This is a genomic window from Affinundibacterium danionis (assembly GCF_042432465.1).
Taxonomy (GTDB): domain Bacteria; phylum Pseudomonadota; class Gammaproteobacteria; order Burkholderiales; family Burkholderiaceae_D; genus Undibacterium; species Undibacterium danionis.
Genome location: NZ_JBHLXJ010000016.1, coordinates 115,344 through 173,014 on the forward strand (window position 1 = coordinate 115,344; position 57,671 = coordinate 173,014).

A 57,671-nucleotide genomic window follows, 5' to 3' on the forward strand; every position below is an offset into this window, starting at 1 on the left:
TCGAAGTATTAGCGTTCGAGAGAGGAGAACATTTTTCACATCAAGACTACGTTATCCTACGTGCTAGATAGAGTAGACGCTTGAATCAATTGCTAACTTTACCAAGTCGCACATTTCTTCAATAACATCCAATCCAGTTTCGTATAAAAAATGTCTACATAAGGTTACGACGACTACCAAAGATTAGGATTTCGGAGTTTCGTTGTAACTTTACCTTTTCCCACCCGCCTTAAAAGTCTTAGTCTTTGGTGAATCCAACCAAGGATTCCCTGCTGTAGTTTTTGTACTGGAAGGTAAGACTTTCAAGCTCAAACAAGTCAGATGTTCAAAACCGCTTGGGCCACTTAAGGTGAGTCCTGAAGAAATTGGAGTTTGGAATCCGCCAGAAAAATGTGCGGTACCGGTTAATTCAAACTTGGCGGCATCGACACCGATTAGAGAGAATGTCACTTCGGTAATTCGCCTTGCTTCACCTCGCGTGCCGCAGAAATTGCCAACCGTGGCGCTTGGTAGTTCTCCAGCCCCTTCTACGGATACAAAGTAACTGATATCGACACTGGGTGGCTTGTCGGGCCACACGACTTGAAATCCCTCTAGCCTATACTGCTTGCTTGGGTCTCCTAATAAAGCGCCATCGCTAACGACTATATCTCCCATATTTTCAACATGACCAATCAAACTAACGCCTAATTCATTTATTCTGATTGTTCCATTCTTTGAATCTATGGAATCGCGCTCTGTAGCCCTATTCTCCGGATCCAAACCGACGGTATCTAAACGTAGCGCTGGAATCGCGTCATCGGCAGCTGCCAGATAGGCAGTAATCAACATGTCGACGGGTGCGTTCTTGACTAACAGAACGATGCAATCAGAGCCGTCACGCAATATTGCACCATGTGTTTTTTCTGTACTTAATATTTCTATTTGACCTGTGCAACTTGCGTCTCCGGGTGATCGCGATACAGTCAGTGCAGCGCCGACTTTAGGATGACGAAGAATATGGATGCCGGGTTGAAGCCGTAAGATGGAATTCTTTATGTGCATGATTCGTCAAAAATGATTAACAGTCAATGAATTGACTGTACCGGAAAAGAAAATTCTACACAAGATTTACTATGGTTCCGACATCAATTCGCTACACACTATCTCTTTCTCAACGACCAGCTGCACACATTGAGGGGGATAACAAAATGCTTGTGAGCACAGCACATGGCAAAAATCGACTTGGAGGAAACAGTAGTTGAATTATCTGTGTGATTCATAGACATCATTTCAATTTTCGAAGTGCCAGTTCATCTCGATAATTTTGCTCCTGAATGCGCTCTTTTGATGAGTCGAACTTAGCCACTACCTCCTTATAGAAAACTCTTATCTAAAAGTTCGTTTGTGTGTTGATTACTGGTTATCAAGTCGCGCCAGTACCTTATGGAATAAAAAAAGGGAAATTGATGCTCAATTTCCCTTTTTTATTTTGCCTGACACAAACCAAAATCAATTTTTCTCTGAAAAATAGCCTGCGACGGTTCTTAAGTCATCAATATTCACAGTACCAGCCGCAACACGCAGCTTCAAATAACTCAGGAGATAATTGTAACGAGCAGAAGCCAGATCACGTTTAGCTGCCACTAATTGTTGTTGCGCATTGAGTAGATCTGCATTAATGCGCACACCACCTTTAATACTCTGTTGCGTTGCTTCGACTAAGGCTGTTGCGGAATTAACTGATTTTTGCAAACCTTCAATTTTTACGACACTACTTTTCACCGCACTAAATTGCTTACGCAACTCAACCATCACTTTACTTACGGTTCCATCGAGATCGGCTCTAGCTTTATCCAGGCGCGCTACCGCTTGCTTCGAGGTCGCATTCACATAGCCACCAGAGTAAATAGGAATAATCAACTGAACACCAACAGTACGCATATTCAAATCTTGATTTTTAGTTGCAAAAGTCTCTGATACGCCGTGATTGTAGTTTGCATTTAATTCTATCCGTGGCGCGTGTCCAGCCTGGCTCTTAGAAATCTCTTTTTGGGCAATGTCAATACCATATTTTGCCGCGATAATTTCAGGATTTTTCTCCTCGGCATAGCGCTTCCAAGTATCAAAGTCCTCAGAGTCAAGCATAGGCTTAAAATCAACAGGTAAACCATCTAGCTGCTTCACGTCAACACCGACAATTGCCTCCAAATTATTTCTTGCGGTTTGCAAGGTATCAATTGCTTCGAGTCGCATAGCCTCAGCAACGTCTAATTTTGCTTGAGTCTCCAACATTTCTGTCTTTGTGCCCTCGCCTTTCGCATACAAGCGATCATTTACCTTACGTTGCTCTGCATAAGAGTCGCGCTGGGCAGTGTACAAGTTCAATTGATCTTCTGCATAACGTGTTTCCACGTAAGCAGTCAGCAAGCGAACCATTAGATCACTGCTGCGAGAATCAAACTGCGCGATGCTGTAATTTTTCTGGGCCACACCTTGTTCAAACCTGGCATATGCTTCCAGATTAAAAATCGTTTGGCGCACACTCACTGACTTGCTTGTGCTACTGTAGTCTTGATTAGACTTTGTAAACGTCCCCAAAAAGGGGCTAATACTTTCTCCCTTGTTCTTACTGGTCGAATAGACATACTGCGCCGATGGCAGTAAACTTGAGCGTCCGATCGCCTCATACTCCAAGCCAGCAATTAGTTCCGCTTTAGCAGCACGATGCGAAGGATCATTTTTCAGAGCCGCAATATAAGCTTCCAACACGCCAATTGCCGAAGCACTTTGGATAGGCCCCAGTAACATTAAGCATGCTGCGGGTACAACACTCAATCGCATCCAATGCTTTGCCATAATCAATTCTCCTTCATTGCAGAATGTGCCCGATCCAGAATTGGACGCAAAAGATAATTCATCATCGTACGTTCACCTGTTTTAATAGTCATGTCAACTGGCATACCTGGGCGGATTTGTAATTTACCTAGCAGCTTCTTACCCTCGGGAGTAACTTCCGCATGGAATTTATAATATGGCGCACCTGTTCGCTCATCCATCGCACGATCAGCAGACACTTGAGTTATTTTTCCTGGAATATGGGGTGTCGTGTTTGTATTAAAGGCTGAGAAAATAAACTGCACATCTAAACCAGGATGCACTTTATCAATCAAATTGATCGGCAATGAGCCTTCGATAATTAATGGGTCTTGTGCTGGCACCAACTCCATCAATTTAAATCCTGCTTGAACAACTCCGCCTTTAGTAAATACATTGATACCAACAATTGTTCCATCTACCGGAGCCTTAACCAAGGCATGATCAAGTTCCTGTTCATAGATCTTGGTTCGACTCTGTAAAGACTCTACTTCGCGTTGTGCATCAGACAATTGAGTACGAACTTCTTTTTGATACTCTTGCAAACGTTGCATCTTACGTAAATTAGCCTCAGCAAGCTGACGCTTAATACGACCAATATTACCCAAATCTTCAGAAACTGCAGAATTTATTTGCGCAAACGTCCGCTCTGTATCAAGGAGACGATTACGAGCAATATAGCCATCTTTTGCCAAATCACGAATATTTTCTACTTGCTCCTTGACGATAGTTTGCTGCTCCTTTTTGTTAATCATAGACGCTTCTAGTCCATGCAACTGCATCTTCAACCCACCCATATTTTCCTCAAATGCGCTTAAATCGGCCTCGACTGCCATCCGACGTGAAGAAAATAACTGTTCTTGTAGAAACAAACTATTGGCTACATGTGAGTCTTTTTTGTTATCCAAAAGCCACTTTGGAAAAGTGATCTTTCCTGCGTTCGCACGCTCTGCCGTCAATCGAGCCACCATCGCACTTGCGGTTACTAATTGAGTATAAGTAACATCTGCTGAAGATTGAGAAACAACAGAATTCATTTTTACAAGCACTTGACCCGCTTTAACTTCATCACCATCCTTGACCAAAATTTCTTCTATCGTTCCACCTGTTTGATGTTGGATTGTCTTGCGTCCGGACTCGGAAACGACTATTCCATGAGCTGGAGCACCTTGATCCAATGGAGCAAACGATGCCCAAACTAAAAAACCCAATACCCCAAACAACACAATGAACCAACCGAGTCGAACATAACTACGAGCATCAGTATTAACCTCCAGCACATCCACTGTATGAGGTTGCACATCAGTTACAAGCTCTTTACTTGTTGCAATATTTTTCATATCAATTCCTATTAGTCGGCGCTTGGTTTATTGGCCAATGGCGTTTCTCCAGCAACTGCAGCGTCAGATGGCTGTGTCACTGTTGGCGTCGCCTGAGACGACTCAGATGACGTAGTCCGCTGAGTCTGCTGCACTTGTGCTTGTTGTAACTGCTTTTGCATTTGTTGGTTAGCCTGATTTAGAGCGGCAAACACCTGGTCACGTGGACCGAACGCTTGGACAGCACCATCGCGCAGCAACAACAATTTAGTCGTTGCACCTAAAATACTGGTTCGATGTGTAATTAGAATAATCGTTTTTCCACGCTGACGCAGATCGTTCAACGCCATTAACAACGCCTGCTCTCCTGAATCATCTAAGTTTGAATTAGGCTCATCCAATACTAAGAAAGAAGGATCATCGTACATCGCACGTGCCAAACCAATACGTTGTTTTTGCCCCCCGGACAATCCAGCACCACCGTGCCCCAATACAGTGTCATAACCTTTAGGGAAATGCAAAATCATGTCGTGAACACCTGCACGTTTCGCTGCAACAATGACTTTTTCTGCGTCGATGTCACCAAAACGCGAAATATTTTCTGCGATCGTACCGGAAAACAATTCAATATCTTGCGGCAGATATCCAACGTTTGGCCCTAATTGATCTTTATTCCATTGATAAATATCTGCACTATCTAAGCGCACATTTCCTGCAACTGCAGGCCAAACTCCTACTAACAAACGAGCTAAAGTCGATTTTCCCGAACCTGAAGGGCCAATCACCCCCAATACGTCACCTGCTTGCAAACCAAAGGAAATACTTTTAAGTATCAGTGTTTTACTGCCAGGTGACGCGGCGGTGACATCCTCTACATCCAGCACACCTTTAGGCTTTGGTAAATTCATTCCTTGAACGCGCTCAGGATTTGTAGTTAATAATTCATTCAGTCGCTCATATGCACTCTTGACACCACTCCATTGTTTCCAAACGCCGATCAATTGATCAATAGGTCCGGTTGCTTTACCTAATAAAATGGAACCTGCAATCATCATCCCTGGCGTCATTTTTCCTTCTATAACCAACAGCGCCCCTAAACCCAACACCAGCGATTGAATAGAGACCCGTACAAATTTACTAACCGCAGTTACAATTCCAGACTTTTCACTAGCCTCACTTTGCAACTGTAAAAAACGACCTTGTAACTTGAACCAACGTGTCATTAAATTTGGCAACATGCCCATCGCTTCTATGACTTCCGCGTTACGTAAATTATTTGTTGCAAGATTCGAAGATGCTACCGCCATGGCGTTCGCTTCTGCCAAAGGCTTCTTTGAAACCACTTCGTTAACATAGGCAAGACTAACCATAATAATCACGGAGACTAGGGCAAATAAACCTAACCACACATCAAACATAAAAATTACAGCAAGATAAATTGGAAACCAAGGTGCATCAAAGAAAGCAAACAAACCGTTACCAGTAAGGAACTGACGCAATGTGGTCAAATCTTGTAAGGCCTGCCCCGCAACACCACCGCCCTGCTTCAGGTTCTGTTCAAACGCAGCCGTATAGATCCGCTTATTTAATTGCATGTCAAGCTTTGCACCTACACGTATTACGATAAAACTACGAATAAATTCCAAAGCGCTCATGAATGCATACGCTCCTAACATAAGGAAAGTCAGCATTAACAAGGTAATTTGATTTTGGCTCTGCAGCACACGATCATACACTTGCAACATATATAACGACGGCGCCAGCATCAATAGATTGATAATGGCACTGAAGACACCAACCGTACGGAAGGCACCTTTAAATAACATCAGAGTTTCCGATATCTCATTTTTGGGAAGTTTTAGCTTACTTATCATAGTTGATCCATGGCAGACTAATTTGGTTACGTAATAACTCACGCGTGGGCGACAACAATGCTCGCCAGAGGAAAATTTAGACCGTATTATCTATGCAATGATGCACGGATAATGTGATCCTGATCACAAAAATGGAATATAGCACGAAATGTGACTCAAATCACATATTTTTAAATTTTTTGGAATTTGTTTTGCTTTAAACGCGAACAATTTGCCCGGATGATGGATTCAAAGGACGCATCAATTGACCCCCTATTCATCTTTTTTTCATCGAAGCATCTAGCGCGGGATTAATGGACCTTTGGGTCAATGCGAGACAACAGCACAATAAATTACTTAGATTGGTCTGCCTTTTCTGCGGCAAGTGCAGCCAGGCCGTTCCTGAAAATATATGCACGTCCCGTAAATAAAATAGGATCATATAAGTGATAGCGCAGATTTCTCTCGACATCGTGTAAATGACGAATCACCTCTTGTGTCTGACCTCTGCCAACCAATTTCAAGGCGTGCGATGGAAAATGCTCAGCCTCCCAATGCTGTACTGTGGCAGCTCGGTTCTGGATAGTACTAAGATCAGCCAATCCCATAAATACCTTAAACGCCTCACTCAAATCACGCCCAAACCATTTCGCGTAACTAATCCACTTGGTTGGTCGTGGATCAGCTTCAAATAAATACAATTTCCCGGTACTTACTTCCCGCATCAAAGACATATTGACAAATCCATGCATCCCTGTAGAACGCCCAAACTGTTTGGCGATGGCAACAAAATCCCCATCGTCTGGTATATAGGTGCGTTTAGTCGAAGGATCAATGTCCGATGGATGATCGACCACTGCACTAGCAATTTGCAGCAATTCACCATCACGGTACAACGCATCTACGGTACAAAGTTCACCGTCTATGTACTGCTGGGCGAACAAGACCTCTTCAAAATCGTAAGCAGCGATGAATGCATGGTATTCGGCAAGCTCACTTATAATGGACACACCTTGACCGCCATTGGAATAGTTATCTTTCAATACAATTGGCAAGCCTAATGCAGCTAAAGCTTGCTCAGCGTCAGCCGCACTCCTTAAGCAATAAAAATTTGGGCTGATAATCTGATGGCTGCGGCAATGCTCAGCAAAACCCATCTTATGCAAAATACTGAATGCGGCAGGATTACGCAGCGGCAATAGGTGCCATAAATCGGCAATTTGATCGCGATAGATCCGCCATAAAATCGGATCATCCCCAATCAGTACATAATCGTAATAATTGGTCTTGACCAATGTCGTCAGCTTAGATAACAAACTATCCATGTCGCCCCCTGCATCAATCCAATAATCATAATAACTATTGAGTAAACACGGGCTCTTTTCAGGGCACAAAATATCAACCGCGCAGCCAGCTTGCTTCACCAGATAAGCCGCTTCCAATAACGTGCTCCAGTCATAGGTAACCAACAGCACCTTCGGTACCTTTGCCACAATCGCATCAGTAATTTCCGCGACATAGGATGAATCCTGACGATAAGGGTTTCTGCTGCGTGCAATACCGCGCAGCTTTTGCATCACCGCTACCGCGCGGCGCCGCAGCTCGACTCTCTCTAACAAGCCAGGGAAATGCTGCATCGACAATAGCAGTGTATAGGCGATCGCCAACGCGCCCGAGCTTTGCAATACTTGCAAAGTATCTCCAGATAATTGCGATAAAGCACGCGCATCCACTTGCCACAAGCCTGTTTCTAAAGGTGGCAACTCAGCATCTTTCTGGGGCAAGCACAAAGGAATGAGTAGCTGTTGCTGCTGCAATTGCGCGCACGCTTGAAGCGTCTCGAGGCGATCTTGTTCGAGTTGCGTTAAGGTTTGCAATATTCCATTAACTTCGTCAGTGAGCGCACCAGCATCGGTAAAAAATGCCTTACCTGCTTGCCCATCATGCGCTAATCCATGCGCCTCATCCACGCAAAATGCCCATTCACCATCAGCGGTTTTTTGCAGCGAAAATGGATATAGACGATAGAGCAATGGAATATAAGTTGGCAGCCACTGGGCTTGTGGGCCGACACAAACATTTTCACCGGCTTGCAACCCTTGCACCGCAACGGGAACCACCTCTTGGCCTTGTAAACGCAAAGCCAAAGGCATCGCTACTGCTGCATAGTTCAGCTCGGCAGCGGTAAGCGACATTAAGGCATCTTTTGCGGCAAACTGGTAATGGGGCAGGCGCAACCATCGCTGTGATGTATGACGTGTCAGCGTGATCATTTGAATTTGTTTCGTCATTGCAATTCGCCTACTGAAAAATGTGAAAAAGATACAGAGAAACAATCAATTGGATCAGATTATCATCGATTTTCGAATAACGCGAATGCGTTTTTAGTAGCCAACTATCGCTTTACAACACCATCATTGCGCTACGTAAGAACCAAAAAAAACCGCTGCCTCGAAAGACAGCGGTTTTTTAATTGCTTCGGCTCCGATGTTTTGAAGCTTTAGAAGCGATTACGATCCACTGTAACCGCTAACAAGTCAAACTTATACCAAGATGAAGTTGCCTGATACGAAAGTCATTGTTGTACCGAAGTCAGCAACACCGATCACACCAACAACTGTATCAGTTGCACCAGCTTCTGTGTACTGAGTCATTGTGTATTGACCCAACGCATCGCCAGAACCATTCACCAAGTTGATGTAAGTTTGGCCAACTGCAGGTGCTGTACCAGCGATCAACGTACCGTTCACGTACACAGCTTTAGCGCCGTATGCAGAGAAGTCGATGTAGTCAAAACCAGCACCGAATGAAGATGCGCTAGTTGTTGGAACTGCTGCTGCAGCACCGCTGTTTGCTGTACCAACTACGCCACCACCGATAGAACCGATGATACCGTCAGCGCCAGAACCAGCGTCAACTTTGAAGATCACATCAGTACCGATAGGTGTTGCACCTGGTGCTTTTGCTGTGAATGTCAACACTTGGTTCACACCAACTGTAGATTGAACTACATTCCAGTTAGCAAATGTTGATGCACTGATCTTGTTCGCCAAAGTCAAGGAACCGTCACCAGCTGCGTAGTTCACTGTTGTACCGTCGAATACGATAGTACCAGCAGCCAAAGCTGCAGTATTTGCTGTATCCAAAGTGATCGCGAATGTAGAAGCAGTACCATCATTCACTGCAACTGCACCTTGAGTTGTTGTAGAAATAGTGACAGCACCATTACCATTAGCAACACCGAAGTATGTACCTGTGAAGTCAGCAGCCACTACATCAGTTACCACGCCAGTTGCTGTGCGTGTCAACGTCAATGTTGTGTCGCCCAATGTGTAACCAGTTACAGTCCAGTTCGCTGTACCAAATTGCTGTGCAAATTGCATTGCGATATCTTTAGCTGGGATAACGCCAGCAACTGCTGGTGCACTCAAAGTAACTGTATCGCCATCAAAAATGATAGTTTGGTTAGCTGGAGTACCATCAGAATCAGCGAAAGTTACTGTGAAAACTTCAGTTGTAGCAGCAACTACTGGGTAAGTAACTACACCACCAGCATTGAATGTTGTGTTGAAGTTAACGATGCTGTCTGTACCGTTAGCAAAACCAGACCATGCCACTGTGTCGTTGCTGTTTGCGCCTGTACCCAACACGATAACGTCATTGCCTGTACCACCAGCAATCATGTTGTCAGAAGTTGAAGTAGATGCACCACCGTTGTATGCATTAACACCGTCTGTAGCGAACTTAGAATCGTAACGACCATTCACTGTAGAAGCGTTAGCCAAGCTAGATGCCGCACCGAAGCCCAAAGTTGCAGCTGTAGCGTCAGACAACAAGCTCAAGCCTGTCAACAACGCTTGGCTAGCTGTCAATGCTGTGCTTGACAAAGATACTTTAACATCGCTGAAGCCAGTTACACCAGTATCAGTCATTGCGCCATCGATCAAAGAACGAACGATCAATGTACGTGCTGGGCCGTCTTCTGCTACCAACAATTTGCTCAATACTGCATCGTTATTGATCGCATCTTTGATTGCATTGTTGATGACCAAGTCATTCACTGTAACACCAGTTGTTGCGTTCATGCTGTTTGCAACTACCACTGTTTTTTCGTAGCCTTTGAAGGATACTTTCAAGTTCAAGTTAACCACGTTAGATTGACCTGTTACTGCAGCCAAAGACAATGCGTTGTTAACATTCAAATCTGCAGCAGTTGCTTTAGATGAATTGAAAATCCAAGTAGCACGACCAGCGTTAAAGTTTGTGTTTGCACCAGATGCAGAAACACCAGTGTTGTCAGCATAAACTGTATCTGAACCAGCACCGCCGTTGATTGCGAAATCGCCAGTGCCACGGTTGTTGATAACGTCATCGCCGTCACCGCCGTTCAATTGCAATTGACCAATCGCATTGCCACCGATGAAGTCCAAATCAGCATTGATGTGCTGATTTGCATACCAGTTAGTAGCAGGTGCACCAACTTCGATTTGTGTCACGATTGTATCGTTACCAGCACCAGTAGACACGTTCAATTTCAAATCTTCACGTGTTGCTGTACCTGGAATTGCAAAGTTGGATGAATCCATATGCAAGTTGATGTAATCGTTACCTGTACCAGATGTGTACGTGAAAGTAACATTGTCAGCTGCTGGAGCGCCGATGTCTTTCGCGTTCAAGTACTTAGCAGACACTTCGTTAGACAAACCAGCGAACAATGTCAAATCACCTTTCAAACCAGATGCATCGAAAGTTTTAACGTCTTTTAATGCATTTTTGTTGTTTGCAGATGGAGCTGAAGTTTTACTCAATGCTGCACCGCTAGTTTGTGAGTTACCGATAGTCAAGCTAGCGTAAGTGTTTGCTTGCGCTGCGCTAGTTACTACGTTAACCACTTTCAGGTTGTTGCCTGTAGAGCTCATAGAAGCCAATGAACTTGGCTTATCAGACCCACCGTACACTGTTACGTCGAACTGATCGATACCTTTGCCTTTGTACAAATCAGAGTACGTATTTGTACCATCTTTGAACATAGAACCGATGAGCAAATCACCGCCGTCGCCTGCCAAACCAACTTTTTCCAAGTCAACTTTAATAGACAACAATTGGCCTTGTACTGATGGCGTTGGATTTGCACGCTCGTAACGGTTGTTGTTCGCTACAGTTGCTGTTGGTGAACGCAACAATTGCAAATCAGTTGGAGCTACAACCATTGTGTTTGGCTTACCATCAGTTGCACCGTCGATTGTCAACGTGATTGTTTTACCTACGCGCAATGCGCCAGTTGTTGGGCTAATATCAGATGTGAAATCAGCGCCCAAAACTGCTGTCAAAGTTTGCAATGCTGCATTTGTTGGGTTTGCTGCTTTCAAAGCTGCGATCGCAGTTTGAACCGCTGCCAACATTTGTGCGTAAGTAGAGATTTCGCTACCAGAACCAGTTGCGCTTTCGATTTTCGCCAACTCTGGAGCCAAACTAAACTTAGTACCATTGATTGTTACATCCATTTGACCAGTGTAAACACCGTCCAAATGACGAGGGCCGCCAGCGGAATTAACAGTTGCATCATATGCATCTTCATTCATTAAACGGAAATCAACGCTTGGTTTAGTGAATGTGATTTCTGGGTTCAAGTAATCTTGATCGAAGTACACGCTCAGATCTGACTCTTCCCAGTTATGGTCAGAGTTACCTGTGTATTCCATACCAACTGTCATAGTTGACAATGCGCGAGTCGCACCGCCATCATCTTTAGTTGTCAAGTTTTGAATTACCAAGTTCGCATCAGAGTAGTTAGAAGCGATTTTGTTTACGCCCAACATGTCTTTAGCATTAACGTAGACGTTAGAGTTGCTGCCGTTGATAGTGGAGTTAACCGCTTGCAATTTAACCAGTTCGATACCTTTTGTTTCTGGTTGAATTGGCATTGTGCCGTTGTTGTCATTACCAGCAAATGCACCGTTAGTGATTTTTGCTGTCAATGTATCGTTACCAGCGCCACCATTCAATACGTCGCCAGAACCCAATGTATTAACTTGTTGACCCAAAGAATTCTGCACTACGTTTGCAGTCATTGTGTCGTTATTAACTGTACCAGTCAATGTATCTTGACCAACTGTCAACGCGACGTTAACACCAGTTGTAGCGCCACTATCAGAAGCCAAGATAGCTGAGATTGTTGCGTCTTGTTTCAAGATTTGTGATGCTGCTGTTGCATCAGTTGTTACTGCGCTCAACCATGCTTTAGCTGCTGCTGTGCCATTTGCTTTGGAGTAAGCAACTGCTTCTGGTGTTGTATCAATTGCTGCTGTGAATGAAGTTGATGCAGTTACTTTAGCGTTAACAGCTGCCAAATCAGCACCTGTAGCGCCGCTCAAAATGTTGATAGCAACGTTACCAATTGTGCTCTTGCCTGAATTTACTTCACCAACCCAGTACATCAAACCGTTGAAGTCTGGACCGTGACCAAACAAGTTTTGGTACAAAGTAGCGATGATAGATTCTGTTGTTTGACCAGCAAATGCTGCATTGTATTCAGCTTGAGCGCCAAAACTGTTAGCGATTTGCCCGATTGTCAATGATGAATTCATCCAATATGCAAGACCAGCTGGATCTGCAGGACGATTGAAGTAAGCGATGTAAAGCTTTTGAATATTAGCAGCTGTATTAGCCATGTAAGACTCCTAGTGATTATATAAAAATTGCGTTTGATAAATTGCGAAACTTGCTTTATGGGCACTTATTCGACGTACAACGATACGAATAATCTCAGAACATCAACTGCATTGATGTGATGTTCATCACAAAACCAAAAATACTTTGCCTCACAATTAATTTGGTGTTGTTTTGCCCACTTTCTGACTCGCACCCCAACCTAAATTGGACACTTAGGTTGATTTAATGCAACAAAAAAAAATGGACGAACTTTTACCAACCTTTGATTATATAGCTTGTTTGCTGCCGCAACCATAAAAATATACTCGCCTCACATATCATTTTGTATAGAATTTAGCCAATATTGCATTAAGTGTTTGTAAACATGAATACATCTGCAGCTTATTTGCACTTTATTCTTAGCATCTCACATTATAAAGACGCCTTAAATTGTTATTTTTAAAGTATATTTTTATTTTTTAGACTTAGATTTTTCCACTTAAAGAGACCTCTGCACGGCTGTTGCAAACAGGCGAGGTTTAGATAGAGGAGTGCAGCTGTGCTAGCACACAACGACTCATGTACAAGTCAGCAGATTCTAAGTTTACCTGCACAGTAAGTTGTGTGGAGCCCCCTTAAATATATTTAGCTTTTAAGATATAACTGGACTGCATATGACTAACTTGCTTATGCTTACAAAGCATCGATCAATGGGCTACATGCTTTAAAAGCACTCACATCCATATTAAATGCAGTTCTGCATGCCCCCCCCACCTTATTTGCAATTCAAAGACACCAAATACGTTCGATCGACGCATGCATTTAACGAAAACTATTGATGGGTATATATTTACATAGACCATGCTCAGCTTATGCGCTGATCGCCCCCCATAAAAACACAAAGCCAACACAAGGTTGGCTTTGGCTTTTTACTTAAATAAATACGCGTATATTATAAATGCATCAACTTATAACTTCGTTCTTAACATCCTCTTCCACAGACGCATTTCTAGAATTTTATTTTGACCAATAGGTAACGCCGTAAGCTTGACGGCTATCGTCTAGGCGCCTTTGAAATAAATATGATGCCGTCCCGCCTTTTTCTTGGGTTATTACGCCATTAACAGACATATTAGTTGGGGCTATAAATTGTGGATTGCCTGACAATACTCCGTTTGCACTAATACTACCTTGTGAGTGCATGGCAATGCGTTCTGACTGGGTAATTAAATCAAAACTGGTTTTGAAAGTAGCAGAGGCAAAGTCTACCACTAAGCTACCATTTTCCATGCCAGCATTTGAGATCATGCTATTTTTTGAGTCAATAACATAAGCCTCTCCGCCCTTTAAAGCAAAGCCCATAGAGCCAACAACAGGAATCGTCCACTCACTAGCCTTTGATTGGTAAATGGCAAAGTACGCATTACCCGCAATGAGCTTTGCCCCCGAATTCGATAGCAATATTGGATCTATATTAGATGGCAAAGCAAGTAAATTACTCCAACGCCCCCAAGTAATTGAGTTTTCCAAAGCCTTAGCTGCAGCTTGAGCGTTCTGAGTGGTTTGTATATATTCAGGTAGGTTCGTATTCTTTAATGGATCGGTAACCGCATTATTTGGCAAAACAACTGGCGCAACTGTGGCGACAGGAGATGGAGTGCCAATTGCAGGCTCATCGTGACGTGGCGGTGAGACAACATCTGGCGATGCACTACCGCCACTAAATACGCTAGGCTTAACCTGATCTTTTGTGATTTGTAGCAACTTCCCTTGCTGAGCGGCAAATAGCTCAACACTGTTTCCGCCTTCACATGGACCTGTTCCAGTTGGCACACATGCACCGCCAAAGCCACTTACAACGATGCCTCCAGAAAGCACCGATACGCGCGATACAACTTGATCCGTAAACACGGTGAAATCCGTACCTCGGACACCGATTGCTGCCACAGGCGTATTAAAACGGAAATTTTGGCGCGACAACTTTACAGCCTCACCTGAAATACTTCGCGCAACGCCTTTGATCAATTCTAATTTAATACGTGTGTTTTCTGGCTTCTGCTTATCGATCTGATAAGACACGATACGGATGGTACTATTTGGACGAACGATAAGGAAGCCATTATCTATCGTCTTTAAATAAACAAATCCGTCTGCACCAGTGCTAATCTGCGCCCCTTCACTTACCATTGAATTGAGTAACAAAGATTTATTTGCTTCTTTAACGTCTCCGGCCACAAAGACCACTTGCGCAGCATCACCCGACGCTGCATGTACAAGCCCCGTCAGCAAGAATGCGGCGACAATACAAAAAGCACGGACAGATTTTGAGAATGATAAATTCAGCATAGTTATTCCTTTTGATACCGGCATGGTATCGGCAAAACAATTTTAACTGGCGCGAAAATAATCAGCCAAGTTCACCTCTTATTATCCCCCATTTTTCAGATAGTTTTGTGATCACCATCACAAAGTTAAGTTTTTATGATGTTATACTACGTTTATTTCTCACGGTCTTGCATTGCTTTTATCATTTACATTCGTTTTAGGGATTGCTTGCAATAAAAACCCGTGTTGTGTGATCTCTTTATTTAGAATAAATTTGACGTGCGAATTGTGCTTCCATGGAATAAATATTCACGATTGACATGTCAGTTTCAAATTAGCTCGAATAGTTAAAGGTCTCTAGAAGCAAGTTCAATGAAAGATTGTTGAGAGAAATTCCATTGCTAAAACAGGTTTGCTATCAGGAGATATCAAGTTTAAAGCTTCGTCGCTTTCCAATTGGCCATACTGATATGCAAAAAGCCAATTTAGCACAGCGACTACGTCAAAGCTCTTTTTAAAGCTCTTTTAGGCTGCACTTACTGTAATTAGTCAGATCTTATATCAAATAACCTGACTCTGTATTGATTGACGTTTTTTAGGCTTGCATGAAGCAATTTGGATTTTCTCATTTTAAGATGATCTTTCTGACAAATTGGATATGGCTTTCCATTTCCTTTTCGTCTGTTGCTGTCTGCGTTATCCTTCAATATGCATCCATCCATAATGTCAAAGTTCTTGGCGACGAATGGGCAAGGGATCGCTTCGTGTCATGGCGCGCCAACACAACGGCTGAAACTAGAATCGTTTTGATCGACATTGATGAATCTAGTATCGAAGAAATGGGCGCTTGGCCATGGCCTCGCGATCGCGTTGCTGATTTAATTGAGTTGTCACTCGGTGAATATCAAGCAAAGGCGGTTGCACTTGATATTTTTTTTTCCGAACCCAAAGATGAAATAGGCGATCAAAGATTAGCCGGATTGGCACAGTTTGGCCCCGTAGTGCTCGCTCAAGCTTTAGACTACACAAAGGATCGACCTTGGCCTGTACGTATTGGTGAGCTGCTTCACCCTTCGTTTCCAACTCCGACGACACATGTCGCACAAGCAACCGGATATCTTGGTAACCACACATTGTTAGCCAAAAATGGCTATGCTGGAAATATTGGCTATGTACCAGATCAAGATGGGGTATTACGTCGATTACCCACCGTAAGTCATTTTGAAGGCTTTTATTTTCCTACTTTGTCACTGGCACTCTTCGATTGCTGTGCTTCGCCGCAAAATAAAAAGGCTGTGATTACCAATGCAATGAACATGGTTGATATAAATGGTTTTTCCCGCGTTAATTATAGTAAAGCACTAGAGGCATATTCGGTGATTCCTGCGGCGCGCATTTTAAAGCGCGAGCTTGCTGCGGGAGCACTACAAGACAAATTCATTATTATTGGGTCATCTTCGTTAAGCCTTTCCGACCGAGTTACGACACCACTGTATTACTCAACAAATGGTTTTTTGGTTCACGCAGCTGCGTTAACTACGTTGCTTGATATGCAAGAAGGTATCGTTGTCCCAAGCTGGTCAGGAGCATGGATTGCCATTTTATACACTACATTCATAGCCACTTTAACGACCTATGCATTCCCACGACATTCTGCACTGTTCAACACATCCTTATTGTTAGCAGCGGCTCTCACTTGGATTGTGATTGCGCAAAAAGTAAGCTTGCACGATCCTATATTCTCGCCTAACGCGCCATTATTTAGCTGTTTTTTATTACTATCGGTTGCGATTCCGTTTGGCTGGTCAAGCTCACAACGTCGCTCTCGCAGATTACTAGGGACGCTGGAGCAGTATGTCGCACAATCGGTAGTTAAAGAATTACTTCGTAGCGACTTAAAAGACCCATTAAAGCCCAGAACCCTTACAATCACGACCTTAATTGCTGATATGGAAGCATATACAACACAGGTCAGCCAATTATCCATTACCGAATCGGCACAATTGACACGCGACTTTCTTGAATGTCTCACGCTACCGGTTTTAAATTATGGAGGCACATTAGATAAATATACAGGAGATGGTCTGGTCGCTTTTTGGGGAGCACCTTTAGCGATTGATGGGCATGCTGATTTGGCGATAAGTGCTGCGATCCAGATGGCCAAAAATGTACAAGCTTTCAGCATAAAAAGACAAGAACAAGGCTTGCTTCCAATTCGAGTACGAATTGGAATTGAGAGTGGCGTAGCGATTGCCGGTGATTTTGGTAGTTCACTCCGGAGTATTTACACTGCTGTTGGTGATAGTGTTAATACAGCATCGCGCCTAGAGGATACGGCGCGTCATTTCCCTTACGATATTATCATCGGCCAGGGGGCAGTTGATTTAGCGAATGGGCACCAATTTATACCCCTCGGAGAAAAAATGTTACGGGGAAAAGAACGTGCCACAGCAATTTATACGGTAGCAGTAACTGAATGAATTTTACTTTTTCTTTGATTAAAACTTGGATCTCGATTTGTCTATGCTGCGGCTTCCTCTTGCCATTGGCAGTCAATGCTCGTTCGATGGACGACATCAATGATGTCGCATCGAAAGACCAGCGCGCGGCAGATCAATATTTGGAAGCGCTTAAAGCAATTAATGAAAAACGGCACGCTGATGCCAAGCTGCTTCTAGAAAAATTAATTGAGGATCAACCGCAACATGCTGGTGCATTGCTTGATTTGGCGATTATGCAATGCACGCTTGGCAATAAGCGAGAAGCGGAACGCTTGTTTATTGTCCTGATAAATCGATTTTCACCACCACCCGCAATCTTAGAGATCATCGATATTCATCGAAAAACAGAGTGCACGGTTAAAGCACCTAATGTCATGACAAACTTTGTTATAGAACGCGGCTATGACACAAACGCCAATCAAGGTGCTAGCAATTCGATTTTCACAATCAATGATCTCGGCACGCCGGTCAATCTGCAATTACTACCAGAATATCTACCCAAGCCAGATCACTACACAAGCGCTTCACTTGATTTATCAAGGGAATTCAATAATGACGAGGGTGTTTTCTTTTTACAGTTACGCAGTCGTCAATATGACAAAATTAGCAATCTTAACTCGGCAGGCTTAGCCGCTGGATTTGAGAGGCAATTTCGTGTCAGGAACTGGACTATTTCACCTGCAGCGAGCATCAATGCGATGAATTTGGCCAATGCACTCTACCAGAAACAAATGTCAGCACGGCTAAAGCTCACGCTGCCAGAAAATCCGGATGCTTGGATGAAATATAGCATTGCTACCTCTGTATCTAGGATGCTTTATCCTACGATTAGAAATTTTGATGGTAGCACATTCGAACTCCGTTTTATCGGGGCAAAGCAAACTGATCAATATTTTCTAAGTACGAGTGCGGCAATCATGAGTGATTTAGGCAACGACATGCGCATTGGCGGCGATAGATATGGCTGGTCAATCAATAGTTTCTTGCGCGCTACCACACCAGTCCAATTATTCCAAAAGAACGTATTCGTTGAGTTAGGTCTGCAACACCTCAATTGGCAAAGTAAAAAAATTTACTTGAATGGATTAATTGAGGTAAAAAAGCACCAAGAAAATAGTATGTTACGCGCAATGGTTGGCCTACCGATTACGGAGAATAGTTCCTTAAATTTGGAGTATCGCCGTGTTATTAATCGGGAAAATATTTCCTTCTTGAGTTTTGCAAGTCGACAAATTCAATTGAGTTGGCAGTGGCAACAATGAGCAATTTTCTTAATCCCGAATTGTTGATATATGTATTTTCCTTGAGTTTGGGAATCGTTGTAATCGGCTGCTTGCTACCAGCACATTGGCTACCACCACTGCCAAATGACAAATTTTTACATTTTCTGGCATATGCGTGGCTAAGCTTAATCATTGTTTCTTTTATCAAAGATTTTAAAGATCTTTTACTTTGGCAATTTGGATTATTGGTTATCGGGATTGCAATTGAAGGGATTCAGCATTTCATACCAGGACGTCAATTTTGTTGGCGTGATATTTTGGCTAACTCTGCGGGGATTGTTACCGTAGGAATCGGCTCCTTGATTTGCTATTTGTAAGCCATATTTGTTCACATAACAATGACAATTTAGTTTCAACATGACGACTTCTGAAAATGCAGTTTCGATCGCGCTAAGCAACACAGCCCGTGCGGCTAAGGACGACTCTCGTCCAGAGTTGTTAAATGTCGACGTTCCGAAACAAGCAAAAATACACTTAAAAACAGCGACATTCTCAATTCGTCTGCGCAACATTCCACTATTCCGAGATCTGTCTGAACAAGACATGCAACTCATTAAATCCAATTTTAGAGTACGACCTTTTAATAAGCGTGAGGTCGTTTTACAGAAAGGTGGATTAGGCGACAATTTGTTATTTCTATTATCAGGTCAGCTACAAGTAGTAGATGTAACAGAAGATGGCCGCGCAGTTGGATTGCGCATATTAAAAGAAGGTGACTTTTTTGGTGAGATCGCGCTAATTAACGGAACAACTCGCTCAGCCTCGGTAGTCGCACTAAGCAATGTGCTTGTAGCGTTTTTACCTGCGCCAATTTCAATGCAACTGTTTACTAACTCGCCCTCTGTCGCAAACAAAATGTTACGCCATCTAGCTGAAAAAATTCAGCGAGACTCCGAATTTCGAGCATTACTTAGTATCAATAACACTTCACGACGAATCTATGCTTTTATCGATTTATTTAAGACGGTAGCACCGGGTAATTTAACGGTTATTGAAAATCTTCCAACACACCAAGACATCGCGATGATGATTAATACTAGTCGCGAAACAGTGACACGCGCACTACTTTATTTGGTGCAACAAGGTATCGTTGAAAAAGATTTACATCGTTTAATTATTAGAAAGCCTGAAGAGCTGAAGATGCTTGCACTCAAACAGCCAAGTTGATCCATCCAATTCCATGCTCTTTAACTCGTTTATTTTTCTTGGGGTGTTTTTACCAGTCACCCTGATCACTTGGTTTTTATTAAAACGCCTTTGTGGCATACGTGTCGCACTGGCGGGCTTAATATCGGCCTCCTTCGTGTTTTATGCCACGTGGAAAGTCTCATTTCTTTTTGTTCTACTTGGCTCAATTAGTGTTAATTTCTGGCTAGCACAACAGATACTGACATCGCGTACGCAAAGTCAATTCAGCGACGCCAAGTCGTGGCTAATCGCTGGTTTGGCGTTCAATCTTCTGGTTCTGTTCTATTTTAAATATGCCCATTTTGTTGCCTCGAATATTTATGGTCTATTTGATTTAGCAGCACCATTTCCACCGATTTTGTTACCGCTTGCAATCTCGTTTGTGACGTTTCAAAAAATTGCTTATCTAGTTGATTGTTACAAAGGCGAAGTGCGTAATCATGATTTACTCGATTATCTATTTTTTGTTTCATTTTTTCCGCAACTGATCGCTGGGCCTATCGTTCATCATCGCCCCTTGATCTCGCAAGTTTCGACATTAGACAATCCGCTATTACTTGATTCTCGTGCGTTTTCAGCTGGGATGGCTTTTTTTACGATTGGTTTATTTAAGAAGGTCGTGTTAGCAGATAGCTTGGCAGTATTTGCGAGTAGCGCGTTTCAACTTTCGACAGAAGCTGCGTTAACAATGACACAGGCATGGCAAGGAATGTTCGCCTATTCCTTGCAACTTTACTTTGATTTTTCAGGCTACTCCGATATGGCAATTGGACTAGCACTGCTATTTGGCTTTAAGTTGCCAATCAATTTTTTATCTCCATATAAAGCCGATTCCATCATCGAATTTTGGCGGCGTTGGCACATGACGCTCTCCAATTTCTTACGCGATTATTTGTACATTCCCTTAGGTGGCAATCGACATGGAAATTTTGCTAAATATCGCAATCTGTTCTTAACAATGTTACTTGCTGGCCTCTGGCATGGCGCAGCGTGGACTTTCGTTTTATGGGGAATGCTGCATGGATTGTTGCTACTGGCAAATCACGCTTGGCGCAAATTGCTTCCCAATCCACCTCCACTATTAAAACCGTTTTTCATATGCTGCACCTTTATTTTTGTGTGCTTGGCATGGGTCTTATTCCGAGCTACAGATCTCACCAGTGCGCTACATTTTTATGTAGCACTGTTTGATCGCTCTAGCTTTGCATCACTACCAATAATCAACACAACAAACCTGATTGAGCTCGGCGAATTATTTGTCGCTACACGCCCAGAAACTGGCTGGCACTGGATCGCATGCGGTATTTTTACTGTGATGTTTTTACCCAATACAGCAAATTTATTAGCTTATGATCCAACCCCCAATCAAACGTATCAACTCAAAGCAAGTTTAGGCTACCAATTGCTCATCGGTGCGCTAAGTGGACTCTGTCTCTGGTTCGCGATTAAATGGATTGCCGTACGACCGGCCACTGAGTTTTTATATTTCAATTTTTAAGAATCATCCTCTCAACAATTCTGGTCAACTTATTACAACATGAAGCGATGAAATTCTGGATTGGTTTTTTTACTTGTTTAGTGACGTTGAGTCTCGTATGGATTCAAGGACTAACATCGCAATTAGGAACTGCAACGCCGACATCGCGTTGGGTGTTTGATGCATACCAACTCAAGCTGAAAGCTGCGGAGCAAATCGCTACTCCCAAGGTATTGATCGTCGCTGGTTCGAACGCGATGTTCGGAATCGATTCAAAGCAACTAAGCGCTTATTGGCAACGTCCAACCATCAATCTAGCGGTAAACGCTGGACTTGGTTTGGATTACATCCTCGCGCAGGCAAAAAAAGCGGCTCGACGCGGTGATATTATTATCTTACCGTTAGAGTACGCGCTTTACCTTGATGACGGTGATGCCAATTCACAAATCATCGACTATGTAATTGGTCGAGATCCACTCTACTGGAATTCACTCACGCAGTATCAAAAGACGCAATTTATTTTGGGAATGGCACCTGAGCGATGGATTCAGGGCTTACGACAACCGATAGATTCACCGGTCAATTCGGGAACGTACGGAACACATCACCTCGACAACGTGGGTGATCAAACCTTCTCTGGACGCGAACATCAACAAGAACAAGATCGCGCAGCGATAGCGATAGCCGCATCTCCCAAAAAAGCATGGCGCTATGGAGAACGAGCACTTCAAGAAAACGGGGCATGGGAAAGATTGAGTCAATTTTCTAAATGGGCACGCCAAAATCAACTATGCGTAATCGCTGTACCAACCGCTTTATTGTTTCACAAATCCTATAAAGACTCCATCGTCGAGCGACGTTTTTATGAATCCATACCAGATCGAGTGCGTAGCTTGGACATTCCTTATGTTGGAAAACCATTTGATTTTATGTACCCTGCTGACCATTTTTTTGATACCGATCATCATTTACAAGACTGGGCCAGAACGATACACACACAACGCCTAATCAAGCAACTTCGGCAATCACAACCATGTTCGTTCCGTTAAGTCGGAGCGCCAACAACAATTTATCGAAATACAAGTCTAATAGGAATTTCTAATCTCTGATGTGGCGCATAACTAAGAAAAAGCTAATCTAAAAAGTAGGGAAAAGCGATATCGTATTTGTATAAAATTCTGCATAGTTTTGTAATAAGACTGATACCGATATTCTACTTAATTAGTGGGCAAGCGATATATACTATCGACTTTGCTTTGGCTTAGTTTCAAATTTGCATCATCAGCAAACTTAAAGCCATGACTAAATAGATGCAAGTTCAAGAAAAGTTCGTCCTTATCAACGCCAAATTAAACACTGAATAAAGCGTTAAAAGTAGTCGCAATGAAAAGATCGCACGAGTAGTGGTCGCGAAGAACAAATTAAAAAGTATTAATAAATATCGAAAGTACGCAATGAATTTACAGCCAGTTATTTTGTCTGGGGGATCAGGAACACGTCTATGGCCGCTTTCTCGTGAAAAGCATCCCAAGCAATTACTCGCGCTTGATGGCGGCGAATCGATGCTGCAAGCAACTGCACGTCGTGTAACTGATGTATGTGGTTCATTGACCGTTGCTCAGCGCTTGATTATTTTATGCAATGAAGAGTATCGATTTATCACCGCAGAGCAATTACGAGATATCGGTTTAGAAAATCAAACGCTGTTATTAGAACCGGTCGGCAAAAATACGGCTCCGGCGTTAACGCTGGCCGCGATTGCCGCAGTGAATCAACAAGACGATACGATTTTATTGGTGATGCCGGCAGACCATGTTATAGCGGATAAAACTGCTTTTCAAACCGCCGTTGAGTCTGGACTGGACCAAGCGAAAAATGGCGCGATTATTACTTTTGGCATTAAAGCTCATCGCCCGGAAACTGGCTATGGTTATATCAAGATGGGTGAAGCAATTGCAGATGATGCGATTTACGCGATTGATCGTTTTGTCGAAAAACCTGATCTAGCAACAGCGCAGATGTATCTCGATTCTGGTCAATACCTGTGGAACAGCGGCATTTTTATGATGCGTGCAAGCATCTGGCTACGTGCGATCAAACACTTTAATCCAAGCATGTATACGGTGTGTGTACAATCCATGACCAATGCAAAATCAGACTGTGATTTTGTACGCATTGCGAAAGAAGATTTTTCTTCCTGTCCGTCAGATTCAATCGACTATGCTGTGATGGAAAAACTGAACGCAACAACCGATTTAGGTATTCAAGCCTGTGTCATTCCGCTCGATGTTGGCTGGTCAGATGTGGGTGCGTGGGATGCCGTGTGGGAAGTCTCAGAAAAAGATGCTCAAGGTAATTGTGCACGTGGTGATGTGATGATGGAGAATTCAAAGAATTGTCTAGCAATGGCAGATAGTCGCTTGCTAGTTTGTCTTGGAATGGAAGATGCCATCATTATTGAAACACCCGACGCGGTTTTGGTAACCAATAAAGCCAATACCTCTGGCATGAAACAAGTCATTACACGTCTAAAGGCTGGCCAGTACAAACAAACAGATAACCATAGAAAAGTTTACCGTCCTTGGGGTCACTATGACTCAGTCGATAGTGGTGAACATTTTCAAGTGAAACGCATTGTGGTCAAACCTGGTGGTCGTTTATCCATGCAATTACACAATCATCGTGCAGAACATTGGGTCGTTGTGTCTGGTGTGGCGACAGTAACGCGCGGTGACGAAGTCATGACCTTGCAGCCAAACGAGTCAACCTTTATTCCTTTGGGTGTAAAACATAGACTTGAGAATCTTGGCACGACCGATCTAGAAGTGATCGAAGTGCAATCAGGCACTTATTTGGGTGAAGATGACATCGTTCGTTTCGGCGATATTTACGGCCGTGCTGACGCCTAAGTACATAGAAAAAGGTAGGCGTAATTGAAAGCATTTCTTCTCTCGATCTGGCGCTTCCGTCATTTCATTCAATCCTCAATCAAGGCAGAGTTTCTTGGCCGTTTTGCACGTAGTAAGCTAGGTGCATTATGGATGATTTTGAATCCACTAGCGCAGGCGGCCATTTTTGCGATTGTTTTATCAGAAATACTTGCAGCGAAATTACCGCACGTCGACAGTAAGTCTGCTTATGCAATTTATTTGATGGCAGGAACGGCTGCCTGGGGTTTATTCGCGGAGATAGTCACTCGCTGCACGACCGTGTTTATCGACTATTCGAATACTTTAAAAAAGATCGCCTTTCCTCGACTGTGCTTGCCTTTAATTGTCGGTGGTAGTGCACTGTTAAATCATTTGCTCTTACTGAGTTCTATTTTTGTCATATTCCTGTTGCTCGGACATATGCCAACATTCGCTTGGTTAAGTGTCCTCGTGGGAATTGCAATCATCATGCTATTCGCATTTGGTTTGGGCATCTTACTCGGCTTATTAAATGTATTTTCGCGCGATGTCGGTCAAGTAATTACGATCGTCTTGCAATTGTGGTTTTGGCTCACTCCAGTGGTATACACGAGAGAAACCTTACCCAAACAATTTACCCCAATTCTAGAACTCAACCCAATGGCGATGATTGTCCAAATTTATCAAGATGCCCTACTGTTTGGAAAATTCCCAACTTGGTCAAATTTGTTTGTACCCGCGATGATTGCTGTCGGTATTTTTATATTTTCATTCTGGATTTTCCGTCGTGCGAGTCCTGATTTGGTTGATGCATTATGACGCAATTACCTTCTTATGTTTTACAGGTCAGCGGTGTTGGCAAATGTTACGCCAAGTATCGTAGTTTATTTTCTCGCCTGCTCAGCTGGGTCGGTGTACCTGTCAAAACCAGTCAAGAATACTGGGCAAATAAAGATATCTCCTTCAATGTGGCACCTGGCCAAGCTATCGCAATCATTGGGCAAAATGGCGCAGGTAAAAGCACTTTATTAAAGATGATTACTGGCACGGTGCGCCCTAGCACTGGGCATATTCATGTGGTTGGACGCATTAGTGCGATGCTTGAATTGGGTTTAGGTTTTAATCCAGAATTTACCGGTCGTCAAAATGCGTATATGGCTGGAGGATTATTAGGCTATAGCGCACAAGAGCTTGAACAACTGATGAAGGGCATAGAAAATTTTGCCGAAATTGGCGATTTCTTTGACCAACCCCTGCGTGTGTATTCAAGCGGTATGCAGGCGCGCCTAGCATTTGCTGTGGCGACTGCTGTGCGTCCAGATGTCTTGATTGTTGATGAAATTTTGTCAGTTGGTGATAGCTATTTTCAGCATCGTAGCTTTGACCGAATTAAACAATTTAAAGAGCAAGGCACCTCTATTATTCTGGTCACACATGGTCTAAGTGATGTCCGAGCATTGTGTGATTACGTGATCCTTTTAGATCAAGGACAAATTCTGAAACAAGGGCGGCCAGATGAAGTTGTTGATTATTACAATGCATTCGTCGCACAAAAAGAAAATGCGCAACTCAATATTTTACAAAATCGCGATGAGAACGGCTGGCTAAAAACAAAGTCCGGTAATAAACGTGCAGAAGTAGTGAGGCTCAATTTACAAGACCAAGTTAGTGGAGCAGAACTCACGGTGGCGCAAGTTGGTCAAGCGGTAGAACTAGTTTGTGAAGTCAAAATTAATTCAGCAATCGATCAATTGGTCCTGGGATTCATGCTGCGCGATAAGCAGGGAAGTATTATTTGGGGCAGCAATACGTGGCACGCTGGATTAGTACAAACTGATTTACAAGGCTGTCAACAATTCGTGTTTCGCTTGCCCTTTGTATGCACGCTAGGCGCAGGATCATACTCAGTTACTACGGCACTAACTCGTGGCGAATCTCACCTCGATGAAAATTATGAATGGCAGGACAATTTATTCGTGTTTGACGTGATCAATGCGGATAAAACTCAATTTATCGGCAGCAGTTGGTTAGATACCGAATTTACGGTCATTCGCCAATAAGAATCAGCAAGCACCAAACTTTCACTTTTTTCTAACAAGCAGACAGGAAATTACTTAGCGCTTATTAACTACGTTTTGATAGAGTTCAACATATTTACGCGCCATGACTTGTGCAGTAAATAAAGACTCAAAACGTTGCTCTGCGTTCTTACCAAATTCTAACGCTTGCTGTGGATTTGAATACAAATCAAACATCGCTTGGCGCAAAGCCAATGGACTGCTTGGAGGCACAACCAAACCGGTTACACCGTCTACATTGACGTAGGAGGTTCCGGTGCCGATTTCGCACGAGATCATAGGCTTGCCGTACATCGCTGCTTCAAGCAAAGTAATGCCGAAAGCCTCTGATCTTAAATGCGATGGAAATACCAGACCGTAGCACAATGTCAGCAATGCGGATTTATCTTCATCTGGTAAGGCACCTAGAAAATGCACATGTTTTAATCCTAATGCTTGCGCTTGTGATTTCAAGGCGCGCTCTTCGGGCCCATCGCCCAGTATAACAACGGGAATATCCGTGCCATAGGCAGCTTCTAACAAAACATGTAAACCCTTGTAATAGCGCAGCATCCCGACAAATAACAAAAACTTTTCTGGTAACTTGGCACGCCATTGTGCGCACAATGCAGCATCGTCCTTGGGATAAATAGCTCGTTCTAAGCCATAGGTAATGACTTCAGTCTTATGTTTATACGTGTTCAGCGTCTCACTACTTGCCATGTAGTTAGGGGATGTGGCAACAATCCGATCAACACTTTTCAGAAATTTATTTTTAAGTGGCTGATAAACTTTCAGAAGCTGCTTCTGCCTGACGATATCCGAATGATAAGTGACGACACTGGGCTTTTTAATATCGCAAACGTAATGCGCGATATCCATGAACGGCCATGGGAAATGGTAATGGACAAGGTCTGCCTGCGCCGCTAAGCGCTTAAACTTCTTCAATGCAGCCCAAGAAAATCCAGTCGAAGCAATCTCGAAGTCCAACGGTGCTCGAAAAACTTTTTGCCCTTCGAACTCGATATCTAGTTTTTTATTTCGAGTTAATGTCAGAACATCAGCACGGACACCAAGTTGTGAGGTAGCAGTTACCAACTGCCGAATCACTTGCTCAACCCCACCAAAACTATCGGGATAATAAGTACGGTAAAAATGCAGAACTTTCATTTTTATCTCACTTATTGCTGACGCGTTGATAAGCTGCGACGGTGTTTCTAACACATGCATCCCAGCTAAGTTCTGTGGCACGTTGCAAACCTCGCTGAACCGCAAGCTCGCGCCACGCGTCATCATCTAATGCTTGTGCTAACCCTTCCCGAATCGAATCAACATCACCGGGCTCAACTAGCCTAGCCGCACCTGCTGCCACCTCTGGCATGGAGGAGCAATTCGAGGTCAGTACTGGCACGCCACTCGCCATTGCCTCGGCTATTGGTAAACCAAAACCTTCATACCAAGATGGATATGTGAACAAACGTGCGCCCGCATATAAGGCGGGCAAGTCGGCCTGATCGACAAAACCAAGATACTTCAGCCAGCCCTCGCCAACCGCACGCTGAATATCCGCATGGATATCTTCACTTTGCCAGCCGCCACCACCGACCAAGACCAATGGCCATCGTTGACGCATTGCAATCGGTAATAAACGATACGCGGCAATCAGATTCGTTAAGTTTTTGCGAGGTTCTATGGTTGACACAAAAAAGCTATACGCATTCATGCTCAAGCCAAACTTTGATAACACAGGTGCTAATTCTGTCGAGGTTCGCGGATGATAACTTTGATCAACACCGAGCAATGTGACTTGTACACGTTCAGCAGGTATTTGAAATTGATCGATAATATCCTTACGCGTAGACTCTGAAATCGCCAAAATTAAACTTGCGCGTTCAATCGCCTCTGGAATCGCCATTTGCATACGCTCTATGCGAGCCTTGGGATGCCACTGCGGATAACGATAGATTGAAAGGTCATGAATCGTGACGACACTTGGCAAATGTGTCTTAGGGACAAAATAATTTGGTCCATGAAATACAGCATTTTTAACACCGTCAAGATTATTACTTGCTAACAATGGCATGATTTTGCCATAAGCGCGCGCAAATAGCGGCACTTGCCCGATCCTACGTCTTAGTTTATGTGGGAATTGTTCGAGACGCTTGCGCATGCGTCCTTTGAAATTCAATACTGTCTTGTCCGTATTGCTTACAAGTTCAACATTAGGCGATGCTGGCTCAACCAAATTGGTGTTTGGTAAATCACGCCATTGACCATCTGATAGATATCGAACCGATTCAATTTCTTGCTGTAGCGGTAACCGCGTCGCTAACTCCCAAGCATAGCGACCTATCCCTGCCAATGGCGGATGAATCGCCTCGATGGATAGCACTACATTCAATTAAATACCTCAACCACTTTCACCGATTGCTCTTTTTTCGTAGCGGCAGCAGAAGTCTCATCCAGCATCCATGCTAAGGTGTCGAGTAGACTATACGACGGAAGATCCCCAATCAAGGACTTCAGCTTGCTCGCGTCACCAACCAGCGTACGCACCTCATTCGCACGGACAAAAGCTGGATTGCAACGAATATCGATAGTGTGGCCTGTCAGCGATTCCGCTAATCCAATCACCTCACGCAAGGTATACGCTTTTCCATTACAGATATTAATCGTTTCACCACGTGGGCTTAATCCAAGTAATTCGGCATACGCATAGGCTACCGCACGTACGTCTGAAAACTCACGCGAAACATCGATATTTCCCAATTCAATAACAGGAGCACGGCGCTTAAAATGACTCACAATTTTGGGAATCAAGAAATTTTCTGCTTGTCCTACGCCGACGTAATTAAATGGCCGAGTAATAAAAACGGGCAGTTTATCCATCCATAGTCTAGCCACATGCTCCATCGCCATTTTACTAATTGCATAGTCATTGGCGGGCATTGCTGGCTCTTGCTCACTTAACGTACCAGCGGTGGAGTTTCCATAGATATTTGCACTACTCGCAACCAACACGGCCTTGGGGGATTTTTTTAAACGTGACAAGGCTTCCAAGAGATTTCTGGTGCCCATGATATTAATCCGATAAATATCTTCTGGATTATCGTGCCCGACAAAAGCGACAGCAGCTAAATGCGCCACGATTTCTGGTTGCACGCGGTCTACAACTTCTTGCACTGCTTCTCGATCACACAAATCGACATGATAGACGCCAGTCCCAAGAGCCTCGTTGCCGTAAGCAGTGCCAAAAACCTGATAGCCACGTGCCGTCAACTCACTCGCTAAGTAAGCGCCAGTGAACCCTCTGAGCCCAGTAATTAGCGCCCGAGGGCGCGTAATCTTAGTAAGATTTCCCATTGATGTTTCGCTCAATATCGGCTGCAACCATCATCTGACACAATTGCTCTAAAGTCGTGCTTGGCTCCCAACCCAAAACATCCTTCGCTTTTTGTGGATTACCAATTAAGAGCTCTACTTCGGCTGGGCGATAAAACTTAGGATTTACCTTCACTAAAATTTTATTCGTCTCTGCACACCGTGCAATCTCATGCTCAGCGCTTCCTTCCCAATGTAACTGGATATTGGCAGCTTTAAAAGCCATCGTCACGAAGTCTCTCACTGTTTCGGTGCGATTTGTTGCTAAAACAAAGGTATCCGGTTGTTCTGCTTGCAACATACGCCACATTCCTTCGACATATTCTTTCGCATAACCCCAGTCGCGTTTCGCATCCATATTGCCCAGTTCTAGGCAATCTAATTGTCCTAATTTAATTTTAGCGACTGAATCGGTAATCTTGCGCGTGACAAACTCGCGTCCACGCAACGGTGATTCATGATTAAACAAAATCCCGCTACAAGCAAAGATTCCATAGGATTCACGGTAGTTAATCGTCATCCAATGTGCATACAGTTTTGCGACACCATACGGACTACGAGGGTAAAACGGTGTTGATTCAACTTGCGGAACAGCCTGTACTTTCCCGAACATCTCGGATGTCGATGCTTGGTAAAAGCGAATTTTTGGATTCACAACGCGAATCGCCTCTAGCAAATTGAGTGCCCCCAAGCCAGTAATTTCTGTCGTCGTCACTGGCTGCTCAAACGACACGCCAACAAAGCTTTGCGCAGCTAAATTATAGACTTCTGATACTTCCGTTGATTGTATTAATCGGATACTTGAAGATAAGTCTGTTAAATCATACTCAACCAAATGCAAATTAGGATGACTTTGAATTCCCAATTCTTCAATACGCCAAAAGTTAACTGAACTCGTGCGCCGATAAGTACCATAGACTCGATATCCTTTTTCCAACAGTAGCTGAGCTAAATATGCTCCATCTTGTCCTGTAATACCAGTCACCAGCGCTCTTTTATTCATGTACAAACCTTGCTTTCGGGCAAATAAAATTATTAAATTTATTCCTGAAAAATGCGCTCCAATAAAAACAAGCAAAAAAAACATTTTCCATTTAAATCTGAACTGAGCAGTATACCTGCTATCAGCCCCAAATATCAGGAAAAATTGTCAGTTGATTGTCAAACAATTGTCTTACCACTGGGCAATTAGAAAACAAAACCTCGACAAAATTGGCTCATTCTCGCCCTATCACCTATCCCCGATAAATTCACAAATAAGCCATTCTCTACAAAACTGTTGGTTCATACCTAAGATATTGCAGACCAGTTGCAGTCAAAGCAACTTTAACAAACGAAAATCGAATCTCTGGTTATTTTATTTATACAGCGCCGTACTTTTGACGATAAGCAGCAACTGCATCTTTATATTGAACCAAAGCTGGTGCAGCCTCTGCTTGCGACAAGCATTCAAACAAATCGTTTAAACTAGCAATCGCGACAACAGGAATGTCAAAGTTCTTACTAATTTCCTGAACTGCGGATAAAGCGGAAAGATGATCATCGCTACCAGCACGTTCCATTCTGTCAAGCGCAATTAATACAGCACATGGTGTCGCACCAGCAGCGCGAATCATTTCGACAGACTCCCGAACCGAAGTACCAGCGGAAATGACATCATCGACAATCACGACGCGTCCCGCTAACTTAGCACCAACAATGGATCCACCTTCGCCATGATCTTTTGCTTCTTTACGATTGTAAGCAAATGGCACATTCCGTCCTTTAGCTGCAAGTGCAACTGCCGTCGCCGAAGCCAAAGTAATTCCTTTATACGCAGGCCCAAACAACATATCGAAGTCGATACCTGAATCAAGCAATGTTTGCGCGTAGAAATTCGCTACACGCCCCAAATTCTCGCCATTATTGAATAGGCCAGCATTAAAGAAATAAGGCGACTTCCGTCCAGCCTTCGTTACAAACTCGCCAAAGCGAATTACCTCAGCATCTACCGCGAAATGGATAAACTCTTGTTTTAGATTTTTCATCTTGAACTCTCAATTCTAAATACATTCTGTCAGTTATTAATCGTCAATCATTTCACCAGCGTGATGAATCAGCGAGACGCGCTGCGCCAACTCTGCAAGCCTTACTCATTTTGTAGTACGTCGATCAAGTTTAACAATCGATTCGATAACCATGGCCATTGCCGTGACTGCGCCCATGCACACGCTTGTGCAATCTGTGTTCGCTGTAAATCCGCATCGTGCAATATAGTCCGAATTCCTGTTGCTAACTCTGCGGCTGTTGTTCCGGGCAAACGATATACAGCCTCAGCAACATCATCAAAAATAGTTAACGGTGTTACCGCTACGGCGACGCTAGAAGCAATTCCCATGCGTACCGCGGCACTGGAAGACTCTTGCGTCTGCTGATATGGATAAACAATTAAATCAGCAATCTGTAAATGTGAAACGCATGCTTCATCTGCTAAAAAGTCTGTCACGATGGTAACATCGCGTCCGATACCTAATTGTGCAATGAGTGCGCGACACTGTTCCAGTTCTTGACTTGATTCTGGGACCGGATACAAAGCATTTAACAGTAATAAATGTAGGCTATCGTCTTGTTGGCGCAATTTTGAGAATGCCTGAATTAATTGTGGCAATCCTTTATGTGGCAATAAAAAACCATAAGACGCGACTATTGTTTTGGAATCAGGAATACCCAAGCTTTGCTGGATAGATGCAATATTACTGACAGGTGTTGGCAATAGGCCTTGTGGGAATAAGCAAACATTTTCAAGCAAACCAAAATCTTTCAATCGATTTAAATCTGCCACGCCATGCACATACAGTCGAGTCGCTTTTGATAAAGCGGTCGCAATGCTACCCAAAGAAAAAGTTTGATCTGGACGAACCAAATCTGCGGTAGCGTGAAAGAAACAATGCACGTCAATTTGCCGTGCTTCTAATGCTTCAATTAATTTCGCTAATTCACTTAAAGTGAAGAAACCAAAATTGTATTGAATCACGACTACACCAGTTCCGGCGGCAACGATATCAGCAAAGAGTTGGTCTAAATTGTGATCAAAACCCATGCGCCAATTGCGCACTACATTTTCACCATCTGGAGCGGTTCGCTCATCACATTGATCTGCATAAATCGTTAGTCGATCTGTCGGTATTCTATTCGACAAGAAGGCAGAGTATGCAGCGATGCCGCAACGTTTATTCCAACTACTGATCCAAGCAATTTTTGCCTCTTTACGCAGCAACGGTTGTCGTTCAAGATCAGCGATCGCTTGTATGCTATTTTCTGCAGTCTTTGCCCAAGTAAAATCGCGCAGAATTCTTTCTCGAGCCAATTCTGTTTTTAACCGACGTTGCGATTCAGGCAGACTATAAACCTCACGCAATAACTGAGCTAAATGACTTGCTTTTGGATTCGCCCAAACCGAATGCATGGCACCTAAATGCGTCCGTGATTTCTCGAAATTAAAGTCACATAACCAAGCCGATTGTTCATCGCAAAAATCAATCTGACCACCAAACGCAGTCGTAATCACAGGTAGATCAAACAGCATTGCCTCAGCGATCGGCAAACCAAAACCTTCACCACGGGTTGGTGCAACAAAGGCATCACAAGCTTGATACCAACCAGCTAGCTCTTCGTCAGAACAATCTCGATTAACCAGTATGACAGAAGGAAAAGCGGGATCATTGGCACGCAAATTCTCTAGCTGTTGTTGTACGTCGTTATGTGGATTTGGAAAGGTCTTGATAACCAAGCTAACATCATCGTCTGCACGAAACGCTTTTGCATAGGCTTGCAACAATACATCCACACCTTTTCGTGGAAAACAAGACGATATATGCAGAAACGAGAATCGCTTCAACTGTTCTGTCGGCGCAATTGGCTGCACGCTGAGCAAATGATCGGCACCGCCACCGATAACCTTCACCGGAACCGTAACACCATTATCAATCAATACTTTCTTGACGAATTCGGTATGGGCTAACACCACATCCAATTTACGATTAAAGCCTTGCGTGAATTCAATTGGATAGCCGCTCTCTTCCCACCCATAGCAATGAATTGCACGTACACGTGCACGCATATCATCAAGATAAGGTGGATAACAATAACGCAAGGCGACATCCGGCGATTCCACAGTACTGTTAGCAAGAACCACCATCTTGGCGATATCGGAATTTTGCTTCAAAAATTCCGTACTAATTTCTTTCACTTGCCCTGCATCCAAACTTCGCACCTGCACTTGTTTTCCCTGTGCTTGCAAAGCTCGAGCAAACGCACGATTGACAACCGCAAGACTATAACTAGAATCAATTGGTCCCTCTACTTGCCAAATTTGTTTGGCCTCATCAACAGCAGCAACAACAGTCGAATTGAGATTCAAATCCAAATCGAGATGGTTCAAATAATCTAATAGCGAGGCTCTCACATTCGCAACCTCAAAGCGCGCTAAATTACGTCGCTGTCCGGCAATAATACGACGCTTCAAAGCAGGTTCGGTCAAAACCATGTGCACCAAGGCTGCCATTGCTGTAGGATCAAACTCTTTCAGCAATAAGCCACCCTCGCCCATCGTATCGGGGATACCGCTTGCAGCATGAGCTAAGACCGGAACGTCAAACACCATTGATTCAATCAATGGCATACCAAAACCTTCGTGCTGACTCATGCATACAAAGACATCAGCGGCTCGGTAATAAGCCAATAAATCGGCTTGCGCTATCTTGCCTGTTAATACGACATTTTGTGCTAAACCAAGCTGCGTAATTTTTTCTTTAATCTGCGATTCGTAAGCTTCGCTTGTGGTCGCACCAGCAAGAATCAAGCGCACCGGCTGATTGTAGCTACGTTTCAACGCTACTAGCATATCTAGTAAAGCGAGTTGCTGTTTGTTTTCGCAAACCCTACCAACGAACAACAGGTTAACTACGCCGCGCAATGAGTAAAGTAACTCAGCGTTAAAATGACCTGAACGAACCTTATCAACATCAACTAACAAAGGTATCGTCTTTAGCTTTTTAAATTTGGCTTGCTCTAACTCTTGTGTATTGATCGCGGAATCACCAATTCCACCAATAAAATGTGGCGCCCAATGATGCAATTGCTGACGACCAAACAAACTCAAGCGGCGTAGCGGCCCCTCGATGGGTAAGAACTCTTCTGGCGTAATATTGTGATACACCATCAACTTGGGTACTTGCAAGGCATCTAACCAAAAATGGTTGTCATAGCCAAGGCTATGATGAACCATCAGCAAATAATTGCTCTCTAAACCAAACTGCGAGATGTGCTTTACCTGAGTTTGTAATTCAGGCGGAATGTGTTCACAAAAGATTTCGGAATTCAATCCTAACCCACGCAAAAGACTTTGCGTAAATAGCATGCCGTTGGTGACTCCGTCTCCAGCAACACATGCTGGATGAAATTGATGTATCGATTTAATTTGCATTGTTCTTCCACGCTATTACAGCAAAATCTTGCGGGCCGTATAACGCCGCATTCATTCTTTTCGCCAATTCAGAATCTTCAGTTAATTTAAACTCTTCTGGATATGGATGTAGACGTAAAATTTCTGCTCTAGCAAAACCTCGTTGACGAGCCATAAACTCTGCAACTGCTGGAACAATAGGGTTCAAATGCGTAGGATCGGAATAGAAACTACATGCACCGACCAAAAGATTTTCTGGATTTGGAGTTTCAAAAATAACTAGTCCGTCCGGCCTTAACGCTTTTAAACTGACATCAAATAAGGTTAGCAACAGCTTAAATGGAAGGTGTTCTATGATATGAAAACCCGTCACTGCAGCCAGACTTCCCTGTGGCTGCTGTCGCAAATAATCAATTGCATCCATACATACGGCATTTAGATGTTTTTCACTGCAAGCAGCAACCATCGCCGCGTTCATATCAACCCCGATTGCATTAATATTATTTAACTCTAACAAGCGCAACCACTCACCACGACCGCACCCAATATCGACAACTTTAGCTGTATCAACGCCACTAAATTTTGTAAGGTATGGTAAATACACACTCAATCGCGAACTAATGTCCGTTTCAGAGCCCCTGAAATTATCTTCAAATTCAAGATAGAATCCATTCATTCCAGGAACATCAATATCACGAGTAGCATTAACATTATGATTACCCACACCTAACGGCTGCGACATCGAATTCGGATGTGCGCTCACACTTAATTGATGCAACTCACGAACTTGATTAGCCAATCGATTATCTCGCTCAACATTACCAACTTGCATTTGTTGAATGCGATTATCTAAATGCGAAATCCGCTCAACAATTGACAAACTCTCCAACTGAGTAATTCGCGATGATAAATGGCTACATTGTTCTGACATTTTTTGAAAGTGCTCACGCTGCTGCAATGTAATCAGTTGCAACTGTTGTGTCATTTCTGCCATTCGACTTCGGCTTTCAGAAAGTTGATGTCTTAACTGATCATTTGCCCGAGTCAAAACATCAAAATCTAACGCAATTTTATGCCGAATAGCGTTTAATCGAAAAATGGAGTTAATCCAGATGATCGCACTACCAAGAAATGGTATACGGCCAATGCGGCGGCGAGCGCCTTCTCCCTTAAAAAGCAATCTTCGCAAACTCAATGTCAATGAATCAGAAACTACACTCCGAACTTGTATTTGAGGAACCACCTTTAAACACATATCGTCAATACGATGACTTATCGACGCCCCACGCGACTTAATTACTTCAATTTTTTTAGTCAATAGATCAACGTCTATCTCATTATTATTTGGTAGCAGCATAATAGTAGAAGGTTGTGATGACGGCATCGGATATTTCATGCCTTTTTTAGAATGGGCTAGAGTATAAACGTAATTGACTCGTATAATCCGCTTTCCGCACCTCCGAACATGTATGAATTATGTATTTTTTCGCAAATAGATTTACAAACTAAAAAGCCTTGCCTGACATAAGATCAAAAAAATACACTATGCTCATCGCTCTATAAGGCTCACTGAATTCCAACCAAACTCATTCACGCTAAACTTCATAGTCTTTTCATACAAAACCATGACAAAAATTATCTCCGCCAATCTGAATGGCATACGTTCTGCGGCAAAAAAGGGCTTTTTCGACTGGATGAAAAAAGAAGCTCCAGATTTTCTGTGTGTGCAAGAACTGAAAGCTCAGCAAGACGATATGACCGAGGACTTCTTGCAACCCCATGGCTATCACGGGCATTTTCATTATGCAGAGAAAAAAGGCTACTCCGGTGCGGGCGTGTACAGCAAGAAAAAACCCGATGCGGTTCATATCGGTTTTGGCAGTGCTGAATTCGATGCAGAAGGTCGTTACGTGCGTTGTGATTTCGGTGATCTGTCCATCATTTCTGTCTATTGTCCATCGGGCTCTTCGTCTCCCGAACGGCAGGAAGCAAAATTTCGTTTCATGGACGAATTCGCACCGCATCTAAAAGCTCTAATCAACGAAGGTCGAGAGCTAGTAATCTGCGGCGACTGGAATATCGCACACAAAGAAATCGATTTAAAAAACTGGAAAAGCAATCAAAAGAACTCCGGTTTCCTACCAGAAGAGCGCGCCTGGATGACGCATTTATTTGAAGAAATGGGCTGGGTAGATGTCTATCGCCGCCTACACCCTGACACCACAGGCGAAGCCTACACTTGGTGGAGTAACCGGGGACAGGCCTGGGCCAATAATGTAGGATGGCGGATCGATTATCACGTAGCGACACCAAGCATCGCAGCCAAAGCGAAATCTGCGTCGATTTATAAAGATGAGCGCTTTAGTGATCATTCACCGCTGATCATCACCTACTAATATAGCAATTTATTTAATCCATTAAAAAAGCCACTTGAACTCAGGTCCAAGTGGCTTTCTTAGCCTATTAAGCCTTAAATCCAGCTCAATTATTCACGTCCGGTATCGATTTCACATTACTACGGTAAGGCGGCAAACTGTCGATTGATGTACCCATCGCTTTTGCATAAAGAGGCATCACTTCAGGGAAATGTTTGCGGATTTCATTAATCCTGTCAGTGCCAGCCGGATGGGTGGACAACCATTTGGGTGGCGCTTTTTTATTCACGACGCCCATCTTTTGCCAGAGCACGACACCGGCGCGAGGATCATAGCCCGCGCGTGCTGCGATATCGAGGCCGACGATATCGGCTTCGGTCTCGTCATCGCGTGAGAATTTCAACATAGTGAAATTTGTAACCACACCAGTCACTCCCGCCGCAGTCTTCCCGTTGTAACCGTTATATTCAGCCAAAAGTGCAGCACCTTTAATCGCAAAATTACCAAGTATAGATTTTCCAGCACGCTCCGCACCATGTTCACGCAAAGCATGAGCAATTTCATGTCCCATCACTATCGCCACTTCATCATCAGTCAGCTTCAAGGTATCGAGTATGCCCGTATAAAAAGCGATTTTACCGCCAGGCATACAGTAGGCGTTGATTTGGGTAGAGCCTAGCAAATTCACTTCCCACTTCCATTCGGCAGCGCGATCGTTCCACGGCAATGCGAAAGGAATCAGTTTTTTTGCAATGGCACGCAAACGGATCACTTGCGGATGATTATCGGGCGCTAAGGCACGCTTCTGTTCAGCTTCTTTCATCGTTTGCACATACTGCGCGGCAGCCTGCTGATCTAGAGCGCCACCTAAGTTACCCAGTTTGCGCATCATCGACATCTTGCCGACTTTGACGCCATCTTGCGGCTCGTGGTCTTGCGCCAGAACGGTAGCAGGTAATACACAGGCACTTGCCAGTGATAAAGCGATCAAAGATTTTTTCATGATGATATCGTTCTCCATTTTCATGCCTAGAATGGTAGCAGAATCGGTATTTTTCAATTGCAAAAGATTGCTAAGCAATTTGTTATTTTAAAGCGCCAGTTGCGTCTGTGGTTTTCACCTGATCACCATTCCACGGTGCGACTTTAAATAACAGCAACATGCCAGGGATCGCCAAAGCAAAACAAATCAAAAAGAAATTAAACCATCCAGTGCTAGCAACAATAAAACCTATCAGGGCCGTAGTGAATGTACGAGGCACCGCCGCAAGGCTGGTGAACAAAGCAAATTGAGTCGCGGTGTAGCGCGGATCAGTGGCACGTGCAATGTAGGCAACGAAGGCAGCGGTTCCCAAACCTACGCCAAAGGCTTCGGTCGCGAGTACCACACCTAGCATGATGGGATCAGGTCCCATTTTCGCGAGTAAGGCAAAACCCAAAATACTCAAAGCTTGCGGCACACCAAATATCCACAACGCTCGGTTAATGCCTAATTTGATCATCCAGACGCCGCCCACTACGCCACCTGCAATACTCCCCCAAAATAAAGTGAGCTTAGCGATCGTACCGATTTGCGAAAGTTGAAATCCCAAATCCAGAAAAAACTTAGTCGCCAATGTCGCCGCCATCGTATCGCCGATACGATACAAGAAAATAAAAGCCAAAATCCAAAATGCATGCAACCAGCCAGAGCGCGTCACAAATTCACGGAATGGTAAAACGACAGCCTCTTTCAAATTTTTCGGTGGCGCACCATAGGTCTTAGGTTCTTGCACCAACAAAGTACAAACCAAACCGGGCAACATAAAGGCGGCAGTAATCCAGAACACCCATGCCCAAGAAATCATATCGGCCAAAATCAAAGACAATGCGCCCGGTACTAAACCTGCCACTTTGTACGCATTGACTTTAACTGCCGCGCCTAGACCTTGCTCGTTATCGTCCAAAATTTCACGACTAAAGGCATCAATCACAATGTCCTGACTAGCCGAGAAAAATGCCACCGCAATGGCTAAGGGGATGATCCAAGAAAATTGGCTGATAGGATCGAGCATACCCATAGTACCGACACACAAAAACAAGGCGACTTGAGTAAATGCCATCCAACCACGCCGACGTCCCAGCGATCCAAAACTGAATCTATCCATCAATGGCGACCAAATGAATTTCCACGGATAGGGAAACATCACCAGCGTAAACAAACCGAGCTTCTTGATATCAATACCGGATTTCGCTAACCACGCCTGCACCAGATTGATCAAAATAAACAGTGGCAAGCCTGAGCTGAAACCCAGAAAGACCAAAATCAACATCCGTTTATTGAAGTAGGTTTGCCACTTATTGACGGCGAGTGCTGTCTGTTTTTGATCTGGCTTCTGATCTTGGTCGCTCATATCTTAAGTTCTCTTCTTGAGACGGAAAACCGCAAGACTACCACGCAAATTAGGTAGCCAGTGTATCTGTTTGCCCTCATGCAGCGCGACACATTCCATCACTTGCAAACCGACATCATCTGCCAAATCAGCGAAATCGTAAATCGTGGCGCAACGTACATTGGGCGTATCGTACCATTCGAATGGCAAGGACTTAGATACTGGCATTTTACCGCGCAATAAAGCGGTGCGATGTGGCCAATATCCGAAGTTAGGAAAAGAGACGATAGCTTCATTGCCGACCCGGGCGATGTCACGCAATAAAGGTTCTACATGTTTCATCATTTGTAGCGATGACAAACATAAAACCGTATCAAACGCATGTTCGCCAAACATACTCAGACCATTTTCCATGTCTTGTTGAATCACATTGATGCCGCGCTTGGTGCATTCCAAAACTTTATCATCGGCAATCTCAATACCGTAGCCACTGCATTGTTTATCCGTGCGTAGATAATCGAGCATGACACCGTCACCGCAACCGACATCCAGTACGTGTGAACTTGGCTGTATCCAATCTGCGATAAAGGCGAGATCAGGACGATGCTGTTTTAATTCTTGTACATTCATGCAAACTCCTGCGCGATGCGATTGTAATAAGCTGCCACAAAATTGAGATAACGTGCGTCATCTAGTAAGAAAGCATCGTGTCCGTGCGGAGCGTCGATTTCGGCGTAACTAACAGTGCGTTTATTATCGACTAAGGCTTTAACGATTTCACGACTACGCTCCGGTGAAAAGCGCCAATCGGTGGTAAATGAAGCCAGTAAAAATTGCGCTTTAGTACCCGCCAAGGCCTTACTTAAGTCGCCACCATGTTCACGCGCAGGGTCAAAATAATCGAGCGCTTTGGTGATCAGCAAATAGGTATTCGCGTCGAAGTAATCGGAGAATTTATCGCCTTGGTAGCGCAAGTAAGATTCAATTTCAAACTCAACACCATAACCAAATTGGTAGTCGCCAGTCTTTAAATCACGACCAAATTTTTCTGCCATATCGTCATTCGACAAATAAGTAATGTGACCTATCATGCGCGCGACGCGTAGTCCATTTTTCGGCACCACCTTGTGTGCATAAAAATCCCCGCCATGAAAATCAGGATCGGTCAAAATCGCCTGACGCGCGACGTCGTTAAAAGCGATATTCTGTGTAGAAAGTTTGGGCGTAGAAGCAATCACCACACAGTGACGCAAACGCTCTGGAAACAAAATACTCCATGCTAAAGCCTGCATACCGCCCAGCGAACCGCCCATCACAGCGGCAAATTGAGTAATACCCATCTCATCGGCCACCCGCGCTTGGGCGCGCACCCAATCTTCGACCGTCACCACTGGAAAGTCAGCGCCGTATTGCTTACCAGTGGCTGGGTTGATGTGCATAGGACCTGTGGAACCAAAACAAGAGCCTAAATTATTGATACCGATCACAAAGAATTTATTCGTGTCGAGTGGTTTACCCGGCCCAACCATGTTGTCCCACCAACCTATATTTTTTGGTTGATCAACATAATAGCCAGCCACATGATGCGAAGCATTTAAGGCGTGACAGACTAAAACCGCATTCGATTTATCGGCATTCAAAGTGCCATAAGTTTCCACCATCAAGGTGTAGTCGGCGATGCTAGCACCGCTTTGCAAGAGCAGTGGATCACTGAAGCGATACGCTTGTGGCGTGACGATTCCAACGGATGACATAGGTTTTCCCTTGAGACCTTGACGATCTCATTTTTTAAAAAAATTAAAAAGGGGCTAAAAGATGGGCTGAATGAGGTAAGAGGTACTGCGGCATTCAAGCTCGCTTTAGCCGTATTTATTCGTTTAAATGCTTTTTAAACATTTAAACCGCGCCCGCAAGCTGATTTCAAATCGGCGCAATGTGCGAAGGATAGCGAAGTCTGAGGCTATCGTCAAATTGGACTGAGGAAATAATCGGGGTAAGGACAGAGGGAGGCAGTGCTTAATAAGCACTGCCTCTTGCACCTTATATCTGGCTTTTTACCTCTTAAACGCTCCAAAGCCTACCGCAAAACTTGGAATTAAATTTGCCAGGATAATTTAGCAAATAATTCCGCCTGTTTGCGTTTCGCGACTAATCCTGGCGTTTCTGATCGCGTCATTGTCCATCCTAGATAAGTCGCCGTGCCAACCCCAGCTCTGTGGGTGTACACCAGCGAATTCACGTTACGGCTACTTTCGGGAGCTACTGTGATCGTGTACATTTCAGGATTACGAGTGGTACGGGCATCTTGCACGATAACTCTTAGCGTATCCTTAGAAGTCAAATGCACAATACTATTAATCTGCAATGCAGTTTCCATATAGGCGCGCTCACCGCTACGCGTATGTTCGTCATTAATCCAACTCACGGCATAGCTAGGTTCAAGTTCTAAGCGGTCTAACGGGCGTAACTTCGCACTCATTGAATACGAACCGCCACGCCCCAATCGATTCGCCAAAATATCGATCACATCACCCATAGTCACATCCATAGCGACCCGCGCAATCGCCTTGCCAGGACTAGCGGCAAATCCTGTCGCGATCCGCGCTAAGGAAAATAAATCGCCATTTTGATTCACCCGATTTTTAACATTGGGACTGATATTGATATAGGCAGAACTGTCATATGGGCCTGCCACACGCACACCTGGGGTAAAAGTTTTCGACATGATATTGCCGTCGCTATCTAATTTATATTCCCCAGACACATACACATTTAATTCATTCAAAGCGCCCACACGACCAAACTTCTTAGTCAAATCGGAATTAATACTACGAAATCCGACCTGCGAAAAAAAACCATTATCAGCGCGGAAATCTCTACTCACGTCACGCAAACTGGCCGAAACACCCCACTGGTCATTGCCACGTGACCAATCAAAATAGGCGGCATGACCAGTGCTAGTCGTTCCACGCACCAAATTACCATTAACATCAGTTTGCGCATTGGTGCTACTCATTAACAACTGAGCACGCATCAATTGATTGTGATCCATTTGCCAAACGAAATCGGGGCCTGCCACTCGGTTATACCCCTTGCCCTCGGCATAAGTACGATCCGTCGCGATGGCACCCACGGATAGCAATCCTATACGGAAATTAGCACGAGCATCAGTCGCCATCGAAGCGACTGGACTAGTCGCATAAGCGGTGTAATAGGTATTGGGCACTAACACCAAACCGCCAGCAGCATCACGTGCCGTCACAATACTAAAATCTTTATCTGCATCACGTTGGGTATAACGTAATCCTGCATCGGGATCAGCAATACTGCGCGTACTGATCGCGTTAAAAGGGGTTCTAAAAATATCCGCTCCTTCCAAGAAAAAGGGCCGTTTTTCCTGCACAAAAATACTGAACCGGGTATTCCCTGATAACTGCGGCGAATCCAATTCAATTTGTGAGAAATCAGGATTGAGGGTGGCATCAATAGTGGTGGCAGAATTAGGACGATATTTCATGTCTAGACTAAGCGCCGTAGCACGTGCCGACTTGACGGGCGTTCCAGCTTGATCATCGGTGGTGCGTCGCATTACAAGCTGTGGCGTCGCGCTCCAATTGACGCCAGAAGGCAACTCCTGCATCCCAGTAATCGCATCGGAAAAACATAAATTACAACTGGTTGCCCTAGTCACCTGACCGCTATACATACGATAACGCTGATCACGCGTCATGTTTCGCATCACCAACAAACTCCAAGGTGTGCTTGACTGCTTATCATAAGCAATCGAAGAAAATGGAATTTGATACTCAGCGCTCCAACCGCCATCAAAGCGAGCGGTGGCTACCGAGAATTCATAGTCGGGCGCCGTATCATCACCGCTGGTATCGCTGTAAATGCCATCCATTACCGTGCCACGTGCATTCACATAAAATACCTGTGCCGCTTTATGCCCACCAGTTGGGTCAATAAATAGTCCGAAGAAATCCTGGTCGATACTCACTTTATCGCGCCGTGAAAAAGAATCGCGGATCTGACTTGGATCAGAATCAAAACCCTTAATACCCACATACAAAAAGCGGCTGTCATACAAGACTCTCACTTCAGTACGTTCATGCGCCAAGGTTTTATCAAAAGGTTGAGTTTGATAAAATTTGTCGAATACCTCAGCCTCCTGCCATAATTTTTCATCCAACTTGCCATCCAATTTAATTGGATGCAAACCCTCATTCGAGTTCAGATGCAAAGCCTTAAATTGGGCTTGAGCAGGATAGATTGTTATGGAAGAAAAGAGGCTCAAGGCAAGTAGGATTTTTTTCATGGACATCTTGTTACGAAACTCAAAAAGCAAAACGAAGAAGATAGATGGAATGTAAATATTTGATGCGAAGCTTGGGCAATATATTAAGAATTTAGTTCAAAAAAAAACTGCCCGAAGGCAGTTTTTTTATTTCTGATATTGCTGAATTAAGCAAATTAGAATGCGTGGTTAACACCGAAAGAAGTGCGCACACCAGAGCGATTACCTGCGCCCATGATCAAGCCGATATCAGTATCTTTAGCTAATGCAGAACCTGCTTTTGCGTAGGTGAAAGAAGCGTAAGCAGCAGTACGTTTGCTGAATGCATATTTACCCAATACAACGAAAGTATCTACTTTACCTTTTACATCGCCAGAGCGACGTGTGTTGTAGTAGCCAGTTGTCAAAGTCGTTGCTGGAGTAACAGCAAAATCAGCACCTAGACCAAACACACCGATATTACGACCTGTTGTGTTAACTTCGTTTTCTGCGTAAGTTACTTTCAAAGTCAAACCATCAACAACATCTTTATTCACAACAAACTTAGCACCACCAGTGTAAGCACGCAAAGTTACGTTGCTTGTCGCGTCGCGCAATTGTGAGTAAGAGAATACTGCAGTCAAACCACCTTCAGAGAAAGTGGCTGATGTACCCATGTAGCTGCTAGCTTGTGCATCACCAGCTTTTTCGCCGAAACCGTACATACCGCTAAATACGATACCGCCCAATACGCTTGGTGCTGCGTATTTGATGGAATTATTTTGACGTGTTGCAGATGAAGCACCAACGCTAGTGCCGAATGGACCGTACAAACTGGTGTTGTTCAATGCACCGAAAACGATGTTTGGATTTGTACCAACGTGTGCAACGCCGATTGGATCAACTTGAATCAATGTGTCATAAGCCAAGTTAGTTTGACGACCAGCATTAACTGTACCTAATGAGCCAGAAAGACCGACTGTTGCGATACGATCAAACAATGAACCAGCAGTACCTGAGTCAGCATTCAAAGAGCTTTCCAATTGGAAGTTTGCTTTCAAGCCGTTACCCAAGTCTTCAGAACCTTTGAAGCCCCAACGTGAAGAACTCAAGCCACTTGAATCCATGGACATTTTTTTGCCGCCTGTTGTCGTTTGATTTGACAGGTAAGTCGTGTTCAGATCAACGATACCGTACAAAACAACAGAAGATTGAGCGGAAGCAACAGATGCGAATGCACCCAATACTGCGAAAGCGATAAGTGATTTTTTCATTGAAAAACTCTCCAAAGGTTAATAAATTTCTTTATTTGGCAGTGCTATAAATAATTATCTGCCATATATTCTGTCTCTTGGTGCCGCCTCGCAGTACATCACGCGCGGTTGCTTTTTGCCTCTTATACTAAGTGGCATTGGAACAAATAACACTCTTTTGGGCAAATTGAATCACGCTATTATAAGACATATTTCCGTTTTATGTGGCATTGCAACAACATTGCGCAATTTAAGTACGAAAAAATAGCAACAAGACCAATTTTTCTGTTAACAAAAAAATTGAGCGCTATCAAGGTTATATCGCGATGAAGCCTTACAATACGCGTCTTCCACTGCATTTTTCACAGGTTTTCAATAACTATGTTTAGTAAAAATTTCGATCATTTTTTGATTAATTTTGATCGTGCTTTACGCGTTGTTTCTGGACAGGCAAAAGCGTCTCGCAGCAACCCAGGAAACGCCTGCAATGAACAGGTATTATCCGAGACAGAACGTAAGCACAGCGCGGGTTTAATGCGCGTCAATCATGTCGGTGAAGTGTGCGCCCAAGCACTTTATGATTCGCAAGCCGTGTTTTCAAAATCTAATGAAGTACGTCAACAATTTGCGCACTCCAGCATAGAGGAAGAAGATCATCTCGCGTGGACTGCGGATCGTCTGCAACAACTCAATTCTCATACCAGTTTGCTCAATCCGTTTTGGTATGCAGGTGCCTATGCCTGCGGCCTGATTGCCGGTCGTTGCGGTGATGCGATCAGTCTAGGTTTTGTAGTGGAGACCGAGAAACAAGTCGAAGCGCATCTCGCTAATCATTTAAAAGAGCTACCTGCGAGCGATGAAAAATCACGCGCCATAGTTGAGCAAATGCGTGTCGATGAAATCGAACACGGTGCAGCAGCACACAACTTAGGTGCCAGTGATTTACCCGCACCCATTAAGGTATTAATGCGCGGCATGGCTAAGGTAATGACCACGACCGCTTATCACTTCTAATTCACCCTTAATCTTTAAAATAGGACTTATGCAAAATTGTGCTAGCTAGAGCCTGCCCTCGAATGCCTTAGTCGGGGGCGCGTCGCCGAAGGCAGTACAATTGTACGACGAGGCGACAGCAACGACGCTAGCGTCTGTTTTGCGTAAGTCCTATAAAATTAAATCCGGTCTAATTTGGCGATGCTCAGATCAAGCAACTTCATCCCAAATTTACCAAAATTAATGTGGGCGCGGGCGTTTGTCCCGCTGCCTTCGATGTTCACAATAACGCCCTCACCAAACTTGGCGTGTGCGACATTTTCTCCTATGCGCCAGCCACTTCCGGTGTTTGCTTGTTTCTTATTAAAACTGTTCGCAATGGCATTAGCGCCAGTTTCTGGTGCGTCATCCCACGCCGATTTAGGGCGGGCAAACCAAGTCGGCTGAATTTTCGGCGATAACCATTTCAAAGCGTCTTCTGGCATCTCATCGAAGAAGCGTGAACGCATGTTGTAACGCGTCTGTCCATGCAACATACGGGTTTGAGAAAAAGTGATGTACAAACGCTGACGAGCACGAGTAATTGCCACATACATCAAGCGACGCTCTTCCTCTACGCCAGATTCTTCCTGACTACTATTTTCGTGCGGGAATAAGCCTTCTTCTAAACCACCAATAAACACCGCGTCAAATTCCAAACCTTTGGCCGCATGCACGGTCATTAATTGCAGCGCATCTTGTCCGACTTGCGCTTGATTATCACCCGCCTCCAAAGACGCATGCGATAAGAACGCCGATAGCGGCGACATCACGGTGGGTAAGGCGGCGTCTGCATCAATAATCTCTACGCCATCCGCATTCGCGATCAAACTGCTAGCCGGGCGTGACGCCGGTCCAGCCAAAGCCGGCGCATCGTGCCCAAAGCCTTCTTCCGACACAAATAAAGTCGCTGCATTGACCAATTGCTCTAAGTTTTCTATACGATCTGCGCCTTCTTTTTCGGTCTGATAATGGGTCAACAAAGTGCTCAAATCGAGCACGACTTGTACCATTTCGGGCAAAGGTAAATTTTGTGTTTCAAAGCGTGCGCTTTCGATCAATTTAACAAAGCCACCTAGCGAAGAACCCGCTTTGCCCGCCACATACGGGACTGCCGCATACAAAGAAATATTGTATTGTTTGGCCGCATCTTGTAGCTGTTCGATCGAACGTGCACCTATTCCACGAGCAGGAAAATTGACCACGCGCATAAAGGCAGAATCATTATGTGGATTGTCCATCAACTGCAAATAGGCAATCGCATGTTTGACTTCGGCACGATCAAAATAGCGCTGGCCACCGTACACGCGATACGGCACATTAGCTGAAAATAACGCATGCTCGATCACGCGCGACTGCGCATTAGAGCGGTACAAAATCGCAATCTGACTACGTTCAAAACCATCACGAATGAGATTCTTGGCTTCTTCGGTAATCCATTGTGCTTCTTGAATATCGCTGCTGGCTTCGAAGATTCTGACCAATTCACCATGACCCGCATCGGTGCGCAAATTTTTGCCGAGACGTTTGCTGTTATGTTCAATCAGCGCATTGGCGGTATCTAAGATGTGACCATGCGAGCGATAATTTTGCTCTAACTTAATGAGATTTTCGACTCGAAATTCTTTTTCAAACGCGGCCATATTGCCCACATTCGCACCACGAAACGCATAAATACTTTGATCATCATCACCGACGGCAAATACCGCGCCATGCGTGCCCGCCATCAACTTGAGCCATTTGTATTGCAAGTCATTGGTATCTTGAAACTCGTCGACCAAAATGTGTTTAAAACGCGCCTGATAATGTTCGCGTAAAGGTTGATTGCGACTGAGTAATTCGTAAGTGCGCAATAAGAGCTCGGCGAAATCGACTACCCCTTCACGCTGACATTGCAGATCATACAGATCGTATAAGGCCACCATTTTGCGATTGAAATCATCGTAAGCATCGACTTGTGCTGCCCGCAGACCTTGGTCCTTCGCGCTATTGATGAAGTACATCAAGGTCTTAGGCGGGTATTTTTCGTCATCAATATTATTTGCCTTCAATAAGCGCTTGATGAAGGAAAGCTGATCGCCCGAATCGAGAATCTGAAAAGTCTGCGGCAAACCTGCATCGCGATGATGCGCGCGCAGTAAGCGATTACATAAACCGTGGAAAGTCCCTATCCACATCCCACGAGTATTGATGGGCAGCATGGCGGATAAACGCGTCAGCATTTCTTTGGCCGATTTATTGGTAAAGGTCACCGCTAAAACGCCATTTGGTGAGATCTGTCCGGTTTGAATTAACCAAGCAATTCTGGTCGTTAAAACGCGGGTTTTACCGGAGCCAGCACCTGCCAGAATGAGCGCAGATTGGGCGGGGAGCGTCACAGCAGCGAGCTGTTCGGGATTGAGATTGTGTAGGAGATTTTGCATCCCGATATTATACGGGAGTGTATGAGGCTGTTTCCGTGCTTACGCAAAAAAGACTGATTTTTTATACAGCTAGTTTCTTGGCCTCGTCGAAGGTACGCAACCAAGTCAACTGCAAGACCCGAGCATCGCTGCTGGCACGATGTCGAGCGACACATAACTCTTTTGCAATTTGCTCTTTGGTGACATGCCAGTTTGGCATTTGCTCATCGTCGATAATCTCAAACAGATCATTGAGTTTGAACTTAGGCGTAATTTGTGCCGCGTCGAACAAGAGCGCCATCCACACATAATCCTGCCCCCAGCCATCTGTGTAAACCGTGCGTCCACCGAGGAAGAAATTTAATTGTTCAGCCACAAACTGTGGCGTATTGCCGCGCTCTACCAAGACCTCACGAGGAATCCCGTGAATATTCGCCGCTTGAGTATCCCAATGACGCCACTCATCTTCAGGACGAATCAAAGAACACCAGCCTTCACCATGACGACCTGAAAAGCCAACTTCAATAGGGTAGCTACCCTGTCCAAAACCAGAGGCTTCGAAATCTATAATGATGGGCACGGTCATCATCGTCAACTCCTGTCAGGGAATGAAGTGGGTCGTTGATCGCAGGTGCCAGCAGGGGCTAAAGGCGGAAATCAATGCCTGCGCGGCGCACAATATGGCAATAGCAATTCCATTGTGCCTCAACTGAAAGGCAACACAAGCCTTGGGCCTTGGTTTTGGGAACTTATGATAGGGAGCGTGGTTTTTCGTTCACGCTCTGAGGCAATAAGTGGCGATTATTGGCGATTGACTAAGGTAAGAACTTCGCGCCATGTTCGCGTTGGCGTCTTAAGGTTTTGGTTGCGACAAAGATTTCACGCAAAAAGAAAATAAAGCTACCAACCAAGGCCAATACGGCCAACACAAACAAAGCAGCAATAATTTTGTCGAGTTGCAAACCCAAGGCGTCACCAAGGAATAGCGCAGCAATGACTAAACAAACTAGCAAGGCACAAGTCGAGCTCAAAGTAATCGCACGATTAATTAAATGCGAACGCTGATATAACTCATCCAACTCAATCCGCATAATCGGTGTTAAACCTTTGTCCCCTTGCGAGGTCACAATTTCTTCTAACACGCGTGACCGATCAATAATGCGCGCCAGTCGATTAGTCAACACAGTCAGATTAGTGCCAACGCCCGTCAGCAAAAACACAGGTGCAATCGCCAGTTGAATAATTTGTCCTATGTTTCCCAGATGTAGATTGAGCACGATGTTTCTCCCGCTTTTAAGTATAAACCGTATTTTAACATTGCCATGCAGCATCGTTTGCCACCTAAGGCTCCTACCATTCACGTCAAAAATCGACCTCTAAGTTGAAAAAATCTGCGCTTAGTCGCATTCAGCTAGTCGTCATCATTGGTGTTCGGCATAGTGACGTTATTCCACGATTCATTACAGCTTCACACTACAGATCTACGACTTACTCAATATACCGGAGAACAACATGACAACGCATATGATTTCAGCTTTCGCAACAAACTTAGTATCACACACACCAACCTGGGTTTGGTTGTTACTGGCCGGTTTGTGTGTACTTGGCTTTAGCCAAACTCGCAATCGTCAAATCTCTCTGCAACGTCTTTGCATTCTACCCTTGGTGATGTTAGGACTATCGCTGTCAGGCATGGCGACAAGTTTGGGATTGTCGGCATCCGTTTTGCTGGTATGGGTAGGCGCATTGTTAATTAGCGCATCCAGTTTATTACAGCTCGGTCTAGGTCGCGGGGTCAGTTTTGATTCGGCAAGTCAATTATTCCACGTACCAGGAAGCTGGCTGCCTTTATGCTTGATTGTAACGATGTTTGTAGCTAAATATGCCGTCGCGATAAGTTTGACAATACAACCAGCGTTAGCACAACAGGCTGGTTTTACCTTGGGCTTTAGCGCACTATTTGGTGTACTGAACGGCGCCTTCTTGGTACGTGCCTTGGTCGTTTTACGTTTATTAAAATCTGAAAAATCGACGCTCAATTTCGCTGCTTAAATTTCAATCAGCCAAATAATTAATTATGCAAATTCCAGCCTAAGCGAACAGAGAAATTAACGCTTAGGCTTGGCAAATTCTGGGAATTCTTCCAGCATAAAGGCTTCAAGCTCAGCACTATCCTCGACCCGCGCCGAAAGGTTCACCACGCGTCCCAGTCGATTTGATTCCCAACGAAAATCGCCTTTGTAATGGGTGCGAATAATTTCTATCATCTTACGCACCATTGCTAAATCGATATTGCCACCTAAACCAGCATCCACTTCTATCGTCTGCTTCCAGCCATTGCTATTGACCTTCCAACCACGGAAAGTAAACGTGCCCATGCGCACGCTTTTACTAGTAATCTGAAACACACCACTGGTACCGTCTTGTCCAGACGCTCTTTGCATACTGCGTTTTACATTTGCTTCAGCAATTTCTTGGGCGCTCTGTCCACGTTGTCCCTGTTGTGCCGCCTGATTTTCAGCCGCGGCGGCGGCTTCTGATTGCTGACGTCGTTCGCGAGCCGCGTTAAGCATGCTTGCCATATCCGGCAGCGGCTCTTCAACTTTGACGGGCTTCACTGGCTCTGGCGTACGTTCAACAATCGCATCAGGATTGACTGGACGTGAAATCGCTTTACTGGACGATTTTGGTGGCGCTTTAGCGGCAGACTTTTTGGGTGTAGGTTCGCCCTTTTTGAGTTGCGCGATTTTGTCCATGACAAACACCATGGGGCCGCCTACGGGCTTACCGTTTTGAATATCGGCACGAATTTTCAATAAAAAAAACAATAGCAAACCATGCAGCAGTAACACCAAAGTAATCGCAGCCAGACGCCTAGGTCGAATGCGAATATGGATCAGAATTGTCCCCTGCTCTTCTAGCTCGCGCTCTCGTGATTCTGTGTACAACTTCATGCGGTTCTAATTCAAATTGCTTTGCTTTTTTATGGAAGTTGGCAAGGATACCTCAATCTGAGTGCAAAGCTTGTATCAAACCATTGCAATAGCCTAATTTATTAGCGTTCGTTCATCGTCATCGCAAAACAAATTGTGTATTTGCGCAATAGATGTAACAAAACTTCGCAGAAAAACACGCATATCCCACTCTTTTTGCAGCTTAAATCGACTTAGTTGGCTCAGTGCTAACGTTCACATTTGCTTACAAAGCCTGCTTGTTCCAGCGCCATCAGTTCACTAGTCTTAGCACATCCGCTGGCAGTCCAAATCACACACTGGCGCACATCCTAGTACCGTAACCCACTTGCCCAAGACAGGGAATATGATGACCAACACAATAAACTTCAATCCCACAACTTCAGCCATAAGCGCTGGTGTTTTGCTCTCGCTCAGCGCATGCGGTGGCAATTCCTCGATCACAGACAATGGCGATAAACAAGCCGCCTCCAACAATCCTAATAATGCCACCATGGCAGGTGCGCCTGCCAATGCACCTCTCGTCGCAATAAGCGAGACCGAGGCGGCGCGTTTTTTGGCACAAGCAGGTTTGGAAATTACCCGCGCCCAGATAGTCAAAGTGCAAAATCTAGGTTACAGCGCTTGGCTTGATGAGCAAATGGCAATGCCGCCTAGTATGAGCCGCTGGGATTGGCTGGTGTCCAAAGGCATGAATGATATTAGCCTGCGCAATTCACAGGCCGGATTCGATGCTTGCGCCTGGCGCAAACTGATTAATTCTCCCGATACACTGCGGCAACGAGTGAGCTTGGCGTTATCAGAAATTTTGGTAATTAGCATCAATGGGCTGGTGAATGGCGGCGGTTGGAAAGCCTTCGCCGCCGCGCACTATCTAGATCTACTCGAAGCTAATTGCTTTGGCAATTACCGTGACTTATTAGAAAAAGTCAGCACCTCGACCGCGATGAGTTTGTATTTAACCTTTCGTGGCAATACCAAATTCAATCCCACTACCGGCGCGCTACCCGATGAAAACTATGCGCGCGAATTGATGCAATTATTTAGCATAGGCTTACTTCAGCTACATCAAGACGGTAGCGTGGTGCTACAAAACGGCATTCCCTCAGAAACTTATACGCTCGACGATATCACAGGTCTGGCACGTGTATTCACAGGCTGGGATTTTGATTTAAGTAGCAGTAATCTAAGCACACCTGATTATCACCGTCGTCCGCTCAAGCAAATCCCCGCCAAACATGAAAGCGGTGCCTCTAGCTTTCTCGGACAAACCATCCCCGCTGGTCTTAGTGGCGAAGCGGCGTTGAGTATGAGTTTAGATATCATCTTCGCCCACCCCAATGTCGCGCCGTTCATTTCGCGCCAATTAATACAGCGATTGGTCACTAGCAATCCCAGCCCTGCTTATGTAGCCCGTGTTAGCGCAGTATTTAGCGCTAATAGCGCAGGCATTAAAGGTGATTTAAAAGCAGTTATCAAAGCCATACTCTTAGATGAAGAAGCACGTACGCCAGCCAATCTAAGCAAAACGGATTTTGGCAAAGTGCGTGAGCCCATGATTCGTTTTTTAAACTGGGCGCGCAGTTTCAACGCTAACTCGGCCAGCGACACCTGGCGTATCGGCGACACTTCTGATGCGGGTACTAAATTAGGCCAAAGCCCATTGCGCTCTCCGTCCGTATTTAATTTTTTCCGACCTGGCTATGTACCGCCCAACAGCGCGATTGCAAACGCCAACTTAGTCGCACCAGAAATGCAAATCGTCAGTGAATCCTCGGTCGTAGGCTATATCAATTTTATGCAAAGCGCCGTGAGCGGAGCGCGCAATGTCGGCGACTTGCGCGCAGATTACAGCGCACTACTTAGCCTCGCAGATAAGCCTCAGGCACTGGTGGCGGAGCTCAACCTTTTATTGGCCGCCAATCAAATCGACAGCAACAACACCAACAGCATCGTCAATGCAATCGCCAGTATGCCGATAAAAAATGAGCGAGACCGCAATCAAAGAATCTATGCAGCCTTAACGCTGGTCTTAGCTGCACCTGAATTTATCGTCTTGAAATAGTACATTGATGTAGAACAATAACTGCGAACAATAAGAGAGAACATCATGAATCCAAATATCCCCAATAAACCAAACAACATCAACGCATCGCGTCGCGCGTTCCTGCAACGAGGCTCGGCGCTGGCAGTCGCAGGCGTGGCGACACCATGGGCGATCAATTTGGCCACCATGGCAGAAGCGGCGGCCGCCAATGCGACTGATTACAAAGCCATCGTCTGTGTATTCATGTACGGTGGCAATGACTATGGGAATACCTTAGTGCCCTACGACAGCAGCAACTATAATGCTTACCAACAATTACGCCCCAGCCTGGCCTATCAACGTGCCAGTTTAAGCTCCACGCTTTTAGTACCTAGCACCACGCCCATCGATAATGCAGGCGTCGCACGAGAATTTGCATTGGCACCCGAGCTAGCACCGCTGCTGCCTATATTTAATGCGGGAAAAATGGGTGTGCTACTCAATGTCGGCACCTTGATACAGCCCACTAGTAAACTTCAATACAGCAATAAAAGCGTGCCACTGCCGCCCAAATTATTTTCACATAATGACCAACAATCAGTCTGGCAATCATCCTCACCTGAAGGCGCAACTTCGGGTTGGGGCGGTCGTATGGGTGACCTATTCGCCGCCGGCAATGGCAGTGCGACTTTTACTTGCGTCAATGTATCAGGCAATGCCGTCTATCTGGCTGGCAAGCAAGCCGTTCAATACCAAATCACCACCAATGGATCAGTGCCATTGGCGGGCTTACAGTCACCTTTATTTGGCTCCAGCGCTTGCTCAGAAGCCCTACGTCAGCTGGTAACGCAAAGTCGCACACACCTGTTTGAAAATGAATATAACCGCGTCAGCAAACGTTCCATCGATGCTGATCTCGTACTCAGCAGCGCGCTTACGTCTGGCCCAGAAATAAAAACGGTTTTCCCAAGCGACAACAGCCTTGGCGACCAGCTCAAAATGGTGGCACGCATGATCGCAGCGGCGCCGACTTTAGGCACTAAGCGTCAGGTGTTTTTTGTATCATTAGGGGGATTCGATAATCACGATGGATTACTCACTGAACATCCCGTTCTCTTAAAAACGGTAGCCGATGCGATGGCAGCTTTTTACAACGCCACGCTAGAACTAGGCGTCGCCAATCAAGTGACGACGTTTACCGCTTCCGATTTTGGTCGCACCTTGAGTGGAAATAACGATGGCAGCGATCATGGTTGGGGCAGCATGCATTTTATGTTGGGGGGCGCAGTCAATGGCAAACGCTTTTACGGCACCGCGCCTATCATCGCCAGCAATGGCCCTGACGACGTGGGTCAAGGACGTTTATTGCCGACCACCTCGGTGGATCAATACGCGGCTACTTTGGGTAAATGGTTAGGGATTTCTGACTCGGAATTACTCAGTCTGTTACCTAACTTGTCGAACTTTGATGTCAGTAGCAGAAATCTAGGCTTTGTCTGATTTGCCTCGTGGCGAGCGAGCTTATGTTTAAAATTAGGTTCAGACTTATATTCAGACTTATGTTGGAATAAATCAGCGCCAAGAGAAACTAGACACCGCTTGTTAACGCGGAAAACGTAGCGTCACGGTGGTACCGTCTTCATCCGAGCTTTTCATGCTAACGGTACCGCCATGCGCCTCGGCGATAAGTTTGGCTGAATAGGTTCCTAATCCCGTGCCGCCGACTTTACCATGCGACACATACTTTTCAAAAAACCGCGCTTCGACCGCGGCAGGTACGCGTCCAGGATTATGGATACGGATTTCAATCACTTCACCAACGATCAGTTCACATAAAACATAGTCACCAGCGTGACTCGCCTCCGCGCCATTTTTAAGCAAATTATGTAGCATGGAATACAGTAACAACTGCTCGCCTTGCAATTGCACATGCTCCATTGCATCGGCCTGCGCGCTATCATCCTGCACACTATTATTCACAAACTTTGCTTCGATCACCACGCCTTTACTGGCGAAAATTTTCTGGTTTTCTTCACATACTCGCTGTATCAAAGCATTTAGATCGACCCGCTTAGTTTGCAGCACATAGCGGCCTTGCTCGATTTTGAGGAGGTCACTGGATAAATCAATTAATTGCAAAATATCGTAGGTGCTTTGTTCTATGATTTTAATTTTTCCGCGCTGTTCTTCAGTCAGTGTACTGTCTTCGGAAAATGTCGCAGTGTGTCCCAAAATAATGGCTAAAGGGTTTTTAATATCATGATGGGCGATCCGCTCTACCTCTTCTCGCAAGCGCGAGTTTTCCATTAAGAGATCGTATTTCTCGCGCATATGTTCATGATTAAGCGAAATGCGTATCGCTGCAGCGACACGTGCTTTCAAAATCACAGGATCAATCGGCTTGGTCACATAATCCACCGCGCCCAAATTAAAGCCTTGCGCAATCTTGTCGGCCTCACCTATGGCCGTCAGAAAAATGATAGGAACATGAGCCGTTCGGGGATCATTTTTGAGGCGACGACAAACTTCAAAGCCATCAATCTCGGGCATCATCACATCCAGCAACACCAAGTCCGGCGGGGCGGCTTGGCACACACTGATCGCTTTAAGTCCGTTAGCCGACACCTTAATTTGATACTGGTCTTGTAATAGCCCCGCCACCATCCGTAGATTAAAAGGCGTATCGTCCACCACCAATACTGTGGGACGTTTATTTTCAGGTTTATTGGCGACAGCCTCAGCGTTGTTATCTGAGCTGCTGAGCTTGTGATAAGAATTGGTCAGCGCATTCCGCACTTTGCGTGCTAACTCGTCTGGCTTAAATGGTTTAAATAAAAAATCACTGACACCTGCTTGTATAGCTTGCATAACGTAGTCGCGCTGCATTTCCGCCGAGACGATAATGACAGGAATGCTGCTCAAACGCGGGTCTCTACGCACGGCGAGCAATAGTTCCAGACCGCTCATTACTGGCATCGACCAATCGGTAATAATTAGTTTGGGAGTCAGCACTTTCAGTAGACGCATCGCTTCTTCGCCATTGGTGGCAATCTGAATTTTGGAGTAAGCCAAGGCTTTGAGCTGTTGCACGATAATGTCGCGGATCGCCGAAATATCATCCACGACCAAGATTTCACAGAAGTCAGTCATAATCGCCCAGTCTTGAGATTAAGAACTACAGCAAATTCAATCAGATAGTGGATAATGAAAATACCCGCATTCGACACCAGAAGCAAGATGAAAAAACTATCTTTATCATCAACGCCACATGAGACTATTCCAAGCCGATATAGACAAAAATCAGCGGCAAGCCAACACGGCAAAATGACTGTCATAAGATGAGCAACTCGGCAGAAGATATTTTTTTACCATTAAAACTCCCGCTTCTAAAGCTAATTGCATGATTTTTAAGCGAAAAATAGCAAAGCCATTAGGCAGAAACAGCATCTAAGAGTAAACTACGACCTTATGCTTTTTCGTATCCTGCGAAAAACGCGCCTCTCATACCTCTTGTACCTGTTATTCCTCTAGTGAGCCCGCCCCATGTCTGAAGCCCAATTATCCCCGACTATCACCTTTGCTGATCTGCAATTGAGTGAAGCCATCCAACGCGCCTTGAGCGACGTTGGCTACGAATCGCCATCGCCGATTCAAGCAGCAACCATCCCGACTTTATTAGATGGTCGTGACGTCCTAGGACAAGCACAAACGGGTACGGGT

41 protein-coding genes (2 of these 41 cut by a window edge) are annotated in these 57,671 nt (G+C 44.6%); 16 read left to right on the forward strand and 25 right to left on the reverse strand.

Going from position 1 to position 57,671, the window contains the following annotated elements:
* Positions 1–71 carry the 3' portion of a class I SAM-dependent methyltransferase gene (locus tag ACFFJH_RS15180; protein ID WP_390213769.1) on the forward strand. It extends 1,348 nt beyond the left edge of the window, so the window shows 71 of its 1,419 coding nt (coding positions 1,349–1,419); the start codon falls outside the window, past its left edge; its stop codon occupies positions 69–71.
* Positions 72–210: 139 nt separating this feature from the next.
* Here ACFFJH_RS15180 and ACFFJH_RS15185 read toward each other — a convergent pair whose 3' ends face one another.
* From ACFFJH_RS15185 to ACFFJH_RS15215, 7 genes are all read right to left on the reverse strand, one after another.
* Positions 211–1,044 (reverse strand): hypothetical protein, encoded by an 834-nt coding sequence (locus ACFFJH_RS15185; protein WP_390213771.1) that lies wholly within the window; start codon positions 1,042–1,044, stop codon positions 211–213.
* A 447-nt stretch (positions 1,045–1,491) separates the two neighbouring features.
* Positions 1,492–2,838: a TolC family outer membrane protein gene (locus ACFFJH_RS15190; RefSeq protein WP_390213773.1), complete on the reverse strand. Its 1,347-nt coding sequence runs from the start codon at positions 2,836–2,838 to the stop codon at positions 1,492–1,494.
* Between the two features lie 2 nt (positions 2,839–2,840).
* Complete coding sequence (locus tag ACFFJH_RS15195; RefSeq protein ID WP_390213775.1) at positions 2,841–4,196, reverse strand: HlyD family type I secretion periplasmic adaptor subunit; 1,356 nt, start codon at positions 4,194–4,196, stop codon at positions 2,841–2,843.
* A gap of 11 nt (positions 4,197–4,207) precedes the next feature.
* Positions 4,208–6,001, reverse strand: a complete 1,794-nt coding sequence (locus tag ACFFJH_RS15200) for a type I secretion system permease/ATPase (protein WP_390213777.1) — start codon at positions 5,999–6,001, stop codon at positions 4,208–4,210.
* A gap of 380 nt (positions 6,002–6,381) precedes the next feature.
* Entirely contained in the window at positions 6,382–8,319 is a 1,938-nt protein-coding gene (locus ACFFJH_RS15205; protein WP_390213778.1) for a SapC family protein, read from the reverse strand.
* A gap of 252 nt (positions 8,320–8,571) precedes the next feature.
* Positions 8,572–12,699 carry a beta strand repeat-containing protein gene (locus tag ACFFJH_RS15210; protein WP_390213780.1) on the reverse strand — a complete coding sequence of 1,376 codons (4,128 nt, stop codon included), beginning with the start codon at positions 12,697–12,699 and terminating at the stop codon, positions 8,572–8,574.
* Between the two features lie 997 nt (positions 12,700–13,696).
* Complete coding sequence (locus tag ACFFJH_RS15215; RefSeq protein WP_390213782.1) at positions 13,697–15,025, reverse strand: FecR family protein; 1,329 nt, start codon at positions 15,023–15,025, stop codon at positions 13,697–13,699.
* A gap of 584 nt (positions 15,026–15,609) precedes the next feature.
* Here ACFFJH_RS15215 and ACFFJH_RS15220 point away from each other — a divergent pair.
* From ACFFJH_RS15220 to ACFFJH_RS15260, 9 genes are all read left to right on the forward strand, one after another.
* Entirely contained in the window at positions 15,610–17,484 is a 1,875-nt protein-coding gene (locus ACFFJH_RS15220; RefSeq protein ID WP_390213784.1) for a CHASE2 domain-containing protein, read from the forward strand.
* On the forward strand, positions 17,481–18,767 hold the full coding sequence (locus ACFFJH_RS15225; protein ID WP_390213786.1) for a tetratricopeptide repeat protein: 1,287 nt from the start codon (positions 17,481–17,483) through the stop codon (positions 18,765–18,767). Before ACFFJH_RS15220 ends, ACFFJH_RS15225 begins: the two co-directional genes overlap by 4 nt.
* Positions 18,764–19,105, forward strand: a complete 342-nt coding sequence (locus tag ACFFJH_RS15230) for a VanZ family protein (protein WP_390213916.1) — start codon at positions 18,764–18,766, stop codon at positions 19,103–19,105. The genes ACFFJH_RS15225 and ACFFJH_RS15230 overlap by 4 nt, the downstream gene beginning before the upstream one ends.
* A gap of 226 nt (positions 19,106–19,331) precedes the next feature.
* Positions 19,332–19,955: a Crp/Fnr family transcriptional regulator gene (locus ACFFJH_RS15235; RefSeq protein ID WP_390213788.1), complete on the forward strand. Its 624-nt coding sequence runs from the start codon at positions 19,332–19,334 to the stop codon at positions 19,953–19,955.
* Positions 19,933–21,474 carry an MBOAT family O-acyltransferase gene (locus ACFFJH_RS15240; RefSeq protein ID WP_390213789.1) on the forward strand — a complete coding sequence of 514 codons (1,542 nt, stop codon included), beginning with the start codon at positions 19,933–19,935 and terminating at the stop codon, positions 21,472–21,474. The genes ACFFJH_RS15235 and ACFFJH_RS15240 overlap by 23 nt, the downstream gene beginning before the upstream one ends.
* A 47-nt stretch (positions 21,475–21,521) precedes the next feature.
* On the forward strand, positions 21,522–22,502 hold the full coding sequence (locus ACFFJH_RS15245) for a hypothetical protein (RefSeq protein WP_390213790.1): 981 nt from the start codon (positions 21,522–21,524) through the stop codon (positions 22,500–22,502).
* Between the two features lie 405 nt (positions 22,503–22,907).
* Positions 22,908–24,362, forward strand: coding sequence for a mannose-1-phosphate guanylyltransferase/mannose-6-phosphate isomerase (locus ACFFJH_RS15250; RefSeq protein ID WP_390213791.1), 1,455 nt, complete (start codon positions 22,908–22,910; stop codon positions 24,360–24,362).
* A gap of 24 nt (positions 24,363–24,386) precedes the next feature.
* Positions 24,387–25,181: an ABC transporter permease gene (locus ACFFJH_RS15255; protein WP_390213792.1), complete on the forward strand. Its 795-nt coding sequence runs from the start codon at positions 24,387–24,389 to the stop codon at positions 25,179–25,181.
* Positions 25,178–26,422 carry an ABC transporter ATP-binding protein gene (locus ACFFJH_RS15260; protein ID WP_390213793.1) on the forward strand — a complete coding sequence of 415 codons (1,245 nt, stop codon included), beginning with the start codon at positions 25,178–25,180 and terminating at the stop codon, positions 26,420–26,422. Before ACFFJH_RS15255 ends, ACFFJH_RS15260 begins: the two co-directional genes overlap by 4 nt.
* 54 nt (positions 26,423–26,476) lie before the next feature.
* Here ACFFJH_RS15260 and ACFFJH_RS15265 read toward each other — a convergent pair whose 3' ends face one another.
* The 7 genes from ACFFJH_RS15265 to ACFFJH_RS15295 form a co-directional block, all read right to left on the reverse strand.
* Positions 26,477–27,589: a glycosyltransferase family 4 protein gene (locus ACFFJH_RS15265; protein WP_212685746.1), complete on the reverse strand. Its 1,113-nt coding sequence runs from the start codon at positions 27,587–27,589 to the stop codon at positions 26,477–26,479.
* A 7-nt stretch (positions 27,590–27,596) separates the two neighbouring features.
* A complete protein-coding gene (locus ACFFJH_RS15270) occupies positions 27,597–28,811 on the reverse strand; it encodes a glycosyltransferase family 4 protein (RefSeq protein ID WP_390213917.1) in 1,215 nt (404 codons plus the stop codon).
* Between the two features lie 5 nt (positions 28,812–28,816).
* On the reverse strand, positions 28,817–29,782 hold the full coding sequence (locus ACFFJH_RS15275; protein WP_390213794.1) for a GDP-mannose 4,6-dehydratase: 966 nt from the start codon (positions 29,780–29,782) through the stop codon (positions 28,817–28,819).
* On the reverse strand, positions 29,766–30,803 hold the full coding sequence (gene gmd / locus ACFFJH_RS15280) for a GDP-mannose 4,6-dehydratase (protein ID WP_390213795.1): 1,038 nt from the start codon (positions 30,801–30,803) through the stop codon (positions 29,766–29,768). Before gmd ends, ACFFJH_RS15275 begins: the two co-directional genes overlap by 17 nt.
* A 358-nt stretch (positions 30,804–31,161) precedes the next feature.
* Positions 31,162–31,827, reverse strand: a complete 666-nt coding sequence (gene pyrE, locus ACFFJH_RS15285; RefSeq protein ID WP_390213796.1) for an orotate phosphoribosyltransferase — start codon at positions 31,825–31,827, stop codon at positions 31,162–31,164.
* Positions 31,828–31,928: 101 nt separating this feature from the next.
* Positions 31,929–35,264: a glycosyltransferase family 4 protein gene (locus tag ACFFJH_RS15290; protein ID WP_390213797.1), complete on the reverse strand. Its 3,336-nt coding sequence runs from the start codon at positions 35,262–35,264 to the stop codon at positions 31,929–31,931.
* A complete protein-coding gene (locus tag ACFFJH_RS15295) occupies positions 35,254–36,639 on the reverse strand; it encodes a class I SAM-dependent methyltransferase (protein WP_390213798.1) in 1,386 nt (461 codons plus the stop codon). Before ACFFJH_RS15295 ends, ACFFJH_RS15290 begins: the two co-directional genes overlap by 11 nt.
* A gap of 229 nt (positions 36,640–36,868) precedes the next feature.
* Between ACFFJH_RS15295 and ACFFJH_RS15300 the strand changes: the two genes are divergently transcribed.
* Positions 36,869–37,639, forward strand: a complete 771-nt coding sequence (locus tag ACFFJH_RS15300; RefSeq protein ID WP_390213799.1) for an exodeoxyribonuclease III — start codon at positions 36,869–36,871, stop codon at positions 37,637–37,639.
* 85 nt (positions 37,640–37,724) lie between these two features.
* Here the strand turns inward: ACFFJH_RS15300 and ACFFJH_RS15305 are convergent, their stop codons facing one another.
* The 6 genes from ACFFJH_RS15305 to ACFFJH_RS15330 all read right to left on the reverse strand — a co-directional run bounded on the left by ACFFJH_RS15305 (position 37,725) and on the right by ACFFJH_RS15330 (position 45,540).
* Positions 37,725–38,621 (reverse strand): M48 family metallopeptidase, encoded by an 897-nt coding sequence (locus tag ACFFJH_RS15305; protein WP_390213800.1) that lies wholly within the window; start codon positions 38,619–38,621, stop codon positions 37,725–37,727.
* Positions 38,622–38,703: 82 nt separating this feature from the next.
* Positions 38,704–40,011 (reverse strand): AmpG family muropeptide MFS transporter, encoded by a 1,308-nt coding sequence (locus ACFFJH_RS15310; protein WP_390213801.1) that lies wholly within the window; start codon positions 40,009–40,011, stop codon positions 38,704–38,706.
* A 3-nt stretch (positions 40,012–40,014) separates the two neighbouring features.
* Positions 40,015–40,620 (reverse strand): methionine biosynthesis protein MetW, encoded by a 606-nt coding sequence (gene metW, locus ACFFJH_RS15315; protein WP_390213802.1) that lies wholly within the window; start codon positions 40,618–40,620, stop codon positions 40,015–40,017.
* The gene (metX, locus tag ACFFJH_RS15320) at positions 40,617–41,744 is read right to left on the reverse strand and encodes a homoserine O-succinyltransferase MetX (RefSeq protein ID WP_390213803.1); all 1,128 of its coding nucleotides are present in this window, start codon (positions 41,742–41,744) and stop codon (positions 40,617–40,619) included. The genes metW and metX overlap by 4 nt, the downstream gene beginning before the upstream one ends.
* Positions 41,745–42,085: 341 nt before the next feature.
* Entirely contained in the window at positions 42,086–44,308 is a 2,223-nt protein-coding gene (locus ACFFJH_RS15325) for a carbohydrate binding family 9 domain-containing protein (protein ID WP_390213804.1), read from the reverse strand.
* A gap of 155 nt (positions 44,309–44,463) precedes the next feature.
* Positions 44,464–45,540, reverse strand: coding sequence for a porin (locus tag ACFFJH_RS15330; RefSeq protein WP_390213805.1), 1,077 nt, complete (start codon positions 45,538–45,540; stop codon positions 44,464–44,466).
* A gap of 360 nt (positions 45,541–45,900) precedes the next feature.
* Here ACFFJH_RS15330 and coq7 point away from each other — a divergent pair, with 360 nt between their 5' ends.
* Positions 45,901–46,533 carry a 2-polyprenyl-3-methyl-6-methoxy-1,4-benzoquinone monooxygenase gene (gene coq7, locus ACFFJH_RS15335; RefSeq protein WP_390213806.1) on the forward strand — a complete coding sequence of 211 codons (633 nt, stop codon included), beginning with the start codon at positions 45,901–45,903 and terminating at the stop codon, positions 46,531–46,533.
* 158 nt (positions 46,534–46,691) lie between these two features.
* Here coq7 and ACFFJH_RS15340 read toward each other — a convergent pair whose 3' ends face one another.
* The 3 genes from ACFFJH_RS15340 to ACFFJH_RS15350 form a co-directional block, all read right to left on the reverse strand.
* Entirely contained in the window at positions 46,692–48,974 is a 2,283-nt protein-coding gene (locus ACFFJH_RS15340; protein WP_390213807.1) for a UvrD-helicase domain-containing protein, read from the reverse strand.
* A 61-nt stretch (positions 48,975–49,035) separates the two neighbouring features.
* On the reverse strand, positions 49,036–49,542 hold the full coding sequence (locus ACFFJH_RS15345) for a 3'-5' exonuclease family protein (RefSeq protein WP_390213808.1): 507 nt from the start codon (positions 49,540–49,542) through the stop codon (positions 49,036–49,038).
* Between the two features lie 226 nt (positions 49,543–49,768).
* Positions 49,769–50,230, reverse strand: coding sequence for a DUF2721 domain-containing protein (locus ACFFJH_RS15350; protein ID WP_390213809.1), 462 nt, complete (start codon positions 50,228–50,230; stop codon positions 49,769–49,771).
* Between the two features lie 235 nt (positions 50,231–50,465).
* On the opposite strand from ACFFJH_RS15350, the gene ACFFJH_RS15355 reads away from it, so the two are divergent.
* Positions 50,466–51,005: a DUF6622 family protein gene (locus ACFFJH_RS15355; protein ID WP_390213810.1), complete on the forward strand. Its 540-nt coding sequence runs from the start codon at positions 50,466–50,468 to the stop codon at positions 51,003–51,005.
* Positions 51,006–51,061: 56 nt separating this feature from the next.
* Here ACFFJH_RS15355 and ACFFJH_RS15360 read toward each other — a convergent pair whose 3' ends face one another.
* On the reverse strand, positions 51,062–51,907 hold the full coding sequence (locus tag ACFFJH_RS15360; RefSeq protein ID WP_390213811.1) for a hypothetical protein: 846 nt from the start codon (positions 51,905–51,907) through the stop codon (positions 51,062–51,064).
* 364 nt (positions 51,908–52,271) lie between these two features.
* Between ACFFJH_RS15360 and ACFFJH_RS15365 the strand changes: the two genes are divergently transcribed.
* Both ACFFJH_RS15365 and ACFFJH_RS15370 read left to right on the forward strand, forming a co-directional pair.
* Positions 52,272–53,990 carry a DUF1800 domain-containing protein gene (locus tag ACFFJH_RS15365; RefSeq protein WP_390213812.1) on the forward strand — a complete coding sequence of 573 codons (1,719 nt, stop codon included), beginning with the start codon at positions 52,272–52,274 and terminating at the stop codon, positions 53,988–53,990.
* Positions 53,991–54,035: 45 nt separating this feature from the next.
* Positions 54,036–55,451, forward strand: a complete 1,416-nt coding sequence (locus tag ACFFJH_RS15370; protein ID WP_390213813.1) for a DUF1501 domain-containing protein — start codon at positions 54,036–54,038, stop codon at positions 55,449–55,451.
* A 102-nt stretch (positions 55,452–55,553) separates the two neighbouring features.
* Here ACFFJH_RS15370 and ACFFJH_RS15375 read toward each other — a convergent pair whose 3' ends face one another.
* Positions 55,554–57,101: a response regulator gene (locus tag ACFFJH_RS15375; protein ID WP_390213814.1), complete on the reverse strand. Its 1,548-nt coding sequence runs from the start codon at positions 57,099–57,101 to the stop codon at positions 55,554–55,556.
* A 393-nt stretch (positions 57,102–57,494) separates the two neighbouring features.
* Between ACFFJH_RS15375 and ACFFJH_RS15380 the strand changes: the two genes are divergently transcribed.
* On the forward strand, positions 57,495–57,671 hold the 5' end (the start) of the coding sequence (locus tag ACFFJH_RS15380) for a DEAD/DEAH box helicase (RefSeq protein WP_390213815.1). The gene runs 2,202 nt beyond the window's last position; the window shows 177 of its 2,379 coding nt (coding positions 1–177); it begins with the start codon at positions 57,495–57,497; its stop codon lies beyond the right edge, outside the window.

Bases quoted from the DNA above. Each gene is read 5' to 3' on its own strand.
- ACFFJH_RS15325 (WP_390213804.1), bottom strand. From the start codon at position 44,308: ATGAAAAAAATCCTACTTGCCTTGAGCCTCTTTTCTTCCATAACAATC.
- coq7 (WP_390213806.1), top strand. From the start codon at position 45,901: ATGTTTAGTAAAAATTTCGATCATTTTTTGATTAATTTTGATCGTGCT.
- ACFFJH_RS15185 (WP_390213771.1), bottom strand. From the start codon at position 1,044: ATGCACATAAAGAATTCCATCTTACGGCTTCAACCCGGCATCCATATT.
- ACFFJH_RS15340 (WP_390213807.1), bottom strand. From the start codon at position 48,974: ATGCAAAATCTCCTACACAATCTCAATCCCGAACAGCTCGCTGCTGTG.
- ACFFJH_RS15205 (WP_390213778.1), bottom strand. From the start codon at position 8,319: ATGACGAAACAAATTCAAATGATCACGCTGACACGTCATACATCACAG.
- ACFFJH_RS15220 (WP_390213784.1), top strand. From the start codon at position 15,610: ATGAAGCAATTTGGATTTTCTCATTTTAAGATGATCTTTCTGACAAAT.
- ACFFJH_RS15260 (WP_390213793.1), top strand. From the start codon at position 25,178: ATGACGCAATTACCTTCTTATGTTTTACAGGTCAGCGGTGTTGGCAAA.
- ACFFJH_RS15360 (WP_390213811.1), bottom strand. From the start codon at position 51,907: ATGAAGTTGTACACAGAATCACGAGAGCGCGAGCTAGAAGAGCAGGGG.
- ACFFJH_RS15355 (WP_390213810.1), top strand. From the start codon at position 50,466: ATGACAACGCATATGATTTCAGCTTTCGCAACAAACTTAGTATCACAC.
- ACFFJH_RS15305 (WP_390213800.1), bottom strand. From the start codon at position 38,621: ATGAAAAAATCTTTGATCGCTTTATCACTGGCAAGTGCCTGTGTATTA.
- ACFFJH_RS15330 (WP_390213805.1), bottom strand. From the start codon at position 45,540: ATGAAAAAATCACTTATCGCTTTCGCAGTATTGGGTGCATTCGCATCT.
- ACFFJH_RS15190 (WP_390213773.1), bottom strand. From the start codon at position 2,838: ATGGCAAAGCATTGGATGCGATTGAGTGTTGTACCCGCAGCATGCTTA.
- ACFFJH_RS15230 (WP_390213916.1), top strand. From the start codon at position 18,764: ATGAGCAATTTTCTTAATCCCGAATTGTTGATATATGTATTTTCCTTG.
- metX (WP_390213803.1), bottom strand. From the start codon at position 41,744: ATGTCATCCGTTGGAATCGTCACGCCACAAGCGTATCGCTTCAGTGAT.
- ACFFJH_RS15345 (WP_390213808.1), bottom strand. From the start codon at position 49,542: ATGATGACCGTGCCCATCATTATAGATTTCGAAGCCTCTGGTTTTGGA.
- ACFFJH_RS15300 (WP_390213799.1), top strand. From the start codon at position 36,869: ATGACAAAAATTATCTCCGCCAATCTGAATGGCATACGTTCTGCGGCA.
- ACFFJH_RS15375 (WP_390213814.1), bottom strand. From the start codon at position 57,101: ATGACTGACTTCTGTGAAATCTTGGTCGTGGATGATATTTCGGCGATC.
- ACFFJH_RS15290 (WP_390213797.1), bottom strand. From the start codon at position 35,264: ATGCAAATTAAATCGATACATCAATTTCATCCAGCATGTGTTGCTGGA.
- gmd (WP_390213795.1), bottom strand. From the start codon at position 30,803: ATGAATAAAAGAGCGCTGGTGACTGGTATTACAGGACAAGATGGAGCA.
- ACFFJH_RS15365 (WP_390213812.1), top strand. From the start codon at position 52,272: ATGATGACCAACACAATAAACTTCAATCCCACAACTTCAGCCATAAGC.
- ACFFJH_RS15195 (WP_390213775.1), bottom strand. From the start codon at position 4,196: ATGAAAAATATTGCAACAAGTAAAGAGCTTGTAACTGATGTGCAACCT.
- ACFFJH_RS15295 (WP_390213798.1), bottom strand. From the start codon at position 36,639: ATGAAATATCCGATGCCGTCATCACAACCTTCTACTATTATGCTGCTA.
- ACFFJH_RS15245 (WP_390213790.1), top strand. From the start codon at position 21,522: ATGAAATTCTGGATTGGTTTTTTTACTTGTTTAGTGACGTTGAGTCTC.
- ACFFJH_RS15210 (WP_390213780.1), bottom strand. From the start codon at position 12,699: ATGGCTAATACAGCTGCTAATATTCAAAAGCTTTACATCGCTTACTTC.
- ACFFJH_RS15215 (WP_390213782.1), bottom strand. From the start codon at position 15,025: ATGCTGAATTTATCATTCTCAAAATCTGTCCGTGCTTTTTGTATTGTC.
- pyrE (WP_390213796.1), bottom strand. From the start codon at position 31,827: ATGAAAAATCTAAAACAAGAGTTTATCCATTTCGCGGTAGATGCTGAG.
- ACFFJH_RS15200 (WP_390213777.1), bottom strand. From the start codon at position 6,001: ATGTTATTTAAAGGTGCCTTCCGTACGGTTGGTGTCTTCAGTGCCATT.
- ACFFJH_RS15370 (WP_390213813.1), top strand. From the start codon at position 54,036: ATGAATCCAAATATCCCCAATAAACCAAACAACATCAACGCATCGCGT.
- ACFFJH_RS15250 (WP_390213791.1), top strand. From the start codon at position 22,908: ATGAATTTACAGCCAGTTATTTTGTCTGGGGGATCAGGAACACGTCTA.
- ACFFJH_RS15310 (WP_390213801.1), bottom strand. From the start codon at position 40,011: ATGAGCGACCAAGATCAGAAGCCAGATCAAAAACAGACAGCACTCGCC.
- ACFFJH_RS15235 (WP_390213788.1), top strand. From the start codon at position 19,332: ATGCAACTCATTAAATCCAATTTTAGAGTACGACCTTTTAATAAGCGT.
- ACFFJH_RS15225 (WP_390213786.1), top strand. From the start codon at position 17,481: ATGAATTTTACTTTTTCTTTGATTAAAACTTGGATCTCGATTTGTCTA.
- ACFFJH_RS15275 (WP_390213794.1), bottom strand. From the start codon at position 29,782: ATGGGAAATCTTACTAAGATTACGCGCCCTCGGGCGCTAATTACTGGG.
- ACFFJH_RS15265 (WP_212685746.1), bottom strand. From the start codon at position 27,589: ATGAAAGTTCTGCATTTTTACCGTACTTATTATCCCGATAGTTTTGGT.
- metW (WP_390213802.1), bottom strand. From the start codon at position 40,620: ATGAATGTACAAGAATTAAAACAGCATCGTCCTGATCTCGCCTTTATC.